Origin of the sequence: Comamonas thiooxydans (assembly GCF_002157685.2) — a bacterium.
GTDB classification, from domain to species: domain Bacteria; phylum Pseudomonadota; class Gammaproteobacteria; order Burkholderiales; family Burkholderiaceae_C; genus Comamonas; species Comamonas testosteroni_H.
The window spans coordinates 3,595,336-3,650,952 of sequence record NZ_AP026738.1 but is presented as its reverse complement, the minus strand read 5'-3'; the positions used below and the strand labels follow the sequence as shown (position 1 = coordinate 3,650,952).

Genomic DNA, 55,617 nt, shown 5'->3' with positions numbered 1-55,617 from the left:
GCTTCATTAATACTCCAGCCTGTGAGCTGTTCGGCCACTGAATTCATGCGAGTGATTCGCCCTTCAGTGTCTGTTGCGAGTACTGCATCGCCGATCGAGTGCAAGGTAGTCACAAGGCTTTCTTCATTGTCAGCCAGAGCACGCTGACTGGTGTCTGTTTCGCGCAATTGACGTCTTATCAGAAGATAGGAGGAGCCCAACAGCAAGATAAGAGCCACAGCGACCAATGCTCCAGCCATCACCAGCTTATGACGCGCTTGCTTGTGCTCGGCCTCTTCGAGAGCGAGTCGCAGGCGCGCCTCGGTATCCATCTCGCTCAGCAATTCATAGGTGCGCAAACGCGTGGATGCAAGCGTAGTTGCGGCAGCAAATGCACTTGCTGCCTTCTGACCTTGGGTATTGCGCAATTTTTCAATTTGGCGTGCAGCTGCCATGCGCTGGTCAATGACTTTACGCAGCTCTGTCCAGCGACGTTGTTGATCTGGATTATCGATCGTTAGTTGACGTATTTTTTCCAGCGAAAGCTCTCGCTCAGCCATCGCTGCATTTCGCTCGGCAATATGCTCGGCATTACCTGTCAGGCGGAAATTTTGAGTGGTTAGTTCAGATTGGAGAGAATAGCCTCTGACGCGATCTATATTGTTGAGCAACTGGTGTGCATGTGTCACCATTTGGGCGGCTTTGGCTGCATCATTTGCGACTTCCCACGTCGATAGTGCCATCGCGATCACTACCAGCGCGGCTGTTCCAAATGCTGTGACAACCTTTGACTCGAAACTAGACCTCCGCACCATAGAACGCGCTCCTACGCTAGATGCAGGCCGCTACAAGCCATTTCACTTGTCGCGGGCCTAGGCTGACATCACCATCCACGCAAGGGAGCCAGACACTCCAGATAGGAGGAATGTGCAGGGTCCCATCAACATGCAAACTGAGGGATACAAGCTCAAATATACAAACAATATGCGATTTGTTTCATTTGTTGTCATTGGTTCACATTGCAGAGGCGTCGAAATTTGCGAAATTCTGTGTGTCGGTTGATCTTGAAGCGTCCGTTTGCTAGTTCGGCATGGCAATGTGATATTCAGTAGTCAGCAGATAAATAGCGTTCTTTTTCAGTGTCATTGATACGATCAAGACGCATTACACAGATGCTTGAATTCAAGCAGCTTCGAATTTTTACGGTGGAGCTCTCAACAGGAGTTCGCTTTTTTCTTTTGAATTCTTGAGCCATATCAGTTTGGAGAACGTTATAAAAACGTCCAGCTTTGAATGAAGACTGGGTAGTTTTCAGGAGCGGTGTTCGACTAGAGTTCGGCGCACGAAAGCGAGCGAGGTGGCGAGGCTGCCGTTGCATCCGGCTTCCTCCTGAGCGACTTGATCTTCTCGGGCAGGCCAAATGGCTTGACGTTTCTGGACTTGGGCCGGAAGCTCTGCTTGGACATGTGAGCAAGCCCCTTGTCGCAGCCCGCTGAATGTGGCCTCGCTCACGGCGTGGCTGGACCTATCAGCGGCATATCTGTGAATGGCAGGCGATGCTTACATCGAACAGCTTGCTTGGGCGCAGATGGATCGATACGGCAGGGCACATCCGCTGGGAGACCGAAGACCATGGTGTGTCGTTCGAGTAGAGGCAGTACGAACTGACGGCTCAAAAGCCCAAGGAAATCAAAGGCCAGGCCATCATCGGCATCAATGACCGGATTCTGCAGTCCTGGCATGCTTCAAGGACTTTGAGAAAACCGGCCTGCCGACGGCCATCAAAAAGCACTATTGACCGGAAGCCAGCGAGCGCGCGTCGCCCGCCTTGCGCCCGAGATAAGGCAACAGGCTGAGCAAACCGAGCAGCGCCAGCCCGGCGCCTACCCACAAAGGCGAGCGCACGCCGTAGCCGGTCGCAATGCCCAAGCCGCCGATCCATGCGCCGAGGCCAAGCCCGATGTTGATGACCGAGGTATGTACGGTGTTGACCAGCGCGCCCGGATGCGCGGTCTTCATCACACGGGCGATCATCGCGGGATTCATGGGAACGCCCACCAAGCCGATAACGATCAGCGCGGCAAGGCTGAGAACCTGGCTTTGCGCAAACACGGCGAACAGCGCCAAGGTGGCACCCAACACGATCAGGCCCCACGCCATGATGGGCATGGTGTGATTATCGGCATAACGCCCCACGACCATATTGCCCACCACGTTCGCCGCCCCGTAGATCCCCAGCAGCCAAGGAATTGAGGACGCGGCGAAGCCGGTCACTTCGGTCAGTATCGGTGCGAAGTAGCTGAAAGCGGCGAACGTCGCGCCGATGATCAAGCCGCTGGTGGCGTAAGCCGCCCACAGGTGCCGATTTTTGAACTCCGCCAACTCCGCGCCGAGGCTGACCGTTGCGGAGGTCTTGGCACGCGGCACCAGGAATGTGATGACCACCGCGCACAACACGGCCAACGCCACCACCAGCCAGAAACTGGCGCGCCAACCCCAGTGCTGGTCGATGATCGTGGCAATGGGCACGCCCAGCACGGTTGCCAGCATCAGTCCGCCAACCACGATGGATGCCGCGCGACCCCGAGACTCGACGTCAACCATCTCAGCGCAAATCGCCAGCGAAACGCCAAAGCAGGCGGAACCGGCCACGCCGGTGACCACCCGAGCAATCGCCATGATGTCGTAGCTCATCGCGGAAGCGGCCACCGATTGCGCGATCGCATAGAAGCCCAATAGCCAGAGCAACGCCTTCTTGTTGGGCACGCGCAGCTTGAGCAGGCCGACGGTAAGCAACGGCCCGCCGACGACCATGCCAATGGCATACAGCGAAATGAGGTAGCCGATCTGCGTCACCGATACGCCGAAGGCTTGCGTGAGCGACGGCATCATGCCCGCCACCATGAACTCGGATGTGGTCAACGAAAAGATCGTCAGCCCCAGGATGTAGACCACTAACGGCATGGGAAACTCCTTCAATAGTTTATCGTTCAGTACAAAATTGATCCAAAAGAACCGGCCGACGGGCCGGGATCAGTTATTGGGGATCAAAGCTATCGTTTATTCCAAAAACGAGATCCGGCATGCGTCGGGTCAAGTGACGACCATTTCGATGCCAGATATGCGCCCATTTGGTGAGAATGCGACCGCCTTGATCTCCACCAGCCCGCCATCGGGGTTCAAGGCGGCAACTCCCAGTTCCACTGCAATCGGATAGGGCGCGGCGAAGAATTCATCACGAACCCGCGCGATGGCGGCCAACTGGCCGGCCTTGTCGAGGTTCAGCCTGTCACTGCCAAATACATGGAACATCTGCAACTCGATCACATCGTTCATCTGCGCGTCACTGGCCACAAGCAGGCACTCGATCTGCCGGAACACGTCCCGCAGTTCATCGCAGAATGCCATATCGCCCATTGGCTCGGTCGATCTGTTGCAAGCCACAATGCCGGAAAGGTACACAAAATCTCCTACGCGGCGCGCCGGTGCGTAGTGGAACTGTGCGACATCCGCCTCCAGAGAGGCCGGAATCGCGACCGCACCAGTCCGGGTAGGGATTTTGCGAATATCAGTATTTGCGGGCCGACTCATGGGACTCCTTCCGCATATCAATAGTGTAATGATCGGTACACTATTTGAGAAATAAAAAGGCCAATCAGCCCATGCGTATCTGATCCAAAGCGTGCTTTGCCGATCACAGACCTACCACAGTGCCTTCCAGAACATCTTGAAGGAACGCGCGATCCGGCATGGATTGCCCCAGGATGCGCAGCCCGTAGTAACTCGCTAAGAAAGCGCGCGTAACTTCCAGGGCTGGCCGGTCACTGGACAACTCGCCATTGCGTTGACCAACAGCAATGACGCGGCAGAGCCCCGCTTCTAGCTTGGCGACGTAGGCGCGGTTGATCTGCTCGATCACCGGGTCTTTGCTACTGCGCTCCATGACAGAAAACAGCGCCATGCAACTGCGTCGCTTTACAGGGTCAAGATCGCCATCCACGCCCCATTGCAGCAACGCCCGCAACCGTTCCTTGGCAGTGCCAGGGCCGTCCAGAATGTCCATCTGTGCCCGAAGTCCCAATTCCTGATAGCGGCGCAGGGCTTGCTCATAGAGCTTCTGTTTGCTGCCAAAGGCATGGTAGAGACTGCCACGCCCCAAGCCTGTTCGCTCGCACAGTTCCTGCGTCGAGCTGGCTTCGTAGCCGTTCGTCCAGAAAACATCCATCGCAGCGTCGATGACGGCGGTGTCGTCGTATTCCTTGGGCCTTCCGCTCATAGTCGATGTTCTCCAACACAAATCCTGTGGGAGATTGAACCAATATTTTACAGATCAGTCAACAATTGCCTTTGTGTCGTCCATCTGCGTGGCCCGGTCAGCCGGCTACCCAACAGATGGGCCCCGCTGCCGCCCAATGTCCCATGACACGCCACTGCCACGCACCGTCGCGGCGATCTGCTGCCCCAGCCGCTGCTCAATCACCGGCCGCCACGGCACCAGACTGAACCTCATGCCGTCATCGAGCATCGCGTACTGCCCGCTGGCGAGCCTGACGGAGCGCCGGTAGATGCCGGCCACGCGCTGCCCGTCGGCCACCGGGCGATGCTCCAGGCCGGTTTCGGCGGCAATGTCCTTGGCGACCTGCGCCAGCTCCCGATTGCGCAGCGTGCCCAGCAGGTTGCGTGCAAGGATGACGCGCTGCCCACGCCGCTGCGCCAGCCCCTGTTCTTCGAGGAAGTAGGCGCGCTGCTGCATGGCCTGCTTCGCATTGCCGCCAAAGCCCAGGTCGCCCAGCCCACGGCCGCCGCCGATCAGTTGCTGGTCAAGCCAGGTCGCGCCGATCACGCGGGCCTGCCGCTCGATGGGAAGATGGGACTTCATTTCCACGGCTACGCCACCCAGGCGCTGCGCGTCGTACTGGCGGCCACGCTCGGCTAGGTCGTCCGGCATCTTCCATAGCCCTTCGACCACGCGCTCCACGATGGCGACCCTGCGCAGTTCCTGGCCAACGTCAATGGCGTGCCCTTCAAGCTGCGCCTGGAGCGCACCAGCCGCGACCGCAGGTTCTTGCCGCAGGAGCGGTGGTCAGTCTCCGGGCGCGGCCTGGCCGCAGTTCTGGCAGAACCTTGGGCCAAATCCATGCACTTTGGCAGCCCGACTCAGACGCTGACGGCCCAGCAACTGGCAACTGAGGTGCTCAAGGTCAATGGCGTCTCCATTGGCTGGGATATCGACTGGCAGATGGAGGACTGGCAAGTGCCTGCCGGAGCCTGGGCGCTGTAGGGCAGCTATATCGACGCCATCAACGATATCGCGGCGGCGGCTGGCGGCTATGTACAGCCCCACAACACCGACCAGGTGCTGCGCATCTTGCCCAAGTACCCCACGGCACCCTGGCATTGGGGTGATGTGGTGCCGGATTTTGAGATTCCATCAGCCGTGGCCGAAGTAGAGGGCACGGAGTTCCTGGACAAGCCGGATTACACCGGGTGTTTGTCGGCGGCATGAGCGCGGGCGTGTTTGGTCCCATCACACGGGCCGGGACTGCTGGCGACCTGATTGCGCCCCAGGTCACGCATGCATTGATCACGGACTCCACGGTGCACAGGCGGCGGCCTGGCTGAGCTTGCGGATACGGGCCGTCAGGCGAGGGTTTCGCTATCCATGCAAGTGCTGCCCGAGACAGGTGTGATTCTGCCTGGGCAATTTATTCGCTACCAGGGGCCGGAGACAGTGATGGGCATTGTTCGGTCGACGTCGATCAACTGGGCGGCTCCCAAGCTGCGTCAGATGCTGGAAGTCGAAACCCATGCCTAACCTCTACAAGCAGTTCATGGAGCTGCAGTCGCCCAAGCCTTTGCTGGTGGGCACGGTGGCTTTTGTGATCAACGGTGTGGCCACGATCAACATGCCAGGTGGAGGAAGGCTGCAGGCGCGAGGCCCAGCGCAGGCTGGCCAGCGCGTGTTTGTGCGTGATGGAGCGATCGAGGGTGAAGCTCCGAACCTCACCTATACAGGGGGGGTGGTGTAGTAGCCAAACCGGGGCGGTGGCTACGGTAAGAAATAAAAAGTGGCCACTAGGGCCACTTTTAGATTTCGAACTTGGAACGGTCTTGATCTTTGATCCAGGCTGGGGGCTTTCCTCGGCCAGTCCATGTTTGGCCTGTGGCTGGGTCGCGGTATTTAGGGGCGACGGAGCCTGTCTCGCGCTTCTGTTTTTGCTTGGTGGTAGGAAAAACGTCATCCTGCGTCAGACCGAAAGCATCGATCAAGCTTCTGATTTGTTGCACTGCGCCTGCGACTTCGGCCTTTCGAGCGGCTGCAATCTGCTGCTCAAGAGCTTCGCGTTGTGCCAATAATTCTTTATAGGAATTTGTACTCATTTAAAAGATATCCTCTGTAAATATTTGTGCGAGCACTAAATTGGTGCACTCATACATGAGATACATCGCTTATGCAGTTAGTTCACTTGCAATTGAAAGTGACCGCATGCATTGTGTCCCAATTTGATGCGTATCAATTCAGAAAAACATAGAGCCGATGAAAAAAATTTGGGAAAGCCGCACAGTCAAGCTGGCGCTAAAGCTTGTCAGCTTGCATGAACGAGGTCTTTCCAAAAGGACGAAGTCCGAGGATGTTTGTCCAAAAGAGGTTGTTGGTGCGCTTGAAGGGCGCAACTTGAGGATGCCAGCAGGCTGAACTATAGCCTCTGACGAACATACTTCACCATCCACTCAAATCCAGATAAAGTCAAGACATGACTCTAGAATTCAAACGTCTTACCGAAGTCGGGTTGGAAAAAATCATTGCGCTCAACAGCACTCCCGAAGTGCTACGTCAAATGCCTCTAGGCAGGGCCGATTTCGATGAAGTTAAAGCCAAGGACTGGGTTGAAAACAAAGACGCCCAATGGGCGAAATATGGGTACGGTCCTTGGGCATTTATTGTAGATCAGGAGTTTGCTGGGTGGGGAGGGCTGCAGCATGAAGCAGGTGAGGCAGACTTGGCCTTGGTGCTGCACCCCAAATACTGGGGAAGTGGTAAAGTCATTTATCAGGGAATTATTAATCGTGCTTTCACCAGCATGGGCTTGAGTTCCATCACTATTCTGCTTCCGCCCTCAAGAAAAAGAATTAGAGGGATTTTTAGGCTGGGATTTAAATCAGATGGTGAATTTGATATTGATGGCGTTCAATTTATGCGCTTTCGCCTCTACGCCACCGGAAATTCCGAAAACTAGGAAAGTTGGTAATGATATTGGGTGAGCCATCGTTTGTCGATTGCAGCCCTTGTGACGGGCTGCTGACGGCCAGTTGCCGTCATTCACGAACGTCAGCAATCGGGCGCCTGGACTTTTGAGTCGGCCCCCAGCAGCGTGGCAATACGCGCCGCATTGCAAGCGACAACGTAGCCATTTCGCTCCTGCCAACTGAGGATCACCCCCTGAAGGAAGTAATGAAACGTGTAGGGGCTGCCATTTACACCTTCTGTGCAGTACCAACTGAACACCGGTCCCCCACTCATACCAAATATGTCAGGTCTTTCCATCACGGGCTTACCACAGGCCGTGCTGAGAAAATCGCTTTGCACGTTGTATACGATTGGCTCCGGAAGTTTGCTCACTGTGGTTAGGTCTCGGGTTTCCAGCATCGTTGAGATCGCCAGAGGTTTGAATGGCTCACCCTGCAAGTTCAACTCCTCGGGGTAACCCAAAAGCACAGAGCCTGTGCCAAACGTGCAATCTCTCGGGTTGTCGCGTAACAATAGAGGAACCTTGATACCCTGCAGGCAATCATGTAGTTCCGCACATGTTTCGGCTACCCACAGATCGTCGTCGGTTGAGATTCGCTTATTCATCTCGTTCAGCGTCCAGATCTTTCCAGAAAATTTGATTTTCAAGGAGGCACCAGAAAGATTTTTGAAGTTATGGAGAGCCGTGACCAAGAATGAACGCTTACATCGCTCCGCAAAAAAGGCGGTGCCGATGTGGATTAGCTCACCGTTATTGCTTTCGCGCCACACGGGAACGACGGCATCTCCAATATCAGGGGCGATTTTTTCGACCTGATGGAGTGTCCGTTGGACGATGGCGGCGTACTTTGCTTCACTGTTAGGCATCAAATGCTTTGTCAAAGGTCAAAGGTCAAAGGTCAAAGGTCAAAGGTCAAAGGTCAAAGGTCAAAGGTCAAAGGTCAAAGGTCAAAGGTCAAAGGTCAAAGGTCAAAGGTCAAAGGTCAAAGGTCAAAGGTCAAAGGTCAAAGGTCAAAGGTCAAAGGTCAAGGGTCCGTTGTCCGGAAAATATACATTGATATCGCTTTTCGAAAACATTGTTTTGAGTTGTTGCGAATTTTCTGAAAAATAGAATTTTTGAATGTTCCCCACCCCTGCTCGTAGAATTCGCCCAAACGTCTCAACGTCCGGGTTCTGCTTCCCATCAGCAGAAATCACGTACCTCTCCGTCTGAATGTGCTGGTATAACTCCTGCGTGTTGTTGTTCTTGCTGCCATGGTGAGATACGAAGACCAAGTCGAGTTGAATGGGGGCTCCTTCGTGATCCAGCTTGGCAAGCGAGGGCATCACACGGGAGGGCCAGCTGTCTCCAAGAAAGAGGATTGATCGCTCCTCAAAAGTAAGTATGAAAGCAAGGCTCAGTGCATTGGTTTGGGAAGCGTCGGCGGCCTTGCCATCATCATCCATGGTTCGCAGCTCGTGAATTGTTCCGCAGACTGGCGTATCCCTGCCGCGAGCGCCCGCGAGTTCTTCCTTTTCGAACGGCGCGAGCATGTGTGACCCATAGTTAAGAATATCCTCCGTCAAAGGAGACAGGACTCTCAAAACGATGCGATCGTCGAAAAAAGTGCGCGTGTCGCCCGCGACGAGGACCTTCTTATTGCAGGGGGTAAGCTTGCTGGCCACTTTGAATGCCTGACGTGTAGACACGTTTACTTCTTCCCCACTGCAGTGATCTATGTACTTACGGATGAGTTGCGGGGAATTGAACAGAAGTGCATTAACCGATAACGTTGCATCGCACAGCGTGCGCACTAAGCCACCAATGTGATCGTCGTCATTATGGGTAATGATCGCGAGATGAATCGGTTGCCCCTCGAGCGCGGTGACCAGTCCTGAGTGCACACGCTCGTGGATACATTTTCTGTAAGGGCCCGAGTCCACCATGATATTGAAATCGTCGCACTGCACGAGAATGCAGTCACCGTGTCCGGCAGGCATTACTGTGACTTTCATTGCCGATTTGATGGACATGTTCTCCCTTCTTATTTATGGCTACGCCGGCACAAATCTAAAACGACCATAGCGGGAATAGTCGCCAGCCAAATTCGGAAAGGAGCAGTATCGCCGATACCACCACGGAGTCAGAGCCGGACTTAATCTTGCTAAGCATCCGAATGTCTGATTTCTGGCTGTCAGGTTTCACCCTCGATCATCCGCTGCGGGTCGCTTCCTGCCGCTCCTGTAGGCTGAAAAGTCCACTGGCTTATACATTTATCGCCAGGAGTCGCTCGGTCTGTTGGTGTAAAAACAACACATTCGTGGTGCTGTCTCTTGCCAAGTTGTCAGCCTTGGTGCCAAAGGCTGTGCTACTTTGTGCCAAAGATTGCGCAAATTTGTGCCAAAGACCGCGCAACGCAACTCTGTGGGGGAGTGACCGCTTTGGCACCGTTGATGAAGCCTTTAGGTTTTGGAATTCTCAATGCTGGCAAGGCTCTGCAGGGGACTTAAGGCTTGCTTTTGGTTGCAGAGGGTTTGGCACAGAATGGGCCGTGCACGCACGCACAATGGCCAGAATGGGCTGAGAACGATCGAGCAGGGGACAGAGAGGCGCGCGTACTTTTTTCTTTGACTAGCGCCCGTTTAGGGCGTTTGCGCCGCGATGAACACTTTGCTCTCGCGTAGCCTTGAGGTCGGAAGCTAAAGGTCGGAAGTCGTATGTTGGTTCCGACCAGGAAATACAATTAAATCAAGAGGATGCTGGACGATGATGATGTTTTCAGACTTCCAACCTCTTGTGAGGCTGGAAGTGAGATAGGCATTGATTTGATTGCATCAGGTGCATATATATCGCTAATTGCTTATCACGATAACAATGAATCATTCTGCAGTTGCCGTGCTCTGAAATCTTCAGCCCACTTCGGGAATTCGCTGGCTGGCATAGGTTTCGCAATAAAGTAGCCCTGAGCGATATCACATCCAAGCTCTTTAAGCAGATCCCAATGCTCTTTAGTCTCCACCCCTTCGGCTACTGTTTTGCGTCCGAGATCATGCACGAGATCAATGGTCGATCGCACTATCGTTGCTGAATCTTTGTCGTGGAGCATTGCAGAAACAAAAGACTTGTCAATCTTAATGTAATCCACCGGCAATTTCTGAAGATAGCTTAATGAGGAATACCCGGTTCCAAAGTCGTCGACATAAAGAGGGATGCCAGCATTGCGCAGTTCTTTTAATGCACCTAACGCATAATCGGCATTCTCCATTACAGTGCTTTCGGTGATCTCAACTTCCAGTAACCCTGTGTAAACCTTACGCTCTGAATGCCATTGACGATACTTCTCGAAGAGTTGCTCGTCTCGGAAGTTTCGTGCGGAGATATTTACAGCAATTGGGATGGCGCAGTCTTTTTCTTGCCAGCTCTGCAGCAGATCAAGAGCAGTAACGATCACCCATTCTGTCAATGGCTTTATCAAGCCTGTTTGCTCTGCTAGGTCTATAAACAGGCCAGGAGGAATTAAGCCTTTCATTGGGTGCATCCAACGAACCAACGCTTCTGCTCCACAGATTTCGCCGGAGGAAAAATCAACTTTTGGTTGCAAGAAAAGTCGGAGCTGATTGCCGGTGATTGCTCGCCGAAGCTCTCCAGCCATAGTCAATCGCCCAGCTTGATTTTTTTGATGGGATGCATCGAATACACAGTGGCTGACTCCACGAGCCTTGGCCTGAAAGGTGGCTTTTCCCATTCGGCGCAATATTTCATCGGCAGTCTTGCCATGTTCTGGAAACAACGCGATTCCAATTCTCGCACTAACATCCAATTCGATATCGGCAACTTGGAACGGGTGGGAAATATGCGCTGCCAGTTCATCTGCCATCGTCACCGCAGACTCGATATCCTTTGCGGGAGCAATCACTGCAAATTCATCCCCGCGCAAGCGGGCGACATATGCAGACTTAGGGGCATAGTGCAGCAGGCGCTGTCCGAAATCTCGCAGTATATAGTCGCCATTGCTAAAACCTAGAACGTCATTGATTTCTCCAAGACGTTCAATATTGAATTGCAACGCGGCAAGTGGCTCTGGAAGAGAATTCGTATCGCTGATTTTCGCAGTCAAAACCTCTTGGAACTCTATAGCATTGGGAAGTCCTGTGAGCGAGTCATGGCGCAGAATGTGGTTCATCTCTGCTTGCACCCGCTGTTGCTCATTGCGCGTTCGTAAAGTAGAGATGCCGAACGCTAAATCATCCGCCGATTCCGTAAGCAGGGCAATTTCATCCTCGCCGAATGCATTTGTCTCGGTGTCATAAATAGATAGTGCACCGATGATTTTCTCATTTACCAATAGAGGGCAGGATGCGCCGGATTTCAATTTTCCAAGCTTATCGCGCCAACGAATATGTTTGGGATCTAGGTGCAAGTCCTGAATACACTGCACCTTTCCGCTGCGAATTGCAGTGGCTGTCAGGCTTTGGCCCTGCACTGAATCAGACGCCATGATCCCTAGATCGCGCAGTGCAGCGAGACCACCAGGGTAGTTGCACTCTGCCATGGGGGTTAGGTCTTCATTTGTATCGCCGCTTACATACCAAACAGCGGCCATTCCGTAACCTCCAGAAGTAACAATGGCGCGGCACATGCTTTCAAGTAGGCTCTGCTCTTCCGTGGCTCGGAGCATGGTGCGATTCCCTGCACTTAATGTTCGCAGAGCGCGGCCAATGCGCTCTAGCTCATAAACTCTTTGCTCTAGTTCCGCATTGAGCGTCTGTATACGTTCTTCATATTTTTTTCGTTCAGTGATGTCCGTACCCAAAATATAATAGCCATCAATATCTCCATTGGCTTGGAGTCTCGGAATATACTGAATAGTTTGCCATAACCCTGGGGAAGGTTGCCAATCATAGGTTTTTGATTCACCCGCAATAACGTTGCCGATCAACGAACCTATAAGGGCATATCGTTGCTCCCCAAGAACGTCTTTTACAGTTTCACCTGTAATGTCATCGCGATTAGGCGCAAAGAATTCTCGATACTGCGAGTTGACGTAGACGTATCGCTGCTCTGAATTGACATAGGCAATTAACGCGGGAACAGTACTAATGACATTGTTTAAGTGATTCTGACTTTCATGCCATTCCATAGTCCGCCTATGGACGTCAGCTTTTAAGGCTGAGTTATGTTCCCGGATGATTCGTTCTGCAGTGCGCTCCGTCGTAACATCACGAAAGACCAGTACTGCGCCTCGTAGTTGACCCTTGGAGTCGCGAATCGGGGCTGCACTATCGGAAATCGGACATTCAGTTCCATCTCTGGCAATGAGCGAGGTGTGGTCAGCGAGCGTCTGAACACTCCCAGTGGACAACACTGCTTCAATAGGAATCTGAGCAGGTTTGCGGGTCTGCTCATGGATGATATCGAATACCTCGCCGATAGAGCGACCTAGTGCCTGTTCGAGTGGCCAGCCTGTGAGCCTCTCTGCCACAGAGTTCATGCGAGTAACTCGTCCCTCGGTGTCAGTGGCCAGTACTGCGTCACCAATCGAGTGCAAGGTGGTAGCAAGGTTCTCTTCATTGTCAGCCAGAGCACGCTGGCTGGCTTCAGATGCGCGTAGCTGTCGTCGTATCAGAAGATGGCATGCAACCAGCAGGAGGATAAGTGTCGCAGCGACCAAGACTCCTGCAACCACAAATCGCTTTCGCGCTTGTGTATGTTCTGCTTCAAGCTCAGCCAGTTGTTGGCGAACCCGATCGTCCATTTCGGTCAGCAGTTCGTACGTTCTGGAGCGGGTGGACGCGAGAGGAGCTGTTGCTGCAAATGCAGTCGCAGCCTCCTGCCCCTGTGTTTTGCGTAAATTTTCGATCTGGCGCGAGATGCTCATGCGCTGGTCAATAAGCTTACGCAGTTCTTGCCATAGAACCTGTTGATCAGGATTTGCAATAGTGAGCTGCTGGACGTTTTCCAGTGATAGCTCTCTCCCTGCTATCGCAGCGTCTCTCTCTTCCAAATGGTCCGTGCTACCTGTCAGTCGGAAATTTTGAGTGGCTAATTCCGCTTGTAATGAATATCCTCTGATACGAGCAAGATTGTTGAGTAGTTGCTGTGTGCGTGCCACCATTTGAGCGGCTTGGGTTGCGTCGTCAGCGACTTCCCAGGTTGATAGTGCCAACCCGCTCACAACCAGGGTTGCGGCTCCAAATGCGACTACAACCTTGGACTCAAAACTGGACCATCGCATCATAAAAAGCGCTCCTACGCTAGATGCTGCCCGCAACAAGCCGTCTTCACTTACTGCGGTGCTAGGCTTAGATCACTGCCCATGCATGGGCTTCGGAACACTCCTAGCTTGGAATGTGTAGACGTACCAATCCTCAATGGGCTGATACAAGGCAGAATATACAAGCAATATGCATTTTGTTTCAGTTGCAGTGCAGCGGAAACAACTTTGGAAACTCTTCGAATTCTGGACTTGATGTGTTAACTAATCCGGATGCGCAGAAGTGGCACGGCAGACAGAAAAAAGCCAACACTGAGAAATGGTGATCTTGTACGCATAATTAATGCGATCAAGACGCAGTACAGGAATTTCTAATTTGCACAATTCTCATTTGCGTGCATTTGAGTAAAGACAGGCAAAAAAATGCCCGGCTTCTAGCGAAAGCCGGGCAATACGTTAGAGCGGAGTGTCACTAAAACAAAGCTCGCTGACGCCTGTCTACAGGAGCCTTCACATCAAGCATCGCCACGATCCTGACTACTTGCCCCTCTGTGAGGCCGTACTCTGCAGCAATCTCCCTTGCAGTCTTGCTCGTCGAGTAGTCAGCCGCGATCCGCGCATTGCGCACGGCCTGGAGCGCTCTTTCCGCTTTTGGCAGCTGAAAATGAGGCAGGCCTCCATATTCCTCTGCCAGCTTTAAAAGTGCCTCGACGCCAATGACTGCGGCATAGGGGTGATCTTCGGTGACGCGCTCTGGGGTTGGGAAGTAAACCCGCAGCCCACCCCATTTCTGAACCAGCGTCATGGTGGCCTGCAGACCTACCAGGCGCTCAAACTCTTGCAGCAGCGGCGGCAGCAGGTCGATGGGAACGGTGAAAGTCTGGGTCATTTCACCTGTGCCTGACGCTTGGCCCGGTCCAGCATGGACTTAAGCGCCTCAATGACCGTGCTAGCCTGGGCTGTTGGCAGAAACTTCACATCCGACACCTCAGTGCCGATGGTTCGGGCCACGAAGGCAAGCAGGGCGGTGAGACTGACGTCGCGCAGACCGCCTGCTTCATCGAGCTTCTTCCAGAGCCACTTGATCTTCTCGGGCTGACCAAAGGGCTTGAAGTTGCTGGGCTTGGGCTGGAAGCCCAGCTTGGCCATGTGAGCCAGCACCTTGGCACGACCCGCTGCGTCCAGATCTGCGGAGCTGGTCACCCCCGTGATTTCAACCAGGTGGAAGCGGTAATCATCCTCCGTCCAGCCTAGGGCCGTGCGCCCCTGATGGATGTGGCCCAGCTCACGGCGGCGCTGATCCTTTGCAGCAAAAGGCGAGGTGTGAGCAACAGAGCGGGTCATGTCGCCTCCTTTAAACGTCCGTAGGGCCGATGGCTTTCTTGATGCTGCAGCTCAAGACATGGCCGTTTCCGAGATTGATGTCCAGGGTGTTGCCGTTTTGGCAGTTCAGACCGATGACCGTGCGCAGGGTGAAGTCCACGATCTTGGTGGTCTGCACCAAGGGCAGTGATTGGGCACCCTCGCTGGTGCACACAGAGTGAGCGACATCGGCGGTAGAGGCAAAGCGTGTAGTCGTCATACGGCAGCCAGGTCCAGGTTGATGGCGTCATAAGCGCCGGTGGTTTCATTGCGCTTGTAGAAGCGGATATAGGGCTTGGTGCTGGCGACCTGGATGCTGTCTGAGATGGCTTTCATGGCCGTTTGCCAGTCTTCGTCCTTGATGTCCAGGCGGCGCAGGCCCAGCACGCGGCCAGTGTTGATCAGGCCTTGCTTGTCGACCTGGAAGGCATCGGAGACCAGAACTTTGATGTTGTCGTTAGCTCCTTCGGCCCAGCGCGTCACACATTGGTCGATCAAGCTCTTGGCTGCCTGGAGCTGCTCGCCAAAGGTGATCTGGTCCTGCATCTGGCGCACGACCTTCAACTTGCCGTCAAACGTCGTGAGCGTGAAGTTGCCCTTGGTGCCGCGAACCTTGACCCCGTATTGCTCCACGCTGGTTTCCACAAAGGCCGTGACGTCGCCCATGGAGTCCAGTTTGAACTTGGCCAGATCCTTGCTCCTGGCCTCAGCCTGGGTGCACAGGTCGCGCACCAGTTGGTCGCGCAGCTTGTCGATGTCGGAGACCTTGCTTTCGGGGACCAGGTCACCCTTGGCGTTTTCCCAATAGCCTGCGGGGATCTCGGGAAGAGAGATTTGTTGATTCATACGTTCTTTCTGATGGTGGTGATTGGCTGGTTCAAGGAAACACAGAGCGCATCTCGGCGTAGCCGGTGATGGCTGCGATCAGGAAGCCCAAGGCCATGAGGAGCACAAAGATGAAGAGCGTCAGGGCCAGCTTTTCGCGGCGAGACATGGGGGCTGTGCTGGCGTGCTCGATGGTCCAGGCAGGCAGAGGGCGCTGTTGGGGTCGATTGGTCTTAGGCATGTTGGTGTTCTCCTTTGAGCAGTTGAGACAGGCGTTCGCGGTGCATATGCGTGAAGTCGGAGTAGTCGTCTGCGGCGCAGGCGATGGCATAGCGGCGGTCGATGCTGTAAGCGCGCATCAGCCTCCTGGCGCGGCGTTTGATCCAGCCCAAGGGAGGGCGGTGGTAGTCGGCCTCGCTCATGGGCAGCGCAAGGCCAATCACCAAGGGCAGGCAGCCGTCTTTAACGAGGTGATGCATGGCTGAGCTCCTGGGTATGAGTAATGGGGATGACCTTGCGGCCACCTCTGATCTGCAGTGCGCGAGGCACGGGTGGAGCGCTGGCCTCCCGGTGACTGCATTGACGACAGGCTTGCCAGTGCTGCATGTCGCGAGGGCTGGATGTGGGCGCGTCACGGTGGGCAAAGGCGCGGCATTGCTCTGCAGTGATGACCTGGTCGTCGCCAGTGGCCTCGGCGGTGAGGTGTGGGCAGGTGTAGCGACCGAAGGTGTGAATCACCTTTTCTGCAATGCGGTCGGTCTTGGCGGTGCCGTTTCCATAGCAACCACTGGCGTTGAGCACCTGACTCAAAGCCGCTGCGCTGATGCCCAGCTGGCGTGCTATCCGTGCCCGAACGGACTCTGGGCGCTGCGCACGTTCGAGGAGAATTGCGAACCAAGGCTCTGTCATGTAGCCGGGCTTCATGCAATCACCTTCTTGGCCTTGGCCAGCACAGGTGCTTGCGGTCCGATGTCGCGCTTAAGTACATAACGCAATGCACCATTGACCCGCTTCTTGCTGACCTCGACCGCGTCGGGGCAGGCCTCGCTCCAAGCCCTGAGCAGGCGACCGATGACAGCCTGTAAATAGACTGTGTTGTCGCCGGCATTGGCCAGTACCGACACTGCGTCGACGCTTGTCAGAACATTGCGGATGCGCAAGAGATTCCACAGGCGCGCAGAGATCTGCTCGGCGACTGTGAGCTTGTTGGGGCGCATCATCGCGGGCTTGCATTTGCCTTCAGCCAGCGACGCATACAGAGCTGCTTTACAGATCTGGACGCCTGCAGGGGTCAGCTCCCAGCTAAACCGCTGGGTAGGGCAGGGAGCAGCCAGCCTGCGCTGCTCCAGCAGCTTGCAGGCCCTGCGAGCGTCCTTACCCTCTGTCAGTTCGGGCACGATCTTCTGCAGCTCGGCCGCTGTGAAGGGCTGCACTGCATGGGCGGTATAGCGACCCAGAGCGATCAAGGTGGCAGGCATGAACCAGCCGTAAGGCTTCACCGAGGCGGTCGTCATGGCTTGACCCCTTTGCGGCCCAGCGGCTTGCCGTTGAACTCGGGGCACAGGGGCAATCCCTTGATGTGCTCCAGGGTGACCTTGGGCCAGCCGTTGGCGTCCGCCCAGGCCTCAAGGTTGGCAATGGCGTTGAGCAGCAGCCGCATGCGGCCTTCTGCCTGGGCCAGCATCTCGGGCAGGACCTCGTCGGCAATCTCGACTTCAGCTTTGGCTGCGACCGTGGCCTTGACGTCTGCCAGTGAGATCGGTTGCAGCTCAACCACCTTGGCCACCCGGCTGGCGATGTGGCCGAAGCGCGCCACCTTCATCGGGAAATGCTCCATGCCGACCAGAAAGCACATGGTGCCGGTCAGATCGGTGATGTCGCGGATCAGCTCCAGCAGGCTCGCGGTGGTGCCCACCAGGAAGTCGGCCTCGTCGATGATCATCGGCACCATCTCGACCGCCAGCTTGCCGATGATGCGCGACTGAACCTCTGTATTGCGCCCGGTCTTGGCCAGGCCCATGCGCTCGGCGAGTTCATCGAGCATGGCGCGTTTGGTCCAGGTGCTCTTGGCGCGCACAAACACCCAGCCGCTATCGGCTGCCCAGCGCTCGGTCAGCTCGGATTTGCCAATGCCATAGCGTCCTTGGACCAGCACCAGGCTTGCCTCGCGAGCACCACGCTTTTCCACCAGCTTCTGGGCTTCGGACAAGCGCTTAAAGTTTTCAGTTTTGACAAAGCCTCGTTTCACAGTACATTTCTCCTGCTCGTATTTCTTAAAAAATCTCTGGCACGCTCTGTGACGGTTGCCGCCGTCACAGAGCACTCTTCAATCCGGGCTCATTGCCCGCGTCGTTCCATCCCAATCCCCGCCCCTCGTAGTAGTCGCGTAGATCTGCATAGCTCTCCGATGCCGTGTAGTTGCGCAGCCATGTGCCGTCTGCTTCGGTCCATTGGTCTTGGTTGCGCATGAGCCACTCGTAGCGCTCGCTTGGTCCGTTAAAGAAAGGCCTGCCAGCGGCTGCTTGCGCGACCGCTTCCGTGGAGGGAGAGTTGATGGCGGAGACAGGTGTCTCCACGAAGGAGGGCACCGTCACGAATGGGGTGCTTGGCTCCGGCAGGGAAAGGGGTGTGGTGTCCATAGCTGGGCCCAGCTCGCGCAGGGCGGTGTCGATCTGCAGCTCGCGGCGCTTGACGGCCTGGGCCACGCGTTTTTCGCGAGCCATCTGAATGACGGGCTTGGGGAAGTAGTCGATGCGGTTGGCATCCCACTGGGCCTCGCAGACGAACTCACCGCCCAGCGTGTAAATCAACACATAGTTCGGGTTGTGAATGTCGTAGCGCACGCTGACTTCGCGGCCATCGATATCGCGGCGCATCAGATCGGGTGCCTGGTAGAACTGGTTGAAGAACTGCACCTGACCGCGCTTGGCGGTGCGGATCACGCTCGGCATGAACAAGGTGCGCAGCTCCAGCTCCGAAGGCTTCTCCTGCAGCGCTGAGTCAAAGCAGGCGTCAAACGCTTCCATTGGCGTGGGGTGCTTGCCGTCTGTGCGTTTGGGCAGACCGCGATGGCGGTGCTGCGTGTTGTATTCGTGGACCATCACTTCGATGCCGTCGACGAACTGCTTCCAGGTCGGAGCCTTGGGCGTGAGCGCGATGACCTCTCCGGTCTGCTCCGAGCGCTTGATGGCGCGTTGCTCCTTGGCCAGGACTACTGCCACCTTGCGGAAGGTCCCTGCATCCACATCGCCGCCCTGAAAGCTCCCGAACTTGCGCGCAGCGTTGATGGCATGAGTCTGCCAACTGCGCTCAATGATTCCGTGACCTTGCGGCTTGCCGGGCAGGCCCAGGCGGTGATCGATGCCAAGGCGTGCACAGATGCCGTCGATCGGGCAGTCCATGGCCTTGGCCGTTTCGCCAGCGCCGTTGTCACCGTAAAGAATGGCGGGAATGCCGTATTGGCCGACTGCGTGGCGCAGGGCATCGCCCACCGCAATCACGTTCTCGGACAGATTGACCGACCAGCCCACGATCAGGCGAGTGGCGGCATCCAGCACCACCGTCAACTCTGGCGCGAATGGGGCACCATGGTCCGGGTGGCGAACCTTGGCTTTAAAGGTGTGCCCGTCGATCACAAACACATCGGCAAAAGCCAGCATGGAGGTATCGCGGCGTTTAAAGGGCAGCTTGGTGTCGCGCTGTGCGCCGGTATGGCGAGACTTGATCAGCGCCACGCTGGCTTCGGCGGACTGGCCCAACTTGTCGAGCACACGCCGGGCACGGTGGTACAGCTTGTTCCATTCATCGAAGTCGCGGCCCAGCATGCGGGTGACTTCTTTGGCTGCGCCACTCAGCTTGCGAAAGCGGTGGTCCTTGCTGTGGAACAGGCCCAGCACTGCAGCCACATCGTCATCAACTTGTGGTGTCAATTCGTACTGTGGAGCGGCGGGCAAGAGTCCAAACCAGCCGTTGCTGCGATGCATGCTTACCCAGCGCTCCAGCGAACGGGCGCTGACCTCGCCACCGCGAGCGCGTTGGTTCGCTTGACGTGCAATGTTCTGAGCTTCGGCTCCAGCTTCGCCTGTGATGATGCGTGCGGCCAGCAACTGGCATGCGCGGCGCAGACCATGCAGAGGCACCAGCTCAAGCACCAGATTGACCAGGCGCACACGGGCGTCGGCTACATCTTTTTCTGCCTGGCTGGGCACACGGGTGACGGTGTTGCTGACCGGAGACGCAGATGGCAAGAAGCTGCGCACGGGCGGGGTGTCCACTACGGCTAGGGCTTGAGAGCCTGCACTTTGAATGGTGCGGGCCGTAATGGCGGCACGTGTCTCTTCAGGCAGAGCGGAGCAGTCGTACTCCATGCCACCACCACCCTGACGACCAGGACGTGGGCGATGTGGAATGCTCAAGCGGGCCAACTTGTCACGCGTTGCGCGCTCGGACATGACGAAGCAGGGCAGGCCCGCGATTTCTCGGGCAGTGAGCCAAGTCATTTGAGGTGCTCCTGCTTTCGTGCGACGCGCAGCGCTTGAGCTGTGGGTTGCGAAGTGAGACCTAGTACTGCACGAACCTCAGCGACTTTGCCTGCCATTCGCTCGGGCCGGTAGATCGGGCGCAACGCTGTGCAAACAGCGTTGTACGAAAGCTGATAGCGGCGTGCGAAGCCCTGGAGCGAGCCGTAGTGCTCTTGAATGTATTTGCGAGCGCTGATTTCTCCCCAAGGGTTTCGTCCACTGACGAGTACGACCAGATGCCCATCCCTAGTGAGCTTGAGACGCGGTTTCATTTTTGCCCCCCGCGTTTCAGCTTGTTCGTGCGATGTGGTTCGTATTGACCTGGCCAGATGCGATTGACTGGTTGCTCAATCAGGTTGGCAATGGCATCAGCAACACGTCGCGAAGTCGAGCGGCCGTGAATGACATTGCTAACAGTCATACGGGAAAGACTCAACTGATCCGCCATGGCAGCCGGTGTCGTTCCCCGCATACGGATCTCAGCTTTAATTTGTTCTGGATGCATTTGCTGCTACGCTATTGGTTCAAAAGGAAACGTTTCAAGTTGAACCGTATTCTTGGTTCAAAACGAAACGCAGTCAATAGCTATATGCAAAAAAATCCTCAAAGCACCCTGTTACCATCGGTAGATGAAGTCGTTGCTCGTATTGCAGACGCGCTCGGGCCGGGGTGGATGGCCTTGATGGAGGTTCAACCTGAAACGGTCAGGACTTGGCGTAAGCGGGGTGAAGTACCTGTGAAGCAGCTACTTAGAGCCGCAAGGCACTCCGGTCGTACCGTAGAGCACTTCAGTGCGCAGGCGGGCGCAGAAAGTCGATCAGGGTCGGCACAGGCCTATCAAGACGATGGTGAGTTCACCCAGATCGAGGTTCTGGATGCTTGCATGAGTGCAGGAAATGGCGCGACCAATGGTGAGCAGGAGGTTTTGGGTCGCTTGGCGTTCCGAAGTGCTTGGCTACGCTCAAAGGGGCTCAATCGCAATAACGCAAAGATCGTCAGAGTGCGTGGCAATTCAATGTCCGATCGCATCAATGACGGTGATATTTTGCTGGTTGACACATCGGTCCAGTCATTGAGTCATGACGGCGTCTATGTGATTGAGCTTGAGGGAGAAGACTATGTGAAGTTACTGCAGCGTGACTTCAGTACAGGCGGAGTTCGGGTAATTAGCTACAACCCAGACTATCCCGTCCAGACCCTGGAAGGGGAGGCTGCAAACAGGCTAAGAATTACTGGCAGAGTGGTTTGGCATGGCGGGGAAATTTAATTATATTGAAATATTTTTATCATCGGTAAATTAAATAATTTCATCAAAATTTTTTAATTAATAATTGGAAGCAGCACGCTAAATTTTAATAAATAAAATTAGTAAAATGCGAAATCATGAAAATTATAATGGTATTTTCCATTTAAGCGACAACCAATTTACAGGAGTTTTTAACAATGCAGGTGCAGACAGCATCCTAAAAATATTTGGGAAAAGTTTTTGGAATCTACCTGAAACAGAGTATTTGGACATTCATGGAATGCTGGATGATGGAACAAAAGCATCTCTTATAGATTGTGTGCTTCACGCCCAAAGACGGCATCGATTTGATAGCAATTCCCAGTTTGAGACTCAGTTCTTTCCGAACTATATCGTTGTCGGAGAAGAGTTTATTAGCTCTGGGGAGCCTGTGATCAAAGCGGTTAGTTACCATTTCGACAACGTCCACAGTCTTTTGATAGGGAGCAAGACCTTTCGGTCATTAAGCCCAGATGCAGATGAAGTACGAAGAATCTTAGAGTTAGATCATAGACAGTTAGAAGATATCGCTGAGGAGAACGGCTGGCCAAAAACGCCTTTCGAACCGCAAATTGGAAAGCATCCCCAGCTGCTTTATTTTAGTGGACTATGGGAAATCATCGCGTGCCAGTCAACGACGGGGAAAATATCATTAACGAATAGAACCTCCCAAAATAGTGGAAGCCCTTCTGGGATTGGCATCAGAAACGAAGTCACTGCAAATATTGAGTTTCCTGAGCCACAGACCATTAAATCTGTACTGCACGCTCTTCGTACCTTGCACAGTTTTTTCGAACTGAGCCTTGGGCACAGCCAGCGATATCGTTGGATTGAGCTGGAATTGCAGCGCTCTACGGAGTCTGAGCAAAAGCTACCTCCGAGAGCAAGGCTGTATTGGACTTTAGGTAATGAGCGCGTTAGTGGGGATTCAACAGTGAGTCGAAATAGCATTCTTTTGGGTCCAGAGCGGACGCCTGATGAGTTTGCTAAGGTGTTGACTGGCTGGATGAATAGCGCTGAGTCTCTTGGTGATCCGAGAGAAAGGTTTTCGACTGCATTCTTTGGGAGCTACAGTATTGATCGCATAGTTGGTTCGGCAAACATGTTTGATTTGCTGCCAGAAAGTCATGTGCCCAAAACGAAGCAAGTGGATAGTTCCTTGAGTGAAGCATTGGTGAAATGTCGTGAGATATTCAAAGATCTTCCCGATAGCTTCGCAAAGCAGTCTGTTTTATCGGTTTTAGGACGGATTGGCAAGGCCAGTCTGCGTGACAAAATAAATTACAGGGCAGACAAGATTCTAGAAGTCGCCGGTGAAAGATTTCCAGAATTGTATCTACCCTGCAATCAGGCTGTTTTGTGCCGAAATCACTATGTACACGGTAGCAAGAGTACTTTTGATTACCAAGAGAATTTTACCGAGTTCGCGTTCCTTGTTGATACTTTAGAATTTATTTTCGCTGTCTCGGATTTGATTGATCTTGGATGGGACTTTAGAGGCTGGATAGGTAGATTCCGACCAACGACGCATCCATTTAGTGCTTATATTGCAAACTATTCGCATAATATTATCCGTCTACGAAATTTAGTTAAAAAGTAGTACGTTCCACTTACGAGTATGCTAATTTAGCGAGAGATTCCATCAATCTAAGGCCAGCAAATGCGGGCCTTTTTTGTTTGTACCCGCCCCACGAAAGTCGAGGGCATGGCAAACACACTCTCCCTCGGTAAAACGGTTCTGCGCTTTGGCATCCCGCTCGTGCTGGGTGGTGGTGCGTATGTCACCTATATCTCAGGCTACGAGGACGGCCCTGCCAAGCGCGATGGCAGGCCGCAATTCAAGAATGTGGTCTATGCAGATGTGCTGGCGGCGGGCTTGCCCACGGCCTGCCTGGGACTGACCAGGGGTGCCAGCCCGGTGCCGGTTGTGCTGGGCGATTACTGGTCCGATGAGCAATGCATGACCGTGGGCAGTCAGGTGCTGGCCAAGGGGCAGGCCAGGGTGCTGGACTGCATCAAGGTGCCAGTGTCCCAGCCAATATTGGATGCCTTTTCCAGCCACGGTCATAACAATGGCGAGCCATCGACCTGCGCCAGTCGTGCCATGGGCTTGCTCAACACCAGGCGCTATGAAGAGGCCTGCGATGCGTTGGCCCATGCGCCGAGCGGCACTCCTGTCTGGAGCTACACCAAGACCGGCAGGCGCAATGCCAAGGGCGAGTGGGAGTACCGCTTTGTCCAGGGCCTCTACAACCGCCGTTTAAAAGAGCGCACCGATTGCCTGCTGGGCGTGGCTTTGCTCCGCGCTAACTACGACTTCGCCACTGACACCTGGAAGGCGCAGCCATGAAGCGCTTTCTGGCATTCATCACCCCTGGAGTACTGGCGCTGGCTTTGCTGTTGTGCCTGGCGCTTACCTTGGGCATGTGGCACTTGAAGACCAAGTCTCAGGCCTTGGTCACCGAGCTGCAGCGGTTGCAGGGCAGCGTTGCCACCCAGAACCGCACTGCCAAGGCTGAGCTGGAGCGCCTGACAGCTGAGCGCAATGCTGCCCAAGCCAGGCTGGATCAGCTTTACCAACAGCAGGAAAAAACCGATGCCCAGGCAGTCCAAGAAATCGCTCGCCTTACTGGTGAGCTTGAGCAGCGCCCTGTGCGGGTGCGCATCGTCTCCCAGCCCTCTGCCAGTGGGGCAGGTGGTTGTCGCGCCACAGGTGAGCAAGCCGCCAGCACCGACCCTGGTGCAGCAGACGCAGGCCAGGCCTACTGGCTACTTCCAGCAGCAAATTCTGCGCGCCTTGCAGGAGTGATTCAGGAGATCGAAACCCTTAACGCGGCCTATGCGTCCTGCCGGTCGCTGCTGCTGCACCCATGACTCGCCACAAAAAACAGAGGAACCATGTCACTCGAAAAAGACGAACTGATGCTGCTGGGAAAGATCGACGGCAAGCTCGACGGCATTACCGCGCATCTCAATCGCCAGGACCAACGCATTCAAGAGCTGGATGAACGCGTGGATCAGCGGCTCAACTCCATCGATACCCGGCTGCGCGAAGTCGAAAAGAAGGCTGCGGTCGCGGGCGCGGTGTCAGGCGGAGCCGTGGCGGTAGGCACGGCGCTGATCGTCGAAGGTATCAAGACCTATTTTCGTGGTGGGGGCCTGGGGAACTAATGGCGCACGGCAAAGAAAAACGTACCCAGCTGCGCGGCCTGTATGTGTTTCAGCGCATGGCCATGGAAGCGGCCTGCAAGAAGCTCGGCGTGCCGCGCAGCACCGGCAATCGCTGGAAGCAGGAAGCGGCAGACAAGGGCGATGATTGGGAGACTGCCCGAGCTGCCGTGGCCATGGGCGATGAGAACTTCAAGAACCTCTCGGCCAAGCTGCTGGAGGACTATCTCATTCAGCATCAGGCCACCATGGATCTGCTGCGCGAGGCCAAAGACATGGGGCCGCGCGATCGCGCCGAGACCTTGGCCAGCATGAGCGACAGCTTCAACAAGACCATGTCGAGCTTCAAGCGCCTCAATCCCGAGCTGAACCGCCAGGCAGTGCAGCTGGACATCCTTCAACGCTTTGCCGCATTTGCCCAGCAGCGCTATCCGCAGCACTTGGCCGCTCTGGTCGAAATGCTGGAGCCATTTGGCGAAGAATTGGCCAAGGTGAAATAGCCATGGCCAAGAACAGCAAGGATTTTCTGGCGGGTTTGACAGCGTTGGCCGATGACCTGCGCAAGCAGATCGACGCGAACCTGGACGGCTGGGACACCAATCCTGCAGCCATTGCCGAGCGCCGCCGCAAGGTCTGCGACCCGGTCAATGGCTATGAGTATTGGGACCGCAACTACTTTCCGCACTATGGCCGGGCCGAGCCCAGCGAGCTGCACAAGTACCTCTACAAGCGCTTGCCTGAAATAGTGAACACTGCGGCGGGTCAGCGTGACGCCATTGCAGCCCCGCGTGGTGAAGCCAAGTCCACCAAGATCAGCATGAGCTTTGTGTCCTGGTGCCTGGTCACCGGGGCCAAGTGGTACGCCATCATCGTGATGGACGCCTTTGAGCAGGCTGCAGAAATGCTGGAGGCCATCAAGGCCGAGCTGGAAGCCAACCCGCGCATTGCCAATGATTTTCCCGAAGCCTGCGGGCAGGGCCGTGTCTGGCGGGCGGGCGTGATCGTGACGGCCAACGGTCGCAAGGTCGAGGCATTCGGCTCCAGCAAGAAGATCCGGGGGCGTCGCCACGGCGCGCACCGCCCGGATCTGGCGATTTGCGACGACATCGAGAACGATGAGAACGTCAACACCCCGGCCCAGCGCGACAAGCTGCAGTCCTTTGTGACCAAGAGCGTGCTGTCGTTGGGGCCGCCTGACGACTCCATGGACGCCATCCTGGTGGGCACTGTGCTGCACTACGACAGCGTACTGGCGCGTTTTCTCAAGAACCCGCTGTGGAACCGCAAAGTCTTTAAAGCCATCATCCAGTGGCCCGAACGCATGGATCTGTGGGAGCAGTTCGAGGGCTTTCTGCTCAATGCCGACACGCCCCAGGAGGGCGAGGCTGCCGCCATGGCCCTATATAGAGAGCACCAGGCCGAGATGGAAAAAGGCAGCAAGGTCTCCTGGCCGGCGCTGCGCCCCTTGGTCAAGCTGATGATCCGCCGCGCCCGTGAAGGGCACTCGGCCTTTGACTCCGAGCAGCAGAACGACCCGACTGCCGGGGAGGATGCACCGTTTGCTAACTCCATCCGCTTCTGGGTCAACCGCCTGGCCGAGTGGGTGTTCTACGGCGCATGCGACCCCAGCCTGGGCAGGGCTGGCAATAGCCGCGACCCCAGCGCCATTGGAGTCGGCGGCTACAACCGCGAGACCGGCATCATGGATGTGGTCGAGGCCGCCATCCGCAAACGTGTGCCCGATCGCATCATCAGCGACGTGATCGAGATGCAGCGCGAGTACTGCTGCGTTGTCTGGGGCTTCGAATCCGTGCAGTTTCAGGAATTCCTGCGCACGGAGCTGGTCAAGCGCAGCGCCCAGCAGGGTGTCCCGGTGCCGGCCCGTCCGCTCTTGCCCATCAGCGACAAGCTGCTGCGCATTGAAAGCCTGCAGCCTCACATGCACAACGGCCTGATCCGTCTGCACAGCAGTCAGACCACGCTGATTGACCAGTTCAGGCATTTTCCCAAGGCCGACCACGACGACGGTCCCGACATGGTCCAGATGCTCTACATGCTGGCCGTCACAGGTGGCATTGCTGCGGCCACGCAGGGCGGCAACAACCACCAGGTACAGACTGCCCGCGAGCGCTACGCCCGCCAGGCCTCACGAATGTTCAGGAGAAATACATGAAGCCTCAGGCATGGAGCCGGTTCATATCCTTTCTGGGTTTTGACCAGGCGGCGGTCGAACACGACACAGACCAGGCGCATCACACCCAGCCCATGCGTGAAGCCGCCAGCGCCCAGGGCAATAGTGATGAAGGGTGGCGCAAGCTCAGTGGCGGCGGTCTCGGTAGCTTGAACGACCGCGACCTGGCACCGATGGCCCAGGACCGCATGCAGAAGCTGGCTGAATACCTGTGGCAAAGCAATCTGCTGGCCAACCGCCTGACCGAGCTGCCTCTGGCCTATCTGCTGGCCGAGGGCGTCACTCTGCAGTGCCAGGACGACGAGCACCAGGCACTGCTCAATACGTTCTGGACTGACCCCATCAATAACTGGCCGCTGAAACTGCAGGGCAGGGTGCGCGCCCTGGGCCTGCTGGGTGAGCAGTGCTATATCGCCAATGTGCGCGATGGTGACGGCTTTGTGCGGCTGGGTTATCTGGACCCGCGCCAGATTGCCACCGTGGTCAACGACCCCGGCAACCCTGAGCAGCCCATTGGTGTGGTTACCAAGCGCGACAACCGAGGGCGTCAATATAAATACAGAGTAATCGTCCTGGGTGAGGACGCGGAGCTGTTCAGCGAGAACACTTGCCGCATCCGCGCTGATGAATTTACAGATGGTGAGTGTCTGCTCTACCAACTCAACAAGTTTCCCAATGGCAGCCGGGGTCGCTCCGACCTTCTGGGCCAGATGGACTGGCTGGATGCTTATGACGAGTTCCTGTTCAACGAGCTGGACCGCATCGGTTACTTGCGCTCCTTTGTTTGGGACGTGGAGCTGAAGGGTGCGGATGACGCCAAGGTCAAGGAATACGAGAAAACCTTTGTGCCGCCTGCGCCCAACAGCACGTTCGTCCATAACGACAGCGTCACGCTGGAAGCCAAGAGCCCGAGCCTGCAGGCAGCCGACACCAGCGAGAGCGCCCGCTTGCTGAGAAACCACGTGCTCGGCGGCAGCACCATGCCTGAGCACTGGTTTGGGGGCGGCGGGGATGTGAACCGCGCTGCTGCCTCTGAGATGGGTGAGCCCACCTTCAAGATGTACAGCATGCGCCAGTCCTTCCTCAAGATCATGCTGGAGGAGATTGGCCGCCATGTATTGCTGTGCCAGGCACGAACCCAAGGCGTGACACCTGACTGGTCAGAGGAGAAGTGGCAGGTGACAGCGGTCTTCCCTGAACTGCTCAACCGCGACGTCACCAAATTTGCCAGCGCCATGCAAACCCTGGCTGCGTCCGTGGTGCAGATGATCGAAGCCGGTTTGATGACCGAAGAGACCGCCCTCAAGATCGTGGCTGATGTGGCCCAGCGCTTCGGCCAGGACTTTGATGCCAAGGCCGAGCTGGCGGCCGCGCGCAAGGAATCTGCCCAGCGCAAGGCCAAGAGAGACGCTGAAGACGTGTTCACCAACCTGCCGGCGGATCTGGCTGCCGCACGGGCTGAAGCATCTGGTCAGCACCATGGCTAAGAAAGCCAGAAGCGAGCAGGAGCTGCTCCAAAAGCCAGATAAAGCGTTTGAGGCTGAGCTGGCCCGGCGATTGCGCGAGCGTGCCCAGCTGCTCCTGGTCGGAGAAACCCAGGTTCTGCTGCTGCTCAAAGAGGCTCGCGATCAGATTCTCGCCACGTTGGCAGGCTTGCCTGCCGATTGGCAGCAGCTACAGCTCTCGCGCTTATTGGGTCAGATCGAAGACGTCCTGGCCGGAGCAACCAGCCGCGCCGGTACCTTATTTGAAATGCGTATGCAGGATGCCTGGACCCTGGGGGAGGATTTCGTAGACAAGCCCCTGGCCATCATTGGCCACCGCGTGGAGCTGCAACTGGCGCAGCTCGATGTGGGCGTGCTCAAGCAAATGAAAGCCTTTGGCTCCCTGCGGCTCAAGGACGTGGGCAATGAAGCCGCCCGCAAGATTGGTCAGCAGCTGGGTCAGACCACCATTGGCGCGCAGACGCCATACCAAGCCATCCAGGCGGTGCAGAAGATTCTCGGGGCCGAGTCACCCAGGCGCGCGGCGACGATTGTTCGCACGGAAGTCAGCCGGGCATTTGCTGTGGCATCCAATGAACGCCTGCAACAGGCCGAGCCACTAGTACCAGGTCTGGGCAAGCAGTGGCGGCGCAGCGGCAAGATCCACAGCCGCTGGAATCACGACATCATCGACGGCCAGGTCGTGGAAGCCAGCAAGCCCTTCAAGGTGCCCAACCCTGGCGGTGGCATCGACAAGATGCAGTGCCCGCATGACCCAAGGGCTCCCGTGGAGCAGATCATTCATTGCGGGTGCATTTCCACCCCGTGGATGAAGAACTGGCGTGTCATGACGCCAGGGGCCAAGCCCTTCACCGAGGGTGAGCTGCTGCTCGATGGGCGCAAGGCTGCGCTGGATCAGGCAGCGAAGAGGGCGGGAATGCGAGTGGAGTGAGTAGCTATGAGCAAGGCGCTAAGCCTTTAAAGGCTGATGTGCATGTCAGCCCCTAACGGCGCAATCTAATATGAATTTAAAGTGCATTTAAAGGGGTTCTTGGCTCGATGCGGATGTAGATGCCGATGAGCTTTCCTGATCGGAGCATGTCTACCTTGAAGTCAACGTAACTTTGGCAGAATCTGAGGTACTAGAGTTCAACTTTGTGTACCAAGTACAGGAGACGAAATGGCAGAGGGAAATGCACTCATAAATTTTGGCGATCTCTCAAAGCCAGCAACAGTGCTGGTAGAGAAAGTGTGCAATGCAGTTGGAATGATCTATGAACCAACGCAGATGCGACGGAGGGCTCGCGCAGAAGCGGATGCAGAAAAAATCAAAGCACTGGCTCGTATTGAACTAACTGATCTTGAGCAGCGAGCGATGGAACGACTTGTTTATCAGGAGTCCAGAAAGCAGGAGAATATTGAGAGTATTGCTGTTGAAGCAGCATCGCAGTTGCCTGAAAATGCGGATGTTAAAAATCTAGATGAAGATTGGGTAGCTCATTTTTTTAAGCAATGCGACACTGTTTCAGATAAAGAAATGCAGTCGCTGTGGTCAAAACTTCTATCCGAGGAGGCGACTAATCCAGGGACATTTTCAAAAAGAACTGTAAATTTGATCTCGTCAATTGACAAAAGAGATGCAGAGCTTTTTACAAGATTCTGTCAGTTTGTTTGGATGCTAGGTGATGCGGAACCAATTATTTTTAATGAAAATGATGACATTATAAAGAAAAATGGAATTTCTCTTTCTGATTTAAAGCATCTTGATACGATTGGGTTGATATCTTTCGAGGCAATGGGCGGATATGCTAAATTTGGTTTTCTGAAGAGGGCGGTTGTTTATTATTTTGGCATGCCGATGGTTATTGAATTCCCCGCAGAAAATAATAATAAATTATCAACAGGAAAAGTGCTTTTTACAAATGCGGGGAAACAATTATTTGGCATCTGTGGATCGAAAAATAATGAAGAGTATCAGATCTCAGTATTAGAAAAATGGGTTGGTGAGGGACTTGTTGTTTATTCAATATTTCCACAACTTCAGTCCAATTAAATCGTCTAAGGCCAGCATCTGCGGGCCTTATTTATTTGTGCCCTTCTAGGCACAGTCACTCCATCGCAATGCCGCGCCCTGCGGCGCATCTTCGATGGAGTGGCCAATGTCCGAATCCGAGACCAAAGAAAAAATGCTGACGGCAGCCGATGCTGCCAAGCGCGTTCAGCGCATCGTCCTGGAGCCTGCAGAAGGCAAGGACAAGTTCAAAGAAAAGCGCCTCGCAGTTTCCGCCGATGAAGTGCTGTCCTTCAAGGACTACGGCACTCACATCGTCGTGGTGACTGTGGACGGTCAGAAGCTGACTGGCAAATAAGCCATGCTCAAGCTCATTCCTCACGGCACAGGCTTTGATCGCCTGACGGAGGCAGTCACTTCCGAATACGGCCAACTGATCGAGCTGGTGCGCCAGGCGGTACGCGACAAGTTGCGCCTGACGGTCAGCAGCGACTACTACGTGGACATGCGCGGCATCTGGCCTGACCGGGCCGTGGTGCAGGTTAAGGGCCGTCTTTACAGCTACTCCTATACCGTCAGCGCGGATAACACCGTGGTTCTGGCTGAAGGTGAAGAGGTGGTGGCTCAGTTCCAGCCTGTATCCGATAAGTCTGCTGCCATCTTCCCCGATATCTCCGAGGCAGATCGTGCGGCGGGCAGAGTCAAGCTTTCTGAGATCGTGCGCGAATCTCAGGAAGCTGCATCCTTCCGTGAAGCCCAGGACGGCACGATCGAGGTCACGCTGATCCGTGCAGGCCGCAGTGGCAACCGCAACTATTACCCCGACCAGGCACTGCGCGAAGCCGCTCCCATGTTTGAGGGCGTGCGTGTGTTTGCCAAGTCTGACGCCGATCACAGCGCAGGCAAGGGCAAGGATGTGCGCAATCTGATCGGCGGCATTTACAGCGTGCGCTTTGTCGAAGGCAAGACTCCCGACACCGGCAGCCTGGTCGGCACCTTTAAAGCCATCGACCCCAGCGATTCGACGGTCACCAAGATGGTCGGCTCCGTCAAACGGGGCATGCAAGGTCTGCTGGGCCTGTCGATCGATGCCGATGCCCGCACTCGCCAACGCCGCAACGGCAGCGAGACCCTGCGCGAAGCCGTGACCTTCACCAAGGTGCATTCGGTGGACCTGATTGTCGAGCCAGGCGCGGGCGGCGGCCTGGACCGTCTGACCGAAGCCGCTGCCGATCCAAGTACCTCTCCCCCTGAATCTCAAGAAGGAAGCCAAACCATGCCTTTGTGGAAGCAACGCATGCTGGAGGCCATCAAGGCCAAAGACCCGGCGAAGCATGCCGCCATCAAACTGGACACCATCACCGACGACGAGGTGGTCAATCTGCATGAAGCCGTTTGCGGCCCGCTGGTGCCTGAGCCTGGCACGCAGCGCGTGACCGAGGCCCAGGGCGATGATGCGCCGCTGACCCGTGCCGACCTGCAGGTTTTTGAACTGCGAGGCACTGCTCGCGAGCGCATCAATGCCGCCAAGCTCCCCCAGGCAGCCAAGGAGCGCCTGCTGACCCAGGTGGCCACCGCTGGCGCTGATCGCCTGACCGAAGCCGCCGTGGGTGATCTGATCAAGGCCGAGGGCGACTACATCGCCCGCATGACGGAGTCCGGCACAGTGCGTGTGCCTGCGTTCGGTAATGGCTCCATCAACGTGGAAGACCGCAGCGTGTCCATCCGCGAGATGCTGACGGCGTTTTTCGACCCGACGCACAAGGAGCACCGCAACGTGCAGTCGCTGCGCGAGTGCTATATCGAGATCACGGGCGACCGCCGTGTCACCGGCCAGATCCGTGACTGCGATCTGGGCCGCATGGCCGAGAGCCTGGGCGTCATGCGTGAGTCGGTCACCAGCAGCACCTGGAGCGATGCGCTGGGCGACAGCATCACCCGCCGCATGCAGGCGGTCTACACCGGCCTGACCAACCTGGATGCCTGGCGACGCGTGGCCACGACCGCGCCGATCAAAGACTTTCGCACCCAGGAGCGCATCCGCATCGGCGGCTATGGCAATCTGCCAGCGGTTGCCCAGGGTGCTCCTTATCAGCCGCTGGGCTCGCCTGGCGATGACAAGGCCACCTTTGCGGTGAGCAAGCGCGGCGGCACGGAGGATGTGACGCTTGAAGCGATCAAGAACGACGATGTCCAGGCGCTGCGCCGCATTCCCACCGAGCTGGCGCTGGCGGCCAAGAACACGCTCTATGAGTTTGTGTTCGACTTCTTCCGCATCAACGGCCTGATCTACGACGCCAAGGCGCTGTACCACGCCGATCACAGCAACCTGTTCACGGGCGCGCTGACGGCTTCCGAGTTTGCAGCGCATCGCTTGGCCATGCTCAAGCAGACCCGCGCAGGCAGCGCCAAGCGCCTGGCCACAGGCCCGGCAGCGATCCTGGTGCCGTTCGAGCTGCAGGAAACGGCCTATGACCTGTTCGTGCGCAACCAGAACCTGGACAAGACCTTTGTTCAGACCATCAACCCCGAGGTGATCCCCGTCAGCTATTGGACGGACGCCAACGACTGGTGCACGGTCGCTGACCCTGTGGTGCTGCCGGTGCTGGAGGTTGGCTTCCTTGACGGTCAGGAAGAGCCGGAGCTGTTTGTGCAGGACCAGCCCAACGGCGGCTCCATGTTCAGCAACGACAAGCTGACCTACAAGATCCGCCACATCTACGGCGGCACCGTCCTGGTCGACGGTGAGAAGGGCACGACCAAGGCTGTGGTCGCGTAACTCGCACGGCCCGTCAGTCCCATCCAGGCCTGCCCCCAAGCGGGGCGGGTTTGCAAAGCCGCCAGCCTGGCCCGGAGCCTTTGCAAACCCATGGTCGATTTTTTCATTCCCTCTTTAAACACTAGGAGCCGTCGTGGCGCTTGAGGATTTTCAGAAGCTGCTCAAGGACATGGTCTCGGACCAGGACGATGTGATCACCACTGAAGTGCGCGATCGCGCCCTCGACCAGGCGCGCATGCGCTACAGCGAAGACGCGCCGCGCCTGGAGCTGGAGGAGGTGGTGTGGCCTGCCAATGGCGTCTTTGGTCCGGTGCCTGCAGGCTGGTCGGATGGCGCGGTCATCCAGTCTGTGGAGTTTCCAGTGGGGCGGCGTCCTGCATCTCTCGTGTTAGCGGACGCTTACCGCACGGCTGATGGTTGGGGTCTGGAGAGCGAACACGCGCTGCCTGGCAATGCCTTGGTCCGGGTGAGCTTCCTGCTCCCCCATGTGCTGGACGCCACCGCTGACAGCATCCCCCAGCGTCACCGCCTGGCGGTGGCATCGTTTGCGGCCCATCTGCTGTGCCAGCAACTGGCTACGCGATTTGCAGGCGATCGAGAGACCACGCTCGGCTCGGACATGTCTCGCACCGAGAGCCGCTCGCGCAACTATGCGGCCCGCGCCAAGGACTACCGCGCCGCCTATTTTGCTGGCATTGGCCAGCTGGACCCGGCGCTGCAGGATGCGGTCGCTGGCTCTGCTGCATCAGCTGTCACGAGCTGGCCGCGCCGCAATCCTCGCCACCGTCTGGTGAGCAGGGGCGGGCTATGAACCTCGACATCAGTCTGGGCGATCTGAGCGCCATCGAGCGCGGCCTGCGCCAGGAGCCTGACTACACCCGCCAGGTGCTGGAGGCCACCATGCACCAGGCCACGTTGCTGGTGCAGCGCGAGTGGCAGGAGAACATGCCGCGCGTCAGTGGCATCACAGCCCGCAGCATCACCAGTGATGTGGCCAGCACGCCTGCAGGAGTGCTCGGCATTGTGGGCAGCAGCCAGCCATCGGCCTTGTTTATTGAGCTGGGCACCCAGCCCCACATGCCGCCGATCAAGGCCATCGAGCCCTGGGTCAAGGCTGTGCTGGGCATTCGTGAACCAAAAGAAGTCAAACGGGTGGCCTTCCTGGTTGCCAAAAAGATTGCCCGTGAAGGCACCGAAGCACAGCGCCCCATGGAGCGCGCGGCCCTGGCCACGCGCGGCCAGGTCATCACCATGTTCGAAGGTGCTGCCGCCCAGATCCTCAACTTCATCACAGGAGGCAAGGCATGACTGCCGCCACTTTGTCTGCTGCCCGCAGGGCGCTCTTGGCCGTTCTGGCCGCAGTGCCTTCCGTGGGCATGGTGCATTCACGGGAGCGCTTTGCCTCCAGTGAGGCGGAGTTTCGCAAGCTTTATCTGTACAGCCCGGCACAGGCCGACGATGCCTTCGGCATGGACCCGCATATCCGTGGCTGGTATGTGCGCCGCACCGCGACCACCGAGGTCAACGCCAACGGTCGCATTCTGAACGAGCACCGCTGGCTGATCCGTGGCTACATGGCTTTTAAAGATGCCGTGGAGAGTGAGCTGATCTTTGACGACCTGGTCGAACGCATCCGCGCTGCCGTGCGCGTGGACACCACGCTGGGTCTGCCCGGCATGTTGGGCGGCTCCACCCAGGAAGAGCGCGGCGTGCAGGTGGCCAGCGCTGGTCCGGTCATGTTCGCCGGGGTGCTGTGCCACAGCGCCATGCTGGAAATGAGCACCCGCAGCTGGGTGGAGTGGAGGAAGCCATGAAACCCAGCTCCCGCCGCAAGGCCGCACCGGCCCAGCCCGCCATGGTCTCTGTGACTCTGATGGCAGAGCACGAGCACCTGGGCTCTGTGCTCCAGCCAGGCGCAGCGATCTCAGTGCACCCCGACACCGCGCAATGGCTGGAGGCCATGGGCGTGGCCGCACCCGCTCCGTCCACCACTCAAACCCCACCTCAACCTGTCAACACAAAGGACTGACCTATGTCTGATGACGTCATTAAACGCATTTTTGCCCCTGCCGCATTGGTCGGCCAGATCTATGCCCGCGAGTACGGGAGCACCACTGCACCGCTGCCCATTGGCAACGTGCTGGCTGCCGAGCTGTCGCACAAGGAGGATGTGAAAAAGCAACCCAATATGACCACGCTGGGCGGCGGCACACACTCCGAGATCCGCCGCGTCACGGAGGTGGAGCTGGCGATGACGCTGGCCGATATCAACCCGATCAACCTGGCGCGCGCCACGCAGGGCACGGTCAGCGGGGTGGAGCAGGGCCAGACCAGCAATGAGACCCTGAAGGTGACGCGCGGCGGTTTGCTGCGCACCAAGCACTTGCAGCCCAGCAATGTCGTCCTGAGCAAGGGCACGACACAAGGCACAGCCACCGTGACCGATGAAGAGCATCTGGACGTCAAGAAGGGCGACCTGGTAGCGCTGGCCCATACAGGGGCCACGGACGTGACGGTGCGCATCGGCGACAGCGTGGCCACGGCCACCGCGCTCACCATGGTGGGCAACTACTCGGTCACGGCGGCAGGTATCCAGCTCGATCCCGCTGCGCCCGGTGTCACGGATGGCAAGGGCATCTGGGTCAACTACAAATACCCAACCACGGGCGATGTGGTGCCTGCGGCAGGCAACTATGAAGTGCGCCCGGCTGGCATCTTCGTGTTCCAGGACGCGACAGGGCTGGCCGAGGGTGAAGAGGTCAAGGTTGCCTATTCTCACGTAGGCTATGCCGTGATCGAGGCGCTGACCACCAAGCCCAAGGAGCTGGAGATCATCCTGGAAGGGCTGAACGAAGCCGATGACGGCAAGCTGGCCATCGTGGAAATTTGGCGTGCAAGCCAGGGCGTGGCATCATCCATCGCGCTGCTGCAGGAAAGCGGGTTCATCAATCTCAAGGTGACCGGCTCGGTCCTGATGGACTCCACCAAGGTGGGCAATGGCATCAGCAAGTATTACCGCGTGCGCAAAACATGACGCCGCACCAGACCCTTTAAAAGACTAAGGCCAGCACTCGCTGGCCTTTTTTGTTGGCGCTCAAAAACCGACAGTGATGCCTGAAAGCCGCTTTCAAGCAGCGTCACCGTCTGGGGCCAAGAAACATCTGCAGCCCGGTCCACAGGACATAGGCACCGAGCAGGCCATAGGCCACTGCCGCAAGTGCCATGCCTGCACGCACAGACACTCCTGCCCCCACCAGGAAGGCGATGCATGCAATGAAGGCGATGAGACGAGTCATCCGCCCATTGTAGGAATCCATGACAGATAAGCAAATCAGCCTGCAGATCGACACCGGGGTCACGGGACGTGAGTCCATCGTGGGCCTGGCAGACGATCTGGAGAATGTTGCCAAGGTCCTGGAGGGCGAGGTTGCGGTTGAGGCGCGCACGGCAGCAACCAGGCTGCGCGAGCTGGCCCAGCAGGACGCCGCAATCACCACTTTCACCAAGCTGGAGGCAGAGGCCAAGTCATCGGCTACCAGCTTGCGCCAGGCAGAGACCGAGGCCAGAAACTACGGTCGTCAGATCTCGGCGCTTGGCCCGCCCACAGAAAAAGAAGCGGCAGCGCTGCGGCAGCTCAATGCGGCAGCGGATAGTGCCCGCTCCACGTTTGACCAGCAGAAGCAGGCCCTGTCCCAGGCCCAAGGTGAGCTGCAACGCTTTGGCGTCGCTGGCCAGAATGCCCAGCAGGCGCAGCAGCGCTTGCGCCAGGAGGTGGAGCAAGTCCGTGAATCGGTGCTCACGTTGGTGCCCGCTCACCAAGGTGCTGCAGCTGGCGCACAGAATGCCGCCGCCAGCATGGTGCGCAGCCACCGCCAAATCGGTGATGGCGTGGAGTCCATCAGCAAGCAACTGGACCGGCTGCAGAAGTTCTATATAGGACTGCAGTCGCTGCAAGGTCTTAAGAATCTGGCCTTCGACCTGGCCGCCACTGCTGACCAGGCCAACAATCTGCAGGCCCGCATGAAGCTGGTCACCGGCGAGGGCGAGAATTTCACGCGATCGTGGGAGGGCGTGACCGAGGTGGCACTGCGCACCCACAGTGCGCTTGAAGACACCGGCGAGCTGTTTTCTCGCATTGCCCAGGCAGGGCGTGATGCCGGTTTGAGTGCCGAGAAGGCCAGCCTGCAGAGCCTGAGCCTCACGGAAACCATCAACCAGGCCGTGCAGATCGGTGGCTCCAGCGCAGAGGCCTCATCTGCCGCCATCACGCAATTGATCCAGGGTCTGCAAAGCGGCGTGTTGCGCGGCGAGGAATTCAACAGCGTCATGGAGCAGGCACCGCGCCTGGCACGTGCTTTGGCCGATGGTCTGGGCGTGACCACAGGTGAGCTGCGCAAGATGGCTGAGTCCGGCCTGCTGACCACGCAGACGGTGATTGCTGCCCTGCAGGGCCAAAGTGCAGCCGTTGCCGCAGAGTTTCAGCGCCTGCCGCCTACCGTGGGCCGGGCCATGCAGGATCTGTCCACGCAGTGGACGCTGTACGTGCAAAAGGTGGATCAGGCCAATGGTGCCAGCGCCGCAGCGGCCAAAGCCATTCAACTGCTGGCCAACAACCTGCAGAGTATTGCGGGCCTGCTGATGGATTTAGGTCAGGCTGCGGCGGCATTCACCGCATTGCGCCTGGCGCAGCACTTCCTGGGCATTGGCCAGGCGACGCAAGTGGCCGCTACTGGCATTGCCGCTGCCAATGCCCAGCTCGTGGCCACGCAGGCGGCAGCCGCAGGAGCTGCAGCCAGCACCAGCCGTTTTGCGGCGATCATGGGTGGGCTCAAGACATTCACTTTGGTTGGCATTGTTTCCAATATCAAAGATATCGGCACCTGGATAGGGGAGAGCGCGGCCAAGCTGGCGGGATACAAGGACCACACCGAAGAGCTGGAGAAGGCGGAAAAAGCCGCCGCTGCAGCGGCGCGTGAATTAGCGGCAGCGCGTGCCGCCGAGGCCCAGAAAACCCAGGACGCGGCAGACAAGCTATTTGATTTATCAAAGGCTGCGCGCAATGCCGTGGCGGAGTTTGAGCAGCTGACAAAGTCCGGCAAAGCCAGTGCCGATGCCTTAAAGAGCGTCACCGAAGGTTTTGATTTAACCAAGATTCAAGGCATCAAGGATTTTGCGGCCACCCTGGATAAGCTGGGCGAGACCGCAAAGATTACAGCCAGCGAAACCGAGGCGGCTTGGGCCAAGGCTTTATCGGGCAAGGATTTAGCGGTATTCGAAGCCAATGCGCGGGCGGCATTTTTGGGTAGCAGCCGTGAAGCGCAGCGCCTGGCGCAATTAACCGATGCAGTTCTGACCGAAGCGATTAAACGTGCTGGTCTGGAATATGACGTACTCCGGGGAAATATTTCCGCTGCATCTCGCAGTGCGATTAATGATACCCAGGCGATTATTGACCAGCTGGGCAAACTCAAGGAAGAGGGTGTCGACACCGGGCGAGTACTGAATGCGAGTTTCAGCAAGGCCATTGAAAGCGCGGACAGTGAAGCCGCATTAAAGGCCATTCGAGAACAAATCGAATCGGTGCGCAGCGCATTGGGCCAGCCGCTGGCCGATGGCTTGCTTGACCAGGCTAAAAAGAAAGCCGATGCGCTCAAGGATGCTCTGGACGCAGCCACGCCAGGCATTAATAGCGTGCGCGAGGCATTCAAGCAGTTGGGCATTACCTCGGATGAAACGCTCAAGAAGACGGCAGCCGATGCAAAAGCTGCCTATGACGTGCTGCGCGACAGCGGCACGGCCAGTGCCCGTGAAATGGGCGAAGCCTTTAAAAAATCTGCCGATGCGGCGATTGCCGCCAACAAGGGCATTGCGCCAGCCTGGGTCCAGGCTGAGGCTGCCATGCGCGGATATGAGGTTGCGGTCGACAGCGCCGGTCGGGCCACGCTCAGGCTCAAGGGCTCTGTCGACGATTCAGCAGGCTCACACAGCCGGGCAGCCAATGCCATCGACCAGCACCGCACGGCCCTGGAGCGCCTGAACGCAGAGCGCGAGCGAGAAATTGCCTCCCAAGAAAAAGCCAATGAGCTGGCCACCCGTGAGCTGCAGCTCCTGGAAGCCAAGCGCAATGCGGGAACCATTCGCGGGGCCGATGCGGTCCCAGCTTTCGAGAGCAAGGCCCAGGCCGATGCCTGGCTGGCCAAGTGGAAAGAGCAGTACGCCAGGGACAACCCGTTTTCAACGCAAAGCGGTGGCCAGCTCGGCAACTTCATGCATGACATGACCATGTTCGAGTGGAACCGCGAGGTGGATGCGATGGAGCTGCGCAACACCATGAAGGGCAACGGCAACGCGGAGAACTCCAGCAAGACGCCGCTGGAAGCCATGGTCTCGCGTCAGGTCTCCACCATCAATCTTCAGCTCAACGGCCAGCCCTATGGCCAGGTCAACACTGACCCATCGGGCGCAGCTTCGCTTCATCAGTACCTCACGGAGCTGAGCCGCCAGAAAGGGGCCTCGTCCTCATGATCACGCTTACCTACAACGGCACCACGGCCCATATCAGCGACCGCCTGGACTGGCAGGACGAGTTCAGCTGGAGCCCGGTCGACCAAGCCACCAGCTACAGCACCACGGGCGCGCTGCTGGTCGACGTGGCTTTAAAGCAAGCCGGTCGTCCCATCACCTTGATGGGCACCGAGACCGCTGCCTGGATCACGCGGGCGCTGTGCTCAACGCTGCAGGCTTGGGCCGAGCTGCCCGGCATCCAGCTCACTTTGGTTCTGCGTGGCCAGGCCCGCCAGGTCATGTTTGACCACGCCAAGGGGGGCTTTACAGGCCAGCCCGTTTGGAAGCTGCAGGACGGCGAGGAATCGCCCGAGCAACTGTATCTCCCCACTTTCCGATTCATTGAGGTTTGACATGCCCATTCAGACAGGCGACGTAAAGCTGCTCAAGTCCGCCGTCATGAGCGATGCGCCCGAGGGCGGTGGTGCCCCGACTGGCGAAGCTATTCCCGATGGTGTGAGTAATGCGATATTTCCCGACATCTCGCAACTGGACCGCGCCATCGGCCGTTTCAGCGCACGCAAAGTGACGCTGGGCGTGCGCACGGACGATACCGACACTTACTTTGGCGCCAACGTCATCGTGGCCGACCCGCCTAAAGACCCGCGTGTCAGCGTCACGCTGTTTCGTACCGGGCAGGCTTTCGACACTCGCAAGGACGCCATTCAGCGTGTCGAGGCCTATCTGAACAAGGGGCCGGAGTGGCCTGGTTGCCTCTACGAGGGCCATATTGCGGGTCAGCGCGTCATCCAGATTTTCCAGCGTATCGCCGAGGCGCTGCCCGCTGTGGGCCAGACCCTGGTCATCGTGCAAAACGAAGGCGCCGCCAATCAGATCGAGCAGTATGTGCGTGCCACTCGCGTGAGTTCGGTGGTGCGCACCTTCACCGACACCAACGGCACGGACTATCAGGCCGCCATCGTGACGATGGAGCTGAGCGACAAGCTGCGCACCGATTTCATCGGCTCGTCTGCTTCGCGGTTTTTCACGCGCGCAAGCAATGCGGCCCGGATTCGGGACACGGTCGTGGCCGATGCCGGCAGCTACGTGAGCGTCAGCCCACTGGCCCGGGCTGCCGCGCTGGGGGATTTCACCGCTGTCGCCCAGAGCGTCTTCACCCAGCTGGTGCCATCGGCACAGACGGAGACACCGATCCCGGCAGGTGTTCCCTATGCCGTGGCCGCACTGCCGGCCTCTGGTGCTGAAGAGGTCACGTTCGTGACGACCCAGGCCTGGGACAGCGCCACGAACCTGGCCCTGCCGGGCGGCTGCCTGCCGGGCTCGCTCAAGATCCGTATCGGCTCCGGCGCGCAGTTCACGGACGAGGCTGGCATTCTGCTGTCGGGCTCCCAGCAGGTGGGCACGGTGGACTATGCCAACGGTATCGTGGCCAGCAGCTCGGGCAACTACGCCGGCAGCAAGACCATCAGCTACCGCCCGGCTGCCTATATGCAGCGCGTGCCGCAGTCCAGCGAGATCGCCATCACGGCAGAGTCTCGCAGCCAGTCCTATGTGGGCTTTATCACGCCTGTGGCTGCGCGTGGCACGCTGTCTTTCAGCTACCGAGCCCAGGGCCGCTGGTATGTGCTGTCGGATGCTGGCGACGGCTCCCTGCGCGGCATCGACTCCAGCTATGGCGCAGGTACCTATAACTCTGTCACTGGCTCCTATGTGATCACCCTGGGTGCGCTGCCGGATGTGGGTAGCTCCATCATCATCCAGTGGGGCGTGCCGACCCAGGAGACCGTGCACGCCGCCGTGGACATGCAGATCACGCAGATCATTGCGCTGGGCCTGCCTGCGGGTCAAGGCCTCTATCCGGGTGCGTTTGATATCAAGTGGCAGGATGGTCAAACGCAGCGTGTTGCTACTGCAAATTCTGCGTGGAAGCTGCAGGGCGATGCGACAGGCGAAGTGCGCGTGGGCCGCTCCGAAGTGCTGTTTGCTCCCAATGTTATGCCGCCCATTGGCACGATTCTGGACGTGACAGTCGACACGGCAGCGGCCACCGAAGTGACGCTGCAGCATCCGTCACGCAATGGCCAGGCCCGTCTCGCAGTGTCAGCTGGTCAGGGTGCGTTGGTGCCGTTTGCCGTCGAAGTCGAATGGAACACGCTGACTGATCTGGCGGTACTGGGTACCTATACCCGCGAGCAGCTCACAGAGATGGGCATCAGCTTGGTTGACCCTACACAGACAGCACGCGATGACGGCAACGGCAAACTGATGCTCAACGGCGTGCAAATAGGCACTGTTGACTACGCAGCGGGCAGCATTGAGTTTCAGCCGGATGTCACGATCAGTATTCCCAAGCCCCGCTACTCCTCCACGCAGATCAGCGGCGGCGGGTTCTCCGGCGACGCTGCGCGCTACCGCCTGAACTATGAGGGCATCGAGTATGTCAGCGCTCCTTCGATATTTCCGAACGATGAGAGCGGCTACGTCAAGATCCGGTTTCGCACCACGGGCAGCGCCACGCGCCAGACCCTGCAGGTGCCGTTCGCGCCCGAATTCGCAATGATCACCGGAGTGCAGGCGCCCGTGGTGCCGGGCTCCGTGGTCCTGCTGCCTGCCAGCGGGCAACCCTGGAGCGATGACGGGCAGGGGACGCTGCGCGTGCTGACGCCGGCGGGCTTTGTGACACGCGGCACGCTCAACTATGCAACGGCAAGGGTGGCGCTCACCTCCTGGACACCGGGCAATGCCAACACCCTGCGCCGGGTCAGCTGCATCACGACGCTGGGCGATGCCATCTCCAGCGCCTACGTGTTTCGCACCGCATCGAGCCCGCTGCGCCCTGGCTCGCTCACGGTGCAGGTGCCTCGCGTCTCGGGTGGCATGCAGAACGTGACCGCTGGTATCGACGGCACGATCTCGGCGCCCGGTGTCGTCGGCACTGTCGACTATGAGACCGGCCTGGTGCGCCTGGGTTTCGGCTCCCTGGTCAACGCGGCGGGCAGCGCGGGTGAGCCCTGGTATGACCCGGCCAATGTGCAGCCGGACGGCAAGATCTTCAAACCCCAGCCGGTGGTCGCCAGCGCCTTGCGCTACGCCGCCGTGGCCTATAGCTATCTGCCGCTGGATGCGGATCTGCTGGGTATCGACCCGGTGCGCCTGCCCAGCGACGGCCGCGTGCCGATCTTTCGGCCAGGCGGTGTGGCTGTGGTGGGCCATACGGGCTCGATCACGGCCACCTTCAGCAACGACCAGACCGTGGACTGCGGCCGTGTGCGACTGTCCCGTGTTCGCCTGGTGGGCGCCGATGGCAAGGTCATCCATGGCGGCTATACCGCCAACCTGGAAGCCGGCCTGGTGCACATCGTGGATGTGGCCGCCTGGGCGCAGCCCGTCACCATCGAGCACCGCATCGAGGACATGGCCGTGGTGCGCGATGTGCAGATCAGCGGCGAGATCAGCTTTGCCAGCCCGCTGTCGCACGACTACCCGCTGGGCAGCTATGTCTCAAGTGCGCTGACGGCCGGCTCGGGCGTGGCCAGCGACCTGTTTGCCCGTGTCAATACGGTGTTTGACCAGCAGACCTGGACGGGGCTGTGGGCCGATGTGGTGACGGGCAATGAAGCACTGGCCTCGTTCAACCATGCGCAGTTTCCGATAGTGGTCACCAACCGGGGAGCGATCACCCAGCGCTGGGCCTTGCGCTTTACCTCGCCCACGCAGTTTGACGTCATTGGCGAGAACGTCGGGGTGATTGCCGTGGGCAACACCGATGCCGACTGCCAGCCGATCAACCCGGCCGAAGGCGTTCCCTACTTCGTGCTGCCCTGGAAAGGCTGGGGCAATAACTGGGCCGCAGGCAATGTGCTGCGCTTGAACACCGTGGAGGCCGGCATGCCGTTCTGGGTGGCCCGCACCGTGCAGCCCGGTCCCGAGACGGTGCCCGACGACACCTTCACGCTGCTCGGCCGTGGCGACGTGGACAACCCCAAGCCTTAACCATTCTGGAGAGACCTCATGCCTTACGGAACGCAAAGCAAGTTTTTTAGCAGCGATATGGCCGGTGCGCCCGCGCTGTACGCCGATGCCGGCGCCTATGTGGCGCTGCTCGATGCCGTGCTGGTCAACGGCTATGGTGCAGCCACAATCAGCCAGATCGTCGTGACGGATGGCGTGGCCGTGGCGACCACGGCCCTGGGCCACAAGTTTCGCAAATGGCAGGTCGCCCTCAATACCGGCGCGGGTCATGCCGGGCTCAACGGCGAGCACCGTGTGATCGGCGTCAGCGGTGCAAGCTACACATTTGAAGTGACCGGCGTGCCCAACGGCACCTACAACGGTGGAGAAACAAAAGTCGCGCCCCTGGGCTTCGAGATCACGGCTACGTCAGCGAACCAGCGTATCTACCGCAGCGAGGACTCCCGCCGCAATGCCGTGAGCCTGTTCGTAGATGACAGCAACACCGTCACGGGCTGGAACATCGGCAGCAACAAAGCACTGACGCAAGCGCGCCTGGTGTGCGATGTGACCGATATCGGCAGCTATGTGACGCTGGGCACGACCTGGTGGCCCAAGGCCAATGCCGTATCGGGCACGGCGGCACGCCCCTGGATCATCGCCGGCGATGCGCTGGGCTTTTATTCGGCGGTGGATGTCGTAGCCAACGGCTTTGCCGTGGCCAGCAGCCACTTCATGCAACTCAATACCCTGGCCGCAGGCGATCAGTTCGCCACGATGCTGGAGGGAGCGAGTCCAACCACTGACACGATGAGTAGCTACGCGAACGGGGTGGGAAGTGCGGGCGCTGGCATGTCTGCCATGACCATGGGGGCGCGGGTGATTGCCCGCGGACTGGCGCAAAACGGTGCGGCCATTCCCATGCGGTATTTGGGCCTGGGCTGCATGGCGCATAACTCCTCCCCGCCGTTTGGCTGGACGACCAGTGGCAGGCGCGGTGGCACTGCAGCAATTTATCAGTTTGGAGGAATGACGTCGGTAAACCCTGCGGACTCCGGGCTGGTGTTGGGACAAAACGTAATTGCGGTGCACAGTCCTTCAGGGCTGGTCGATGGCAAAGACTTTGTGGGGCGTGCCATCTTGCCGGGACTTTACTCGGTGCCTGCCGACAGCAACTGGGCCATGACGGCGACGGTGCAAGAGGCGCCGGGCGGCATGTCGGGCTCCAACTTGCTGCCACTGCCAGCATCAACAGGCGGCGGTTTAATGGGGTCGACAGAAACACCCAGTGCCAACACCCTGGGCGGCTACTACGTCGACATCACCAAGGACTGGCGATGAGCCGGCCGGTCACCTTGTCGGGGGCGCTGCTGCGGCCGCTGCTGCAGCGGCAGGATTTCAGCAACGGGGTGCCCAAGGCATTCCCGCAATCCGTGCTGCTGGCCAAGCCGCTGCTGGCCGCCGCAGTGGGCCTGGGCAATGGCTTCATTGCATCCACCGTGGAGAAGCAGGAGCAGGCAGACCCTGCGCCGCTGCCGCTCGCTCGCCGGGTGGTGCTGCTGCTGGAGCCCACGCTGCAACTGGTGGCCGAGACGGTCAGCGATGCGGCAACGGGTGCCTATCGCTTTGACGGGCTCAACCCGAATGCCCGCTTCACGGTGATCTCGTTGGATCACCTGCACAAGTTCAGGGCCGTGCTGGCCGACAACCTGGCGCCCTCGGTATGAGCCTGCTGCGCATCTCCGCCCGCCACAACAGCGCCAGGCTGCAGGCCACGCTGGCGGACATCAACGCCGGTCCGGCCGCCGCGTGTATTGAGGTATACGACGGCTTGCTGCCCAGCACGCCCGAAGCCGCTACGACTGCGCGCCTGGTCGGGCGCGTGACGCTGCAGGTGCCCGCCGGCGAGATCGTGAGCCATGCGCTGCGCCTGCTGCCCGAGGGCGACGGCATGGCCCTGCTGACCGGAGTGGCCGGCTGGGCGCGCCTGGTCAATGGTGCGGGCGAGGTCGTATGCGATGGCGAATGCACGGCGGCCGATGGCGCCGGCCCTTGGCGGCTGTCCAGTCTGCAACTGTATGCAGGCGGTGCGGTGCGCCTGATCTCTGCGGTGCTGGGGTGATCTGATGGCCGACTCTGCACGCCTGGTCTTCAAGCGCAAGCCCTCTGCCAATGGGCGGCTGGTCTTCGGCCTGCCCGATGGGCAGGAGGTGCAGCCGCCTGGCGTGGAGCTGCATCTCGACGCGCAACTGCCGGGCATGACGCTGCAATGCGATCTTGAGTACGACAGCAACACCGCCCGCCCGCTGGTGGCGGCAAGCACCTCGGACTGGCAGTCTGCAGTGCAGCACAAGGCTGGGGTGCTGGAGCGCATGCAGGGCTCGGTGCGCAGTCCTGCAGGCTGGCAAGGCCGATGGCAAGCCGCGCAGGCCCGGCCCCAGGCGGCAGAGATCCGGCAGGCGGGCACGCTGCGGCCGGCCAAGCTGCAGATCGCAATGCGCCATCAGGACGGCCTGCCGTTGCATGAATCGGCCGCAGTGCAGGCGCAGGCCGGCTGGCCCATCAATCCGCAGCTGCGGGCCCGGCATCAGCGCGGCGAGCCCGTGCAAAAGCAATCCGAGCTGCCGCACCAGGACGGCCTGCGTGATCGGTTGGCAGAGCAACGCTCGGGCATGCAGAGCGCACTGCCGCTGGTAGCCGGGGTGTCGACGGACCACCAGACGGCGCGGCCGTGGCTGCTGGGCTTTGCGGTGCGCTACCAGGAAGCGGTGCCGCCGCCACCAGGCATCAGCAAGCGCCCCGGCCCGCCGGTCGATCCCGAGCCGCCCGTGGACCGCTGCTATGTACCCGATCCGCGCCTGCTCTTCAAAGCGCTGGCGGCGCGTGATGGGCGTCTGATTTTTGTGTGTGAATGCACTGGCGGCGGGCCAGGTGCATTGGTCGTAATCCCAACGCGAAGGGCGTATATCGTGCTCAACAAAATAGTGCTGACGCGGTTGGATACCGGCGTCGAGCTGCCTGCTCTGGCTTTCAATATGTCCCTGGACTTCCAGAGCTGGACGTGGAACTGGACGGCCTCGCTGCATAAGGATGCGGCTTTGCACCTTGGCCGTGACGCGGATGGCGACCCTGCGCAGTTCCTGGCCAACGTCAATGGCGTGTCATTCAAGCTGCGCCTGGAGCGCACCAGCCGCGACCGCAGGTTCTTGCCCCAGGAGCGCTGGTCTGTCTCCGGGCGTGGCCTTGCCGCAGTCCTGGCCGAGCCTTGGGCCAAGTCCATGTCCTTCGGTAGCCCAAACCAGACGCTGACGGCCCAGCAACTGGCAGCAGAGGTGCTCAAGGTCAACGGCGTCTCCATTGGTTGGGGCGTCGACTGGCAGTTGGAGGACTGGCAAGTGCCTGCAGGGGCCTGGGCGCTGCAGGGCAGCTACATGGATGCCATTAACGATATCGCGGCGGCGGCTGGCGGTTATGTGCAGCCCCATAACACCGCCCAGGTGCTGCGCATCCTGCCCAAGTATCCGACTGCACCCTGGCATTGGGGCGATGTGGTGTCGGATTTCGAGATTCCAGGGGCAGCGGCAGAGGTCGAAGGCGCGGAATTCCTGGACAAGCCGGATTACAACAGGGTGTTCGTTGGTGGCATGAGCGCGGGCGTGTTTGGCCCCATTACTCGGGCCGGGAGCGCTGGCGACCTGACTGCACCCCAGGTCACACACGCCTTGATCACGGACTCCACGGTGCACCGGCAGCGCGGCCTGGCAGAGCTTGCCGACACGGGTCGCCAGGCGCGGGTTTCTCTATCCATGCAGGTGTTGCCCGAGACTGGTGTGATTCTGCCGGGGCAATTTATTCGCTACATGGGGCCGGAGACCGTGATGGGGATTGTGCGGTCGACGTCGATCAACTGGGTGGCTCCCAAGCTGCGTCAGACGCTGGAGGTCGAAACTCATGCCTAACCTCTACAAGCAGTTCATGGATCTGCAGTCGCCCAAGCCTTTGCTGGTGGGCACGGTGGCTTTTGTGATCAACGGTGTGGCCACGATCAACATGCCAGGTGGAGGAAGGCTGCAGGCGCGAGGCCCAGCGCAGGCTGGCCAGCGCGTGTTTGTGCGGGATGGAGCGATCGAGGGCGAAGCTCCGAACCTCACCTATACAGAAGGGGAGGTGTAGCCACCCAAAAAAGAACGGGCGACCTGGTTAGGTGCTACGAACACCCAGCCAAGCCCCAACCGCAGAACCAGCCTGCAAGCTGGCAAGGCCCGCTCACCCTGTACAGAGCGCGCTGAGCCTACCAGAGTTTTAAAGGTTTAAAGGCTTGCAAATGGACGATATCCGCTGCGGCAACTGCCGCAAGAAGTTAGGCGAGGGCGTATACGTGCGCCTGAGCATTAAGTGCCCCAGGTGTGGGGCCTTCAATCAGCTGAGTGCCGTGAGTACCGAACCAGAGCCCCCTGCAGGGCCAACAGCTGAAACCAATGACAAACCCAATCGTGCCCTGGATCGGAGGCAAACGCCGCCTGATCGATCTGCTCCTGAAACGCTTTCCAGTCCATAGCTGTTACGTGGAGGTCTTTGCTGGAGGGGCGGCAGTCTACTTTGCCCGCCACCCAGCCGATGTCGAAGTCCTCAACGACGTCAACGGTGACCTGGTCAACCTCTACCGGGTGGTGACCCACCATCTGGAAGAGTTTGTGCGGCAGTTCAAGTGGGCCTTGACCAGTAGGCAGGTCTTTAAATGGCTGCAGGAAACCAGGCCGGAAACCTTGACGGACATCCAGCGTGCTGCACGGTTCTTTTACCTGCAGCAGCAGAGCTTTGGCGGGAAGGTGGCTGGCCAGACCTTTGGCACGGCGACCACGGCTCCAGCCATTAATCTGCTTCGGATCGAGGAGAACCTTTCGGCAGCCCATCTGCGCATGGCTGGAGGCACCTACATTGAGCAGCTCGACTGGGCCACCTGTGTCAACCGCTACGACCGCGCCCACACGCTGTTCTACCTTGATCCTCCCTATTGGGAGACCGAGGGCTATGGCGTGCCGTTTGAGTGGGAGCAGTACGAGCTGATGGCCACAAAGCTCAAGGAAATCAAAGGCAAGGCCGTCATAAGCATCAACGATCATCCAGCCATTCGGGACTGCTTCAAAGACTATGAGATGGAGTCTTTAAAACTGGACTACACGGTTGGAGGTGGCGCGAACCGGGTCGAGCGTGGCGAGCTGGTGATTTACAGCTGGGCTAGGAGCGAGGAGCCTGCGGGGCTGTTCTGAGGAAGCTGTGGCGCATCCACGAAACAAAAAAAGTGGCCACTAGGGCCACTTTTAGATTTCGAACTTGGAACGGTCTTGATCTTTGATCCAGGCCGGAGGCTTTCCTCGGCCAGTCCATGTTTGGCCAGTTGCTGGGTCGCGGTATTTAGGGGCGACGGAGCCAGTCTCACGCTTTTGTTTTTGCTTGGTGGTAGGAAAAACGTCATCCTGCATCAGACCGAAAGCCTCGACCAAGTCCCTGATTTTTTGCACCGCGCCTGCGACTTCAGCCTTTCGAGCGGCAGCAATCTGCTGTTCAAGAGCTTCGCGTTGCGCCAACAATTCCTTGTACGAATTTGTGCTCATTTAAAAGAGATCCTCTGTAAATATTTGTGAAAGCACTAAATTGGTGCACTCATACATGAGATACATCGCTTATGCAGTTGGTCACTTCCAATCGAAAGTGACTGAGTGAATTGTGTACTATTTTGAGGTGTGTTAATTAAAAAGTACTTAAAAATAAAAAAACTGAGCTGGAGAGATGGGTGATCCCACGACCTTGAGCTGCACGTCCTTACAGATAGTAATCATACTGAGCATGACGGGTGGGCCATCTTCGACGATGGGAAACTGGAATGTTATTGAATTTATGGTTTGAATTAATATTGGATGATACTAGATAATTAATACCTGCGGTTAAATTTTGGATTGGGTTGACTTGTATATGAAAAGCTGCGATTAATTAGTTCGCTAAACATATAAGCGATGGCCATATTTTCCTGATCGGATCCCTCTTCTGGGATATTTCCAAGAGTTAAATCAATAGAAATTCCCATTGACTGCGCAATATAAGAGAAGACCGAAAAGGCAACCGGGATATCAATCTTAATCAAGGATTCCATTTCGCTAATTGTGGGCTCTGACGAAAAATTGAACCAAGAAAGCGCATTTTCTATTGGACGAAAAAACCCGATGTCGCGCAGGACATAAGGAAGATTGGTATTCTCAATCTCATCGAAATACGCTGGAGTTCCTAGGAAGGGGACTGTCGCCCTTGCATCAACGACACATGCGTTAATCTTCAGATTTCCTTTGTATGCCTCTAGCTGGTGCAGCATCTGCACTTTGCGAATAATGACAGATAAAAAATATAGAGATGGCAGTAAATTAGTAATCATCAGACTATCTGTAATGTCCCTGCTTCTAAGGATTTTAGCTAGTCTCGGTAGCTCGTATTGGTCGGCCTGATTGTCAAAATTACCATCAGACCAAATATGGGTGGCGATAGGGATCTGTATGAAGTGAAGCTTTCGTTGATAGTCATAGTCCCAAATTACGCCACTGCTTTTTATTTGACGCTCAGTTCTCCTTGCTAAAAAGGAGGTGTCAAGTGTTTGTACCTGATCAAAGAGAGGGAGGGAATTTTCCGCATGCTTCGTCAGTGCAATTTTACGAAAATCAGAATGCTTGCAGTGAGAAGAATTTACACCGCCATCATCTGCGAGTATCACAACATGAATTGAAGGAGTACCCTGTTTGAACTGATCAGATAAAGACTCTACACGTGCACGGATTCTGTCTTTTCGATGTAGTGAATCGGCCCACAGTCGTTCTTGTTGAGAAGAGTCAGTCAGTTGGATGGGGGATGCAGCGTCGCCCACGCGGACATAAATGCATCCGTTGCTATGTAGATAAGGACCTTGGCGCCCTTTGGGGGTTGATATAACGACTATCCAGCGTTTATCTATGTCTTTCTCTATCTCCTTAAGCTCGACTGCGTTGACTTCGAAAAATGTCGGAGGGGTTACATGGGCAGTAACGGCATCTCTTGCCCGTAATATACATTGATCAGCATCCTCGCGAGACATTGGAGCAAATCCAGCCAGCCGGCGAGTTTTCTGCTCTTCCTTCGCCCCAATGACTAGCAGGCCGCCATGAGAGTTGGCGAAGGAGCTGATAGATTTAGCAATTTTTGAATTTTCCGGGGTGCGCTCTTTGAATTCGACAAACCAGCCTTCTTCAAGAGTCATCAGTTCGGGAATGTGGTCGCTATTGATTGCACATGCGGACTTTAAATATAGAGGCTCCACTGTACGTTGTTCTGAAGCTTGGTTCTGATGTGCTTCGTCAATTCTTTCTGATTTTTGAATTGCAGCCTCTTGGATATCTGTTTTGTCATCTGCATTCAGCATTTTAATTTCCTGAGCTTAGTGATTTTAGAAGTGGCAAATTTTTTGAGAACAATGAAATTGCACTTGAGTTATCAAAAAATACCGAATAAAACTGCTTTTAAATTAGAGAAATGTGCTAAGTGGCCATTCTAGCTATGAATGTCAATTGATCCTAAATTTCTAGAAATAGCTCGCGTAACAAGGAATGTATGGGGAAGTGATCGTTTTGGCACCGAGGGCTGGCGATTGCAATGGTGAGCTTTCGAGTGAATTCCTGTCTTTAATTGCAAAGCGACCAATTTGCTGAAAGCTAAGCCACAAGAAATGAATAGGGTGCCTTGAGGCAGGGCACCAGGTCATGGTCTCGGCACGAATGTCGTGGAAAGGCTGTGAAGTCCCAAGGCCGGGGCATTCACCGTCAGCACCGTGCTTGGGTGATGGATTCGATGATTGGCGAAAAAACAACAATTTTTGAGCCTGAACGCTTGCCAATTTGTCAGCCTTGGTGCCAAAGCTTGTGCTACTTTGTGCCAAAGAGCGCGCAAATTTGTGCCAAAGGCCGCGCAACGCAACTACTCAACGCAACTCAAACGCAACTTGCATGGCTGTGGTGGTCTCTAAATGAATGCGGCAGGGCGACATTTTTACATGGCAGAAAACCGGGAAAAAAAGCCAGTTTCCCAATGAAAACACCTTTTGAAAGTTGAGCTAAATCCTTGAGTCTTGTACAAGACTTAAAAAAATCGGCCCGGTTGCGCGTAGAATTTTGTATTGTGGGAACGCATTGCATCAAGAAAGTGTCGTCCCGCTGTGTCAGGCCCCATTGCGCAAGCCCGGGATGCAGGCCCAAGGCACCTTTCCCCCTTTTTTCACAACCTGAGACAAGAGATGAGTACGCAGCAACCCACCATCATCTACACCTTGACTGACGAGGCTCCCCGCCTGGCTACCAGCGCATTCCTGCCCGTGATCCGTGCTTTCGCAGCACCGGCTGGCATCAATGTGGAGACCAGCGATATCTCGCTGGCAGGCCGTATCTTGGGCGAGTTCCCCGACTTTTTGACCGAAGCCCAACGCGCTCCGAACAATCTGGCTGAACTGGGCAAGCTGACGCTGACGCCTGAAGCCAACATCATCAAGCTGCCCAATATCTCCGCATCCGTGGGCCAGCTGCAGGAAGCGATCAAGGAATTGCAGGGCAAGGGCTATGCCATCCCCGACTATCCTGAAACCGCCATGACCGATGCCGAAAAGGACATCAAGGCACGCTTCAACAGGTGCATCGGCTCTGCCGTGAACCCCGTGCTGCGCGAAGGCAACTCGGATCGCCGCGCGCCTGCTGCGGTCAAGAACTACGCCAAGAAGCACCCCCATTCCATGGGTGAGTGGAAGCAGTGGTCGCAGACCCATGTGTCGCACATGGAAGAGGGCGACTTCTACCACGGCGAAAAGTCCATGACGCTGGACAAGGCCCGCGAAGTGAAGATGGTGCTGGAGACCAAGTCCGGCAACAGCATCGTTCTGAAGGACAAGGTCAAGCTGCAGGCTGCAGAAGTGATCGATTCCATGTTCATGAGTAAGAAGGCCTTGTGCGCTTTCTATGAAAAGGAAATCGAAGACTGCCGCGAGTCGGGCATCCTGTTCTCGCTGCACGTGAAGGCCACCATGATGAAGGTGTCCCACCCCATCGTGTTTGGTCACTGTGTGAAGATTTTCTACAAGGAAGCCTTCGAAAAGCACGGCAAGCTGTTTGATCAGCTGGGCGTGAACGTGAACAACGGCATGGCCAATCTGTACGAGAAGATTGAGACCCTGCCTGCTTCGCAGCGCGAAGAAATCATCCGTGACCTGCACAAGTGCCAGGAGCACCGTCCGCGTCTGGCCATGGTCGATTCCGCCAAGGGCATCACCAACTTCCACTCGCCCAATGACGTGATCGTGGATGCTTCCATGCCTGCCATGATCCGCGTGGGTGGCAAGATGTGGGCCGCTGACGGCAAGCCCTACGACTGCAAGGCCGTGATGCCTGAGTCCACCTTTGCCCGTATCTACCAGGAAGTGATCAACTTCTGCAAATGGCACGGCAACTTCGACCCCAAGACCATGGGCACCGTGCCCAACGTGGGTCTGATGGCGCAAAAGGCCGAAGAGTATGGCTCGCACGACAAGACGTTTGAGATCGCCGAAGACGGCGTGGCCAACATCGTGGACATCGCCACCGGCGAAGTGCTGCTGAGCCAGAACGTGGAAGCTGGCGACATCTGGCGCATGTGCCAGGTCAAGGATGCTCCTATCCGCGACTGGGTGAAGCTGGCGGTGACCCGAGCCCGCAACTCCGGCATGCCTGCCGTGTTCTGGCTGGACCCCTATCGTCCCCACGAAGCCGAGCTGATCAAGAAGGTGCAGACCTACTTGAAGGAATATGACACCAACGGCCTGGAAATCCACATCCTCTCGCAAGTGCGCGCCATGCGCTACACGCTGGAGCGCGTGGCCCGCGGTCTGGACACCATCTCGGTGACCGGCAACATTCTGCGTGACTATCTGACCGACCTGTTCCCGATTCTGGAACTGGGCACCTCGGCCAAGATGCTGTCCATCGTGCCTCTGATGGCTGGTGGCGGCATGTACGAAACCGGTGCGGGCGGCTCCGCTCCCAAGCATGTGCAGCAACTGGTGGAAGAAAACCACCTGCGCTGGGACTCGCTGGGTGAATTCCTGGCTCTGGCCGTCTCGTTTGAAGACCTGGGCATCAAGGAAAACAATGCCCGCGCCAAGCTGCTGGCCAAGACTCTGGACGAAGCTACCGGCAAGCTGTTGGACGAAGACAAGTCGCCTTCGCGCCGCACCGGCGAGCTGGACAACCGTGGTTCGCAGTTCTACATCGCTCTGTACTGGGCCCAGGCTCTGGCTGCTCAGACCGAAGATGCAGCACTGGCAGCCAAGTTCGCACCTCTGGCCAAGAGCCTGGCCGAGAACGAAGCCAAGATCGTGGCCGAGATGAAGGAAGTGCAAGGCAAGGCTGCCGATATCGGCGGCTACTACATGCCCGACGTGGCCAAGCTGGACGCCGTGATGCGCCCCAGCGCCACCTTCAACGCCGCCATCGCGTCGGTGTAAGCCAGCTTGCCTCGCAGAGCGGGTCACACCGCCTGCGAGTGCAGCCCACGCCCCAAAAAGCCGGTGGACCTGAAAAGGTCTCCGGCTTTTTTGTGTCCGGTCTCAGTAGTTGCTATATAGATAGAAGCTGCCTGCGCATGATGCATAAGCGCTGTAGCTTGATTTGATCCGAATTTATGAAAGGCGCTTCATGCCGCTGTATCAGTGTCCTTGCTGCGACTATTTCTCGCTGGATGAGCGTGGCGAGTACAGCATCTGCAGCGTCTGCTTCTGGGAGGACAGTGGCTGGGATGTGGACTGCCCGGATGAATACTCCGGCCCCAACCATATGACGCTGCGCGAAGGTCGCCGCAACTTTCAGCGCTTTGGCGCCTGCGATTACCGCATGCTCAGGAGCGTGCTCCCACCGGCAGCGCGCAGCCGCTATCGACGTAGTCCGCGTGTTCTGCGCAGAGTGGCATCAACCGGCGTGGGGCAGTGACCGTCTGGCCTCGTCAACCCAGCGCAGGAAGCGTATGCTTGGGTGTTGACGCAGCAGCGGATAGCGTTGGCGGTGGTAGCAGTCCCAGTAACTGGCGGCCTGCTGCTTGCAGGTCATCACAAACTCGGGGTTTTCGGTAGCAAAACGGCCGTAGCTGTGTGGCGATAGCCTATGGGTCTGGGCTGCCAGATGCTCGGCAATCTCCAGCACATACTCGCCAGTCGCGCGGACCACGAACGGCAGCACCCAGTCGCAGTCATGCGCCAGCAACTGGCGCAGACAGGTTTCGCGCACATGGCCGTTGGCGTGGCGGCTGCCCAGGCACAGGGTCAGTTGCTGTGTGGGGCCGCTGCTTTCTTGAATGCATTGCTGCAGCTTACGTTCGTCGTAGTACACGCGGTAGGGTGCATGCAGCAATTCGCCATCAATCCTTGCCGTGAAGCCGGGGCAGGACTCAAGTGCTTGCGATTTCTCCAATCTCCGCAGCAGTGCAGCGGCGATATCGCTCAGTGCCTGAGGAAACCGCGGCTGGTAGAGCATGAAGGATGCGGATTCTGGCGGTGCTTAGCGATTGAAGGGCGCGCCGCCCAGCTTGGTACCGGCCTTGATGCCGCGCTTGGCAAACCAGCCCTGGTTCATCTCCAGCACATAGCGCACGGGCTTGGCCGAGCAGTGGGAGTCTTCGCTCATGGGTTTCATGTCGGCCAGATTGACGATGGTGCCGTCATCGGCCACAAAGGCAGCCGTCAGCGGCAGGATGGTGTTGCGCATCCAGAAGCACTGCACGCCGGGTATTTCGAAGACGAAGAGCATGCCTTCCTGCTGGGGCATCTCCTTGCGGAACATGAGACCGATTTCGCGCTGCTGCGGCGTGACAGCCAGTTGGGTGTCGATGCGGTACATGCCGGCCGTCAGGTCGATGCGGCGCAGATTCATCTGCGGCTGACCTTCATCGCGGGCCATGGCCGCGTTGCCGAACAGGCCCAGCAGGGCGCTGCAGGCCAGGGCCAGCAGCGGGGCGCGCCAGCCGGATTTGGGGATTGTCTTGGTGGGGAGGTTCTTCATGAGCCTTG

58 protein-coding genes and 1 pseudogene (1 of these 59 only partly in view) are annotated in these 55,617 nt (G+C 57.6%); 34 read left to right on the top strand and 25 right to left on the bottom strand.

Annotated features, from left to right (window positions below; all coding sequences use genetic code 11):
• From CTR2_RS16885 to CTR2_RS16865, 5 genes and pseudogenes are all read right to left on the bottom strand, one after another.
• Positions 1-794, bottom strand: partial view of an EAL domain-containing protein gene (locus CTR2_RS16885; RefSeq protein WP_087082466.1) — the 5' end (the start) only. Its footprint begins 2,584 nt before the window's first position; 794 of the gene's 3,378 nt are visible here — the first part of the coding sequence; it begins with the start codon at positions 792-794; its stop codon lies off the left edge, out of view.
• 976 nt (positions 795-1,770) lie between these two features.
• Complete coding sequence (locus tag CTR2_RS16880) at positions 1,771-2,943, bottom strand: MFS transporter (RefSeq protein WP_087084536.1); 1,173 nt, start codon at positions 2,941-2,943, stop codon at positions 1,771-1,773.
• A gap of 129 nt (positions 2,944-3,072) precedes the next feature.
• Complete coding sequence (locus tag CTR2_RS16875) at positions 3,073-3,570, bottom strand: Rid family hydrolase (RefSeq protein ID WP_087082468.1); 498 nt, start codon at positions 3,568-3,570, stop codon at positions 3,073-3,075.
• Between the two features lie 103 nt (positions 3,571-3,673).
• The gene (locus tag CTR2_RS16870) at positions 3,674-4,255 is read right to left on the bottom strand and encodes a TetR/AcrR family transcriptional regulator (RefSeq protein WP_087082470.1); all 582 of its coding nucleotides are present in this window, start codon (positions 4,253-4,255) and stop codon (positions 3,674-3,676) included.
• A 105-nt stretch (positions 4,256-4,360) separates the two neighbouring features.
• Positions 4,361-4,981 (bottom strand): annotated as a pseudogene (locus CTR2_RS16865) (DUF3363 domain-containing protein); the annotation flags it as partial.
• Between the two features lie 15 nt (positions 4,982-4,996).
• On the opposite strand from CTR2_RS16865, the gene CTR2_RS16860 reads away from it, so the two are divergent.
• From CTR2_RS16860 to CTR2_RS16850, 3 genes are all read left to right on the top strand, one after another.
• Positions 4,997-5,260: a hypothetical protein gene (locus CTR2_RS16860; protein ID WP_254913277.1), complete on the top strand. Its 264-nt coding sequence runs from the start codon at positions 4,997-4,999 to the stop codon at positions 5,258-5,260.
• Positions 5,261-5,641: 381 nt separating this feature from the next.
• Positions 5,642-5,794 carry a hypothetical protein gene (locus CTR2_RS16855; RefSeq protein ID WP_254913278.1) on the top strand — a complete coding sequence of 51 codons (153 nt, stop codon included), beginning with the start codon at positions 5,642-5,644 and terminating at the stop codon, positions 5,792-5,794.
• Positions 5,787-6,008, top strand: coding sequence for a hypothetical protein (locus tag CTR2_RS16850; RefSeq protein ID WP_087082472.1), 222 nt, complete (start codon positions 5,787-5,789; stop codon positions 6,006-6,008). Before CTR2_RS16855 ends, CTR2_RS16850 begins: the two co-directional genes overlap by 8 nt.
• 58 nt (positions 6,009-6,066) lie before the next feature.
• Here the strand turns inward: CTR2_RS16850 and CTR2_RS16845 are convergent, their stop codons facing one another.
• Positions 6,067-6,360, bottom strand: a complete 294-nt coding sequence (locus CTR2_RS16845) for an H-NS histone family protein (RefSeq protein WP_087082474.1) — start codon at positions 6,358-6,360, stop codon at positions 6,067-6,069.
• Positions 6,361-6,734: 374 nt separating this feature from the next.
• On the opposite strand from CTR2_RS16845, the gene CTR2_RS16840 reads away from it, so the two are divergent.
• The gene (locus tag CTR2_RS16840) at positions 6,735-7,217 is read left to right on the top strand and encodes a GNAT family N-acetyltransferase (RefSeq protein ID WP_087082475.1); all 483 of its coding nucleotides are present in this window, start codon (positions 6,735-6,737) and stop codon (positions 7,215-7,217) included.
• Positions 7,218-7,309: 92 nt separating this feature from the next.
• On the opposite strand, the gene CTR2_RS16835 is transcribed toward CTR2_RS16840, so the two are convergent.
• The 14 genes from CTR2_RS16835 to CTR2_RS27585 all read right to left on the bottom strand — a co-directional run bounded on the left by CTR2_RS16835 (position 7,310) and on the right by CTR2_RS27585 (position 20,577).
• Positions 7,310-8,095: a hypothetical protein gene (locus CTR2_RS16835; RefSeq protein WP_140401002.1), complete on the bottom strand. Its 786-nt coding sequence runs from the start codon at positions 8,093-8,095 to the stop codon at positions 7,310-7,312.
• Positions 8,096-8,239: 144 nt separating this feature from the next.
• A complete protein-coding gene (locus tag CTR2_RS16830; protein WP_140401003.1) occupies positions 8,240-9,241 on the bottom strand; it encodes a ComEC/Rec2 family competence protein in 1,002 nt (333 codons plus the stop codon).
• An 830-nt stretch (positions 9,242-10,071) separates the two neighbouring features.
• Positions 10,072-13,446, bottom strand: coding sequence for an EAL domain-containing protein (locus CTR2_RS16825; RefSeq protein WP_087082481.1), 3,375 nt, complete (start codon positions 13,444-13,446; stop codon positions 10,072-10,074).
• A 448-nt stretch (positions 13,447-13,894) separates the two neighbouring features.
• Entirely contained in the window at positions 13,895-14,311 is a 417-nt protein-coding gene (locus tag CTR2_RS16820) for a Mor transcription activator family protein (protein WP_087082483.1), read from the bottom strand.
• Complete coding sequence (locus CTR2_RS16815; RefSeq protein ID WP_087082485.1) at positions 14,308-14,766, bottom strand: regulatory protein GemA; 459 nt, start codon at positions 14,764-14,766, stop codon at positions 14,308-14,310. Before CTR2_RS16815 ends, CTR2_RS16820 begins: the two co-directional genes overlap by 4 nt.
• A 10-nt stretch (positions 14,767-14,776) precedes the next feature.
• Positions 14,777-15,004, bottom strand: coding sequence for a hypothetical protein (locus CTR2_RS16810; protein ID WP_087082487.1), 228 nt, complete (start codon positions 15,002-15,004; stop codon positions 14,777-14,779).
• Positions 15,001-15,630 carry a DUF3164 family protein gene (locus tag CTR2_RS16805; RefSeq protein WP_217896231.1) on the bottom strand — a complete coding sequence of 210 codons (630 nt, stop codon included), beginning with the start codon at positions 15,628-15,630 and terminating at the stop codon, positions 15,001-15,003. The genes CTR2_RS16810 and CTR2_RS16805 overlap by 4 nt, the downstream gene beginning before the upstream one ends.
• A 31-nt stretch (positions 15,631-15,661) precedes the next feature.
• The gene (locus CTR2_RS16800; RefSeq protein WP_057092535.1) at positions 15,662-15,850 is read right to left on the bottom strand and encodes a hypothetical protein; all 189 of its coding nucleotides are present in this window, start codon (positions 15,848-15,850) and stop codon (positions 15,662-15,664) included.
• A complete protein-coding gene (locus CTR2_RS16795; RefSeq protein WP_140401004.1) occupies positions 15,843-16,088 on the bottom strand; it encodes a hypothetical protein in 246 nt (81 codons plus the stop codon). The genes CTR2_RS16800 and CTR2_RS16795 overlap by 8 nt, the downstream gene beginning before the upstream one ends.
• Complete coding sequence (locus tag CTR2_RS16790) at positions 16,072-16,533, bottom strand: hypothetical protein (RefSeq protein ID WP_087082491.1); 462 nt, start codon at positions 16,531-16,533, stop codon at positions 16,072-16,074. Before CTR2_RS16790 ends, CTR2_RS16795 begins: the two co-directional genes overlap by 17 nt.
• Entirely contained in the window at positions 16,530-17,123 is a 594-nt protein-coding gene (locus CTR2_RS16785; protein WP_087082492.1) for a hypothetical protein, read from the bottom strand. The genes CTR2_RS16790 and CTR2_RS16785 overlap by 4 nt, the downstream gene beginning before the upstream one ends.
• Positions 17,120-17,818 carry an AAA family ATPase gene (locus CTR2_RS16780; RefSeq protein ID WP_254913279.1) on the bottom strand — a complete coding sequence of 233 codons (699 nt, stop codon included), beginning with the start codon at positions 17,816-17,818 and terminating at the stop codon, positions 17,120-17,122. The genes CTR2_RS16785 and CTR2_RS16780 overlap by 4 nt, the downstream gene beginning before the upstream one ends.
• 103 nt (positions 17,819-17,921) lie before the next feature.
• The gene (locus CTR2_RS16775) at positions 17,922-20,108 is read right to left on the bottom strand and encodes a Mu transposase C-terminal domain-containing protein (protein ID WP_087082496.1); all 2,187 of its coding nucleotides are present in this window, start codon (positions 20,106-20,108) and stop codon (positions 17,922-17,924) included.
• Between the two features lie 289 nt (positions 20,109-20,397).
• On the bottom strand, positions 20,398-20,577 hold the full coding sequence (locus tag CTR2_RS27585; RefSeq protein ID WP_409021335.1) for a helix-turn-helix domain-containing protein: 180 nt from the start codon (positions 20,575-20,577) through the stop codon (positions 20,398-20,400).
• Here CTR2_RS27585 and CTR2_RS16770 point away from each other — a divergent pair.
• The 17 genes from CTR2_RS16770 (at position 20,527) to CTR2_RS16690 (ending at position 36,081) form a co-directional block, all read left to right on the top strand.
• Entirely contained in the window at positions 20,527-21,396 is an 870-nt protein-coding gene (locus CTR2_RS16770) for a S24 family peptidase (RefSeq protein ID WP_254913280.1), read from the top strand. The two genes, CTR2_RS27585 and CTR2_RS16770, sit on opposite strands and share 51 nt — an antisense overlap.
• Before the next feature lie 106 nt (positions 21,397-21,502).
• The gene (locus CTR2_RS16765; protein WP_140401005.1) at positions 21,503-23,014 is read left to right on the top strand and encodes an ApeA N-terminal domain 1-containing protein; all 1,512 of its coding nucleotides are present in this window, start codon (positions 21,503-21,505) and stop codon (positions 23,012-23,014) included.
• 105 nt (positions 23,015-23,119) lie between these two features.
• Positions 23,120-23,764 carry a lysozyme gene (locus CTR2_RS16760; protein ID WP_140401006.1) on the top strand — a complete coding sequence of 215 codons (645 nt, stop codon included), beginning with the start codon at positions 23,120-23,122 and terminating at the stop codon, positions 23,762-23,764.
• Positions 23,761-24,288 carry a hypothetical protein gene (locus tag CTR2_RS16755; protein WP_087082502.1) on the top strand — a complete coding sequence of 176 codons (528 nt, stop codon included), beginning with the start codon at positions 23,761-23,763 and terminating at the stop codon, positions 24,286-24,288. Before CTR2_RS16760 ends, CTR2_RS16755 begins: the two co-directional genes overlap by 4 nt.
• A 24-nt stretch (positions 24,289-24,312) precedes the next feature.
• Positions 24,313-24,585: a hypothetical protein gene (locus CTR2_RS16750; protein ID WP_057092523.1), complete on the top strand. Its 273-nt coding sequence runs from the start codon at positions 24,313-24,315 to the stop codon at positions 24,583-24,585.
• Positions 24,585-25,082 carry a DUF1804 family protein gene (locus tag CTR2_RS16745; protein ID WP_057092522.1) on the top strand — a complete coding sequence of 166 codons (498 nt, stop codon included), beginning with the start codon at positions 24,585-24,587 and terminating at the stop codon, positions 25,080-25,082. Before CTR2_RS16750 ends, CTR2_RS16745 begins: the two co-directional genes overlap by 1 nt.
• A 2-nt stretch (positions 25,083-25,084) precedes the next feature.
• A complete protein-coding gene (gene terL, locus CTR2_RS16740) occupies positions 25,085-26,755 on the top strand; it encodes a phage terminase large subunit (RefSeq protein ID WP_087082504.1) in 1,671 nt (556 codons plus the stop codon).
• Complete coding sequence (locus CTR2_RS16735; RefSeq protein ID WP_254913281.1) at positions 26,752-28,260, top strand: hypothetical protein; 1,509 nt, start codon at positions 26,752-26,754, stop codon at positions 28,258-28,260. The genes terL and CTR2_RS16735 overlap by 4 nt, the downstream gene beginning before the upstream one ends.
• A complete protein-coding gene (locus CTR2_RS16730) occupies positions 28,253-29,209 on the top strand; it encodes a hypothetical protein (RefSeq protein ID WP_087082506.1) in 957 nt (318 codons plus the stop codon). Before CTR2_RS16735 ends, CTR2_RS16730 begins: the two co-directional genes overlap by 8 nt.
• A gap of 228 nt (positions 29,210-29,437) precedes the next feature.
• A complete protein-coding gene (locus CTR2_RS16725; protein WP_087082508.1) occupies positions 29,438-30,310 on the top strand; it encodes a DUF2806 domain-containing protein in 873 nt (290 codons plus the stop codon).
• A gap of 106 nt (positions 30,311-30,416) precedes the next feature.
• Positions 30,417-30,626, top strand: a complete 210-nt coding sequence (locus tag CTR2_RS16720) for a hypothetical protein (RefSeq protein ID WP_254913282.1) — start codon at positions 30,417-30,419, stop codon at positions 30,624-30,626.
• A gap of 3 nt (positions 30,627-30,629) precedes the next feature.
• Entirely contained in the window at positions 30,630-33,047 is a 2,418-nt protein-coding gene (locus tag CTR2_RS16715; protein ID WP_087082512.1) for a phage major capsid protein, read from the top strand.
• Between the two features lie 133 nt (positions 33,048-33,180).
• Positions 33,181-33,858 carry a hypothetical protein gene (locus CTR2_RS16710; RefSeq protein ID WP_087082514.1) on the top strand — a complete coding sequence of 226 codons (678 nt, stop codon included), beginning with the start codon at positions 33,181-33,183 and terminating at the stop codon, positions 33,856-33,858.
• Positions 33,855-34,355: a hypothetical protein gene (locus tag CTR2_RS16705; protein ID WP_087082516.1), complete on the top strand. Its 501-nt coding sequence runs from the start codon at positions 33,855-33,857 to the stop codon at positions 34,353-34,355. Before CTR2_RS16710 ends, CTR2_RS16705 begins: the two co-directional genes overlap by 4 nt.
• Entirely contained in the window at positions 34,352-34,861 is a 510-nt protein-coding gene (locus tag CTR2_RS16700; RefSeq protein WP_087082518.1) for a hypothetical protein, read from the top strand. The genes CTR2_RS16705 and CTR2_RS16700 overlap by 4 nt, the downstream gene beginning before the upstream one ends.
• Positions 34,858-35,076 carry a DUF7210 family protein gene (locus CTR2_RS16695; RefSeq protein WP_087082520.1) on the top strand — a complete coding sequence of 73 codons (219 nt, stop codon included), beginning with the start codon at positions 34,858-34,860 and terminating at the stop codon, positions 35,074-35,076. Before CTR2_RS16700 ends, CTR2_RS16695 begins: the two co-directional genes overlap by 4 nt.
• Positions 35,077-35,079: 3 nt before the next feature.
• Positions 35,080-36,081, top strand: a complete 1,002-nt coding sequence (locus tag CTR2_RS16690) for a hypothetical protein (protein WP_087082522.1) — start codon at positions 35,080-35,082, stop codon at positions 36,079-36,081.
• Between the two features lie 103 nt (positions 36,082-36,184).
• On the opposite strand, the gene CTR2_RS16685 is transcribed toward CTR2_RS16690, so the two are convergent.
• Positions 36,185-36,343, bottom strand: a complete 159-nt coding sequence (locus CTR2_RS16685) for a hypothetical protein (RefSeq protein WP_153260317.1) — start codon at positions 36,341-36,343, stop codon at positions 36,185-36,187.
• 19 nt (positions 36,344-36,362) lie between these two features.
• Between CTR2_RS16685 and CTR2_RS16680 the strand changes: the two genes are divergently transcribed.
• From CTR2_RS16680 to CTR2_RS16635, 10 genes are all read left to right on the top strand, one after another.
• The gene (locus tag CTR2_RS16680; RefSeq protein ID WP_087082524.1) at positions 36,363-39,572 is read left to right on the top strand and encodes a tape measure protein; all 3,210 of its coding nucleotides are present in this window, start codon (positions 36,363-36,365) and stop codon (positions 39,570-39,572) included.
• Positions 39,569-39,964, top strand: a complete 396-nt coding sequence (locus CTR2_RS16675; protein WP_087082526.1) for a hypothetical protein — start codon at positions 39,569-39,571, stop codon at positions 39,962-39,964. The genes CTR2_RS16680 and CTR2_RS16675 overlap by 4 nt, the downstream gene beginning before the upstream one ends.
• 1 nt (position 39,965) lies before the next feature.
• Positions 39,966-43,565 (top strand): hypothetical protein, encoded by a 3,600-nt coding sequence (locus CTR2_RS16670; protein ID WP_310220829.1) that lies wholly within the window; start codon positions 39,966-39,968, stop codon positions 43,563-43,565.
• An 18-nt stretch (positions 43,566-43,583) separates the two neighbouring features.
• Complete coding sequence (locus CTR2_RS16665) at positions 43,584-44,864, top strand: hypothetical protein (protein WP_087082530.1); 1,281 nt, start codon at positions 43,584-43,586, stop codon at positions 44,862-44,864.
• Entirely contained in the window at positions 44,861-45,250 is a 390-nt protein-coding gene (locus tag CTR2_RS16660) for a hypothetical protein (protein ID WP_140401007.1), read from the top strand. Before CTR2_RS16665 ends, CTR2_RS16660 begins: the two co-directional genes overlap by 4 nt.
• Entirely contained in the window at positions 45,247-45,645 is a 399-nt protein-coding gene (locus tag CTR2_RS16655) for a hypothetical protein (protein ID WP_087082533.1), read from the top strand. The genes CTR2_RS16660 and CTR2_RS16655 overlap by 4 nt, the downstream gene beginning before the upstream one ends.
• Before the next feature lie 4 nt (positions 45,646-45,649).
• Complete coding sequence (locus tag CTR2_RS16650; RefSeq protein ID WP_087082535.1) at positions 45,650-47,482, top strand: hypothetical protein; 1,833 nt, start codon at positions 45,650-45,652, stop codon at positions 47,480-47,482.
• The gene (locus CTR2_RS16645; RefSeq protein WP_087082537.1) at positions 47,475-47,696 is read left to right on the top strand and encodes a hypothetical protein; all 222 of its coding nucleotides are present in this window, start codon (positions 47,475-47,477) and stop codon (positions 47,694-47,696) included. Before CTR2_RS16650 ends, CTR2_RS16645 begins: the two co-directional genes overlap by 8 nt.
• Before the next feature lie 151 nt (positions 47,697-47,847).
• Complete coding sequence (locus CTR2_RS16640; RefSeq protein WP_087082539.1) at positions 47,848-48,081, top strand: Com family DNA-binding transcriptional regulator; 234 nt, start codon at positions 47,848-47,850, stop codon at positions 48,079-48,081.
• Positions 48,002-48,793 carry a DNA adenine methylase gene (locus CTR2_RS16635; protein WP_087082541.1) on the top strand — a complete coding sequence of 264 codons (792 nt, stop codon included), beginning with the start codon at positions 48,002-48,004 and terminating at the stop codon, positions 48,791-48,793. The genes CTR2_RS16640 and CTR2_RS16635 overlap by 80 nt, the downstream gene beginning before the upstream one ends.
• Positions 48,794-48,844: 51 nt before the next feature.
• Here the strand turns inward: CTR2_RS16635 and CTR2_RS16630 are convergent, their stop codons facing one another.
• Positions 48,845-49,138 carry an H-NS histone family protein gene (locus CTR2_RS16630; RefSeq protein ID WP_087082543.1) on the bottom strand — a complete coding sequence of 98 codons (294 nt, stop codon included), beginning with the start codon at positions 49,136-49,138 and terminating at the stop codon, positions 48,845-48,847.
• Between the two features lie 317 nt (positions 49,139-49,455).
• On the bottom strand, positions 49,456-50,964 hold the full coding sequence (locus tag CTR2_RS16625) for an AlbA family DNA-binding domain-containing protein (protein WP_087082545.1): 1,509 nt from the start codon (positions 50,962-50,964) through the stop codon (positions 49,456-49,458).
• 368 nt (positions 50,965-51,332) lie between these two features.
• On the opposite strand from CTR2_RS16625, the gene CTR2_RS16620 reads away from it, so the two are divergent.
• From CTR2_RS16620 to CTR2_RS16610, 3 genes are all read left to right on the top strand, one after another.
• Positions 51,333-51,650, top strand: a complete 318-nt coding sequence (locus CTR2_RS16620; RefSeq protein WP_140401008.1) for a hypothetical protein — start codon at positions 51,333-51,335, stop codon at positions 51,648-51,650.
• A 181-nt stretch (positions 51,651-51,831) separates the two neighbouring features.
• Entirely contained in the window at positions 51,832-54,063 is a 2,232-nt protein-coding gene (locus CTR2_RS16615) for an NADP-dependent isocitrate dehydrogenase (RefSeq protein WP_087082547.1), read from the top strand.
• Positions 54,064-54,253: 190 nt separating this feature from the next.
• Positions 54,254-54,544 carry a CPCC family cysteine-rich protein gene (locus CTR2_RS16610; RefSeq protein WP_087082549.1) on the top strand — a complete coding sequence of 97 codons (291 nt, stop codon included), beginning with the start codon at positions 54,254-54,256 and terminating at the stop codon, positions 54,542-54,544.
• Here CTR2_RS16610 and CTR2_RS16605 read toward each other — a convergent pair.
• Both CTR2_RS16605 and CTR2_RS16600 read right to left on the bottom strand, forming a co-directional pair.
• On the bottom strand, positions 54,524-55,084 hold the full coding sequence (locus CTR2_RS16605) for a hypothetical protein (protein WP_087082551.1): 561 nt from the start codon (positions 55,082-55,084) through the stop codon (positions 54,524-54,526). The two genes, CTR2_RS16610 and CTR2_RS16605, sit on opposite strands and share 21 nt — an antisense overlap.
• 24 nt (positions 55,085-55,108) lie before the next feature.
• The gene (locus CTR2_RS16600; protein WP_087082553.1) at positions 55,109-55,609 is read right to left on the bottom strand and encodes a DUF192 domain-containing protein; all 501 of its coding nucleotides are present in this window, start codon (positions 55,607-55,609) and stop codon (positions 55,109-55,111) included.
• Positions 55,610-55,617 lie beyond the last annotated feature (8 nt).

What these genes read in the sequence shown, in the direction of transcription:
- CTR2_RS16880 (WP_087084536.1), bottom strand. Translation starts at nt 2,943, where the DNA reads ATGCCGTTAGTGGTCTACATCCTGGGGCTGACGATCTTTTCGTTGACC.
- CTR2_RS16875 (WP_087082468.1), bottom strand. Translation starts at nt 3,570, where the DNA reads ATGAGTCGGCCCGCAAATACTGATATTCGCAAAATCCCTACCCGGACT.
- CTR2_RS16870 (WP_087082470.1), bottom strand. Translation starts at nt 4,255, where the DNA reads ATGAGCGGAAGGCCCAAGGAATACGACGACACCGCCGTCATCGACGCT.
- CTR2_RS16855 (WP_254913278.1), top strand. Translation starts at nt 5,642, where the DNA reads ATGCAAGTGCTGCCCGAGACAGGTGTGATTCTGCCTGGGCAATTTATT.
- CTR2_RS16850 (WP_087082472.1), top strand. Translation starts at nt 5,787, where the DNA reads ATGCCTAACCTCTACAAGCAGTTCATGGAGCTGCAGTCGCCCAAGCCT.
- CTR2_RS16845 (WP_087082474.1), bottom strand. Translation starts at nt 6,360, where the DNA reads ATGAGTACAAATTCCTATAAAGAATTATTGGCACAACGCGAAGCTCTT.
- CTR2_RS16840 (WP_087082475.1), top strand. Translation starts at nt 6,735, where the DNA reads ATGACTCTAGAATTCAAACGTCTTACCGAAGTCGGGTTGGAAAAAATC.
- CTR2_RS16835 (WP_140401002.1), bottom strand. Translation starts at nt 8,095, where the DNA reads ATGCCTAACAGTGAAGCAAAGTACGCCGCCATCGTCCAACGGACACTC.
- CTR2_RS16830 (WP_140401003.1), bottom strand. Translation starts at nt 9,241, where the DNA reads ATGTCCATCAAATCGGCAATGAAAGTCACAGTAATGCCTGCCGGACAC.
- CTR2_RS16825 (WP_087082481.1), bottom strand. Translation starts at nt 13,446, where the DNA reads ATGATGCGATGGTCCAGTTTTGAGTCCAAGGTTGTAGTCGCATTTGGA.
- CTR2_RS16820 (WP_087082483.1), bottom strand. Translation starts at nt 14,311, where the DNA reads ATGACCCAGACTTTCACCGTTCCCATCGACCTGCTGCCGCCGCTGCTG.
- CTR2_RS16815 (WP_087082485.1), bottom strand. Translation starts at nt 14,766, where the DNA reads ATGACCCGCTCTGTTGCTCACACCTCGCCTTTTGCTGCAAAGGATCAG.
- CTR2_RS16810 (WP_087082487.1), bottom strand. Translation starts at nt 15,004, where the DNA reads ATGACGACTACACGCTTTGCCTCTACCGCCGATGTCGCTCACTCTGTG.
- CTR2_RS16805 (WP_217896231.1), bottom strand. Translation starts at nt 15,630, where the DNA reads ATGAATCAACAAATCTCTCTTCCCGAGATCCCCGCAGGCTATTGGGAA.
- CTR2_RS16800 (WP_057092535.1), bottom strand. Translation starts at nt 15,850, where the DNA reads ATGCCTAAGACCAATCGACCCCAACAGCGCCCTCTGCCTGCCTGGACC.
- CTR2_RS16795 (WP_140401004.1), bottom strand. Translation starts at nt 16,088, where the DNA reads ATGCATCACCTCGTTAAAGACGGCTGCCTGCCCTTGGTGATTGGCCTT.
- CTR2_RS16790 (WP_087082491.1), bottom strand. Translation starts at nt 16,533, where the DNA reads ATGAAGCCCGGCTACATGACAGAGCCTTGGTTCGCAATTCTCCTCGAA.
- CTR2_RS16785 (WP_087082492.1), bottom strand. Translation starts at nt 17,123, where the DNA reads ATGACGACCGCCTCGGTGAAGCCTTACGGCTGGTTCATGCCTGCCACC.
- CTR2_RS16775 (WP_087082496.1), bottom strand. Translation starts at nt 20,108, where the DNA reads ATGACTTGGCTCACTGCCCGAGAAATCGCGGGCCTGCCCTGCTTCGTC.
- CTR2_RS27585 (WP_409021335.1), bottom strand. Translation starts at nt 20,577, where the DNA reads ATGGCGGATCAGTTGAGTCTTTCCCGTATGACTGTTAGCAATGTCATT.
- CTR2_RS16765 (WP_140401005.1), top strand. Translation starts at nt 21,503, where the DNA reads ATGCGAAATCATGAAAATTATAATGGTATTTTCCATTTAAGCGACAAC.
- CTR2_RS16760 (WP_140401006.1), top strand. Translation starts at nt 23,120, where the DNA reads ATGGCAAACACACTCTCCCTCGGTAAAACGGTTCTGCGCTTTGGCATC.
- CTR2_RS16755 (WP_087082502.1), top strand. Translation starts at nt 23,761, where the DNA reads ATGAAGCGCTTTCTGGCATTCATCACCCCTGGAGTACTGGCGCTGGCT.
- CTR2_RS16750 (WP_057092523.1), top strand. Translation starts at nt 24,313, where the DNA reads ATGTCACTCGAAAAAGACGAACTGATGCTGCTGGGAAAGATCGACGGC.
- CTR2_RS16745 (WP_057092522.1), top strand. Translation starts at nt 24,585, where the DNA reads ATGGCGCACGGCAAAGAAAAACGTACCCAGCTGCGCGGCCTGTATGTG.
- terL (WP_087082504.1), top strand. Translation starts at nt 25,085, where the DNA reads ATGGCCAAGAACAGCAAGGATTTTCTGGCGGGTTTGACAGCGTTGGCC.
- CTR2_RS16735 (WP_254913281.1), top strand. Translation starts at nt 26,752, where the DNA reads ATGAAGCCTCAGGCATGGAGCCGGTTCATATCCTTTCTGGGTTTTGAC.
- CTR2_RS16730 (WP_087082506.1), top strand. Translation starts at nt 28,253, where the DNA reads ATGGCTAAGAAAGCCAGAAGCGAGCAGGAGCTGCTCCAAAAGCCAGAT.
- CTR2_RS16725 (WP_087082508.1), top strand. Translation starts at nt 29,438, where the DNA reads ATGGCAGAGGGAAATGCACTCATAAATTTTGGCGATCTCTCAAAGCCA.
- CTR2_RS16720 (WP_254913282.1), top strand. Translation starts at nt 30,417, where the DNA reads ATGTCCGAATCCGAGACCAAAGAAAAAATGCTGACGGCAGCCGATGCT.
- CTR2_RS16715 (WP_087082512.1), top strand. Translation starts at nt 30,630, where the DNA reads ATGCTCAAGCTCATTCCTCACGGCACAGGCTTTGATCGCCTGACGGAG.
- CTR2_RS16705 (WP_087082516.1), top strand. Translation starts at nt 33,855, where the DNA reads ATGAACCTCGACATCAGTCTGGGCGATCTGAGCGCCATCGAGCGCGGC.
- CTR2_RS16700 (WP_087082518.1), top strand. Translation starts at nt 34,352, where the DNA reads ATGACTGCCGCCACTTTGTCTGCTGCCCGCAGGGCGCTCTTGGCCGTT.
- CTR2_RS16695 (WP_087082520.1), top strand. Translation starts at nt 34,858, where the DNA reads ATGAAACCCAGCTCCCGCCGCAAGGCCGCACCGGCCCAGCCCGCCATG.
- CTR2_RS16690 (WP_087082522.1), top strand. Translation starts at nt 35,080, where the DNA reads ATGTCTGATGACGTCATTAAACGCATTTTTGCCCCTGCCGCATTGGTC.
- CTR2_RS16685 (WP_153260317.1), bottom strand. Translation starts at nt 36,343, where the DNA reads ATGACTCGTCTCATCGCCTTCATTGCATGCATCGCCTTCCTGGTGGGG.
- CTR2_RS16680 (WP_087082524.1), top strand. Translation starts at nt 36,363, where the DNA reads ATGACAGATAAGCAAATCAGCCTGCAGATCGACACCGGGGTCACGGGA.
- CTR2_RS16675 (WP_087082526.1), top strand. Translation starts at nt 39,569, where the DNA reads ATGATCACGCTTACCTACAACGGCACCACGGCCCATATCAGCGACCGC.
- CTR2_RS16670 (WP_310220829.1), top strand. Translation starts at nt 39,966, where the DNA reads ATGCCCATTCAGACAGGCGACGTAAAGCTGCTCAAGTCCGCCGTCATG.
- CTR2_RS16665 (WP_087082530.1), top strand. Translation starts at nt 43,584, where the DNA reads ATGCCTTACGGAACGCAAAGCAAGTTTTTTAGCAGCGATATGGCCGGT.
- CTR2_RS16660 (WP_140401007.1), top strand. Translation starts at nt 44,861, where the DNA reads ATGAGCCGGCCGGTCACCTTGTCGGGGGCGCTGCTGCGGCCGCTGCTG.
- CTR2_RS16655 (WP_087082533.1), top strand. Translation starts at nt 45,247, where the DNA reads ATGAGCCTGCTGCGCATCTCCGCCCGCCACAACAGCGCCAGGCTGCAG.
- CTR2_RS16650 (WP_087082535.1), top strand. Translation starts at nt 45,650, where the DNA reads ATGGCCGACTCTGCACGCCTGGTCTTCAAGCGCAAGCCCTCTGCCAAT.
- CTR2_RS16645 (WP_087082537.1), top strand. Translation starts at nt 47,475, where the DNA reads ATGCCTAACCTCTACAAGCAGTTCATGGATCTGCAGTCGCCCAAGCCT.
- CTR2_RS16640 (WP_087082539.1), top strand. Translation starts at nt 47,848, where the DNA reads ATGGACGATATCCGCTGCGGCAACTGCCGCAAGAAGTTAGGCGAGGGC.
- CTR2_RS16635 (WP_087082541.1), top strand. Translation starts at nt 48,002, where the DNA reads ATGACAAACCCAATCGTGCCCTGGATCGGAGGCAAACGCCGCCTGATC.
- CTR2_RS16630 (WP_087082543.1), bottom strand. Translation starts at nt 49,138, where the DNA reads ATGAGCACAAATTCGTACAAGGAATTGTTGGCGCAACGCGAAGCTCTT.
- CTR2_RS16625 (WP_087082545.1), bottom strand. Translation starts at nt 50,964, where the DNA reads ATGCTGAATGCAGATGACAAAACAGATATCCAAGAGGCTGCAATTCAA.
- CTR2_RS16615 (WP_087082547.1), top strand. Translation starts at nt 51,832, where the DNA reads ATGAGTACGCAGCAACCCACCATCATCTACACCTTGACTGACGAGGCT.
- CTR2_RS16610 (WP_087082549.1), top strand. Translation starts at nt 54,254, where the DNA reads ATGCCGCTGTATCAGTGTCCTTGCTGCGACTATTTCTCGCTGGATGAG.
- CTR2_RS16605 (WP_087082551.1), bottom strand. Translation starts at nt 55,084, where the DNA reads ATGCTCTACCAGCCGCGGTTTCCTCAGGCACTGAGCGATATCGCCGCT.
- CTR2_RS16600 (WP_087082553.1), bottom strand. Translation starts at nt 55,609, where the DNA reads ATGAAGAACCTCCCCACCAAGACAATCCCCAAATCCGGCTGGCGCGCC.